This window comes from Pleionea mediterranea (genome assembly GCF_003148745.1).
Lineage (GTDB): Bacteria > Pseudomonadota > Gammaproteobacteria > Enterobacterales > Kangiellaceae > Pleionea > Pleionea mediterranea.
The window spans coordinates 346029-403699 of sequence record NZ_QGGU01000002.1; the positions used below are offsets into that span (position 1 = coordinate 346029).

Consider the following 57671-nt stretch of genomic DNA (forward strand, 5'->3'; position numbering starts at 1 on the left):
TTAGTACACGCGAAATTGTTAACGAGTGGCGCAAAGGCGTTGGCCAGGTGGCGGGCGCTGAGCAATTAAACTATCGGGCTGAAATTGGTGGTTGGGGCGGCGCACCGATTAATATTGAATTAAAAGGACGCGATACCGACTCATTGATCGAGCTGGGTGAAAAATTAAAAGCCAAGTTGGCCTCCTATGCTGCCGCTTCAGATATTGAAGACTCATTGTCTGATGGTAAAGAAGAATTACAACTCGAATTAAAGCCGGAAGCTCGTTTGCTTGGACTGAGTTTGAATACTGTTGCCAGTCAGGTGCGTCAGGCGGTGTTTGGGTTTGAAGTGCAGCGCGTACAACGGGGCCGCGAAGAAGTTCGAGTGATGGTTCGCTATCCACTGGAAGCGCGGCGATCAATTGAAACCTTAGAGCAAATGATGATACGGGTAGGGCCGAATCAGGAAGTTCCCTTATGGCAGGTGGCCGATGTTTATCCGGGATTAAGCCCGAATAGTATTCTGCGCATTGATCGCCAGCGAACTTTATCGGTTACGGCAGATTTCGATAAACAGGCGGGTAACTTAACCGTTGTGCAAAATGAGCTGCGAGACTTTTTACAAAATCAAATATTCAGCTACCCTGGTACCAGTTACGAGCTTGCCGGTGAAGCCCGTGATCAGGAAGAGTCGTCACAAGGCTTGATTACAGGTGGATTGGGTCTGGCTATTTTGATTTATATTTTGCTGGCGATCCCTTTTAAATCTTATTTTCAGCCGTTAATTGTTATGTCGGTGATACCGTTTGGACTGGTGGGTGCAGTCATTGGCCATTGGATAATGGGAATGGATCTGACACTGCTTAGCTTTATGGGGATGTTGGCATTATCCGGTGTTGTGGTGAACGACTCACTGGTCTTAGTCGATTACATCAATAACAAACGGCGTGAAGGGATCAAGGTCGCGACGGCTGTTTTTCAGGCTGGAGGAAGACGTTTTCGACCCGTATTATTAACGTCACTAACAACCTTTGCTGGCCTTATGCCGCTATTATTTGAAAAGTCCACTCAGGCGCAATTTCTAATCCCTATGGCCGTGAGTTTAGGGTTTGGGATTTTATTTGCAACGTTAATTACTTTGTTTATTGTGCCGATTAATTATCTGATTCTTGAAGATGCTGGTCGCTATTTCAAAAGATATGGTAAAGATATAAAAGGTCTGATTAAAGTTGGCACTAACAAGATTAAACAGAACAGCTAAAAGCCATTTCAAAAATAGCGACCGAAGGTGAGGCTAGGAAAGCTTTGATAAATAAACGTCGTTTACGCGCAGTCAATGAGCATGTTGAGTCGAGATTTAATGCTGCATCATCGGTGCAGCATTTTTGAGATAGCTTCTAATGATTTATCGAGCACAGAGTAGCGGTTAATAACAAACAACCGTTTGCTCTATTGCTGTTATGTGATCCGCACTGTGACTTTCTTTGTTGTGCCATAAAACTCATGGTCATTTAATGACATCAGATTAACGATGTGTCTTGGTGTTCGTTCGTTGTATGACGTTCTTTGTTAATGTTTGAGAAATACCGTTCGGAAAATTTATCGGTCGACAAGGGCTTGCTCCAAAACTCACCTTGGCCATACTGACAGTTTAATTGTTTAATCGCCATCAGTTCATCGGCGGACTCTATCCCTTCAGCAATGGTCTCTGCATTAATGGCCTGAGCCAGACGAATAATGGTTTGTGTGATTGCTTTATTGGTTTTACTGATATGAATATTGCGAATAAAGGTGAGATCAATTTTAACTTTATCGGCCTGAATTTTTTGTAAGTAAGCAAGCGAAGAGTAACCGGTGCCAAAATCATCAATGGCAATATGAAATCCCATCGACTGTAATTTTGAAATGGTATTCAATGATTGAATAGCATTTTTCATGACCGTTGATTCGGTAATTTCAAAGCAGATATTTTCTGGCGCGACCTGATAAGCTGCTAGCTGCTCGTTAATAAATTCGATAAAGTCCACATCATAGAGATCTTGTGTTGATAGATTTATCGAAACAATAAACTTTGGTGGAATGTTTGATTGAACGCTTAGCCAGTGAAATGTCTGGTCAATAACCTGTTGCGTAATTTGCGAAATAATGCCCATCTGCTCGGCGACTTCAATAAAGGATGACGGACTCATTATGCCTTCTTGCTCATGTTTCCAGCGAATTAACACTTCACAGCCAATGGCTTGTTGCGTGTAGAGATCGAACTGAGGTTGCAGTCGAATATCAAAGTCGCGATCAGCAATAGCCTGTTTAATATTGTATAAAAGATGGGTTTGTTTTTTCAGTTGCTTATCCGCTTCTGGCGAATAAATATTCCAGCTGTTTTTATTGTCTGGTTTATTTAGCAGTGCAATTTGTACTTTTCTGTAATTATCCAGTGGCGATACCTGTTCTGCCGTCACAATACTTGCGCCAATATTAATATCCAGTGAGACTTCAAAGTCTTTAACGGTGACGGGTTCGGAACAGACTTGTAACAATGTCTCCAGTTTGGTTGATAAATTTTCACCGGGCTTAATTAAAAACAGCAACTGATCGCCGGGTAAGGTGATAAAGAACTCATCTTTGCCAGAGGGGTGTTTGAATTTTACCGACCAATGTTTGCTTTGCAGTAGTTTTTTAAGACGCTTGATGTGTTCACGATAAATAGGTTCCAGTAAATTAGGCCCCAGTAAACCAACCAGCTTTTGATAATTTAAGGTATCAACAATAACCATAGCCAGAGACTTTTCATTTTCTAATAATGGATTTATTTGTGACGAGAATTCATTAATAAAAAAGGAGTAGTTTGGTAGTTTGCGTTGAGGATCGATATAGGCTTTGGTAATGGCTTTTTTTTCCGCGTACCTGAGTCGATCGGCCAGTGCAACGGATAACAGTAGTAATTCGGCAACCGAACCAATAAAGAAAGCGTGCAGTCCAAAAGTTGTTAAAGGGATTAAGTGAACAAATGTTGCAATGCCAATTGCAGCGCCTATCAGTACCATCATCCATGAAAGAATAAAGTAACGGGCGGGTCGAAAGCCGTTATTCCAGGCAGAAAAAGCCATGCTCATTAAAAAGATCGAAGCCGCTGTTTGGTAAATTGTAAAGGGTGGAATGGTTAAGTACTCGGGTAGAATTATCGTGAGTATTAATGCAATAGGCGTGATGACATGAAACCACTTTAAGTAACGATAAAACGAAGGTGTATGAACTTTAGCGTTTAAAAAAGTTTGAGCAAACTGTGCGGCAACCCAAATCAAGATAACATTCATTGGCATAATATTTTGCGCAATAAACAATTGAAATGAATGTGGCCATATTAGAAAGCCAAAGCCGTGTAAGCCGGAAAAATAGACAAAGGTGATGCTGTGGAAAACTAAATACCAAAAATAGGTTTTTCCGGGATTTAACGCATACACAAAAGTGTTGTAGAGCGCGAGTACTACAAGCAGAGCAATCGCTATACCCCAGTAAAAGAAAGTAAAGTTAGTATGCTCTGTGAAAGATGGTTCATCATAAATGGTAAAAGGCGCAAGCAAAGGACCTTCATTTTGTTTGCGAATTAACAAGGTTAGCTCATCACCGGCTTTAATATTAAAGCTGAATACAGGACCTTGATAAGGTTTTCGGCTATGACTGTTGTTGATTAAGCCAAGACCGCTGGATTTGATGAGTTGATTGTTTTCAAACAGGTAAACCGAAAGGTGGCGAAGGTTATGCGTTTCAAACACCAGATGAAATGGTTTTGGCTGTTGATCCTTAAAGCTTCCACGTAGCGTTAGTTTATGCCAGTAGGCATGGCGTCCCGGCTTGGTTGATTCTGCAAAGTTATCGCTATTATAACGGATGGAATTTAACAGTTTTTCCGGGTTTTGATCGTGTGTTTCTTTAAGGGTTAATAGTTTTTCTCTGACAGGATAAACGCTTGTCGATTCAGACAATGTAATGGCCGAGTCTTCTGCCATGACTGATGTAGGGTTAAGCAGTAATATTAGGGTGCTGACAAAAGCACAGAGTATGGCTTTCATGCAAACTACTCGATGTCCTTTATTATTGTGATATCCATTCGGTTGTATTCGTTATGTATTTTTATCCATTACATAACAAAAACTCCGCCTTGGCGGAGTTTTAATTTAATTACTGCTCATCAAGAAAACTGCGAAGCTTCTCTGAGCGAGAAGGGTGCCGAAGCTTTCTAAGTGCCTTGGCTTCAATCTGTCGAATCCGCTCTCGGGTTACATCAAACTGTTTGCCGACTTCTTCAAGCGTGTGATCGGTATTCATATCAATACCAAATCGCATCCGCAGTACTTTTGCTTCGCGAGCGGTCAGTCCTGCAAGCACATCTTTGGTGGCTTCACCGAGGCTGGTTGCCGTCGCTGAGTCAACCGGAGACTCTTGCGCACCGTCTTCAATAAAATCGCCCAGATGCGAATCTTCATCGTCCCCGATAGGGGTTTCCATTGAGATCGGCTCTTTGGCAATTTTAAGAACTTTGCGAATTTTATCTTCTGGCATTTCCATACGAACCGCCAGTTCTTCTGGTTGCGGCTCGCGTCCCATTTCCTGAAGCATTTGACGAGAAATTCGGTTCAACTTATTAATCGTTTCGATCATATGAACCGGAATACGGATGGTTCGTGCCTGATCGGCAATGGAACGGGTAATGGCCTGACGGATCCACCAGGTTGCATAGGTTGAGAATTTATATCCGCGACGGTATTCAAATTTATCAACCGCTTTCATCAAGCCTATGTTGCCTTCCTGAATTAAATCGAGGAATTGCAGTCCGCGGTTGGTGTATTTTTTCGCAATGGAAATAACCAGACGCAAGTTGGCTTCAACCATTTCCTTTTTCGCACGACGGGCTTTTGCTTCACCAATGCTCATTCGGCGATTGGTTTCTTTAAACTCGGAGATGGAAAGGTTGGTTTCTTCTTCAATATTTAATAATTTGTTCTGACAACGAATCACATCTTCTGCGATCATTTCCAGCTCATCGTGGTAAGCAACATCTTTAGAAAGATGCGAGTTTAACCATTTGGTATTGGTTTCGTTGCCCGGAAATTCGGAGATAAACGTTTTGCGAGGCATGGTGCCTTTGTCGACCACCAGCTTCATGATCAAGCGCTCTTGTGTTCGTAATGCGTCCATTTTGCGACGCATTTTAGAGCTTAATCGGTCAAATTCTTTTGGCAGTAATTTAAACTGCATAAATTGATCTTGCAGTTCAGAGACCTGTTTTTGTGCCGACTTGTGGGCACGGCCGTATTTTTTAATCGCATTAACGGTTTTTTCATGCTGCTTACGCAATACGGCAAATTTTTCAGCGGCTTCTTCAGGATCCGGCCCTAAATCGACTTCTTCGTCGTCTTCATCATCTTCGTCGTCATCTTTGGCGTCTTCTGGAACTTCCGAACCAACGTTTGAGCCGGCGACAATAATGTCATCGTCTTCAGTGCCATCACTAAAGCCGGTGATGATGTCGGATAATTTTATTTCGCCAGCAAGAAAGCGGTCGTAATCATCAAGCAAGGTTTCAACGGTTGCCGGATATTCAGCAATAGCAACAGCTACTTCACGAATGCCTTCTTCAATTCGTTTGGCGATGTCAATTTCGCCTTCACGGGTCAGCAGTTCAACAGTACCCATCTCACGCATGTACATACGCACAGGGTCGGTGGTGCGACCAAAGTCGGAGTCTACATTTGCCAACGCAGCAGCGGCTTCTTCAGCGGCTTCGTCGTCAGCAACGGCATCTGCCATTAATAAGGCATCTGCGTCGGGCGCTGTTTCAACCACCTGAATGCCCATGTCATTAATCATTCGAATAATGTCTTCTACCTGATCCGGATCAACAATATCGGGCGGAAGGTGATCGTTCACTTCAGCATAGGTCAGGTAACCCTGTTCCTTACCGCGAGCAATCAAGAGTTTTAATTGTGACTTTTGTGACTGGCTGGTCATCTCGTTCGACATTCAGTTACGACCTTATATACAAAGTTAATATAGAATTCATCGGTGTTGACGGTAAAACTGACAGACAATAGAAAACCGCCGTGCTGCACACGAAACACGCAATTATACACAGTGTAGCTGGTAACGGGCAAATTTGCCGTGGTAAATAGCGCTTTTTGCGGCTATTTCGACTCAATTAATAGCGTTTGATACTCACGCTTTTCATCGGGGGACAGAGGACCTCGTTGAACTTTTTGTTGAAGCTCGTCAAATCGTTGTTCTTTAAAGGATTTTTCAAGTCTAGTAAAAATATCAATGATTTCCTGCTGCGCACCCGCTAATGGGAGCATTAAGTCTTCGTTGGCCAGCTTTAACAGGTGAGGCTGCACATTGGTGCCTCGCCAGTGTTCAATTAACGCGCCGACGCTTATGTTGGGGTTGGATCGCAATATTTCAATCATTGTTTTCAGAATTTCGTTGCCGGGCTGATTTAACTGACTCAACCATGGGCACTCGGGGATCTGGTTGACCAGCTCGCCATAGTGCAGCAACAGGGCAATGGCGCGGCGGATTGGGGTTAACTGACTGGTTTGAGTCAGCGGTATTCCACCGGATTGCTGTTTTGGACTGTCGCCAGACTGCTGTTTCGGTGGATCAAGTAACAGCGCATTGAGTTTTTGTTCGCTTAAACCCACCTGAAGCGATAGCTGCTGAATAAATCGTTCACGATGGATGGCATCGGTCATCAAATCGATAAAGGGTTTGGCAAGGTTGGCCAGTTTTCCGGGCCCCTCGAAGCTGTCCATATCCACCTGTGACTTTAAATGCTCCATTAAAAAGTCAAACAGGGAGGGAGCATTTTGCGCTTCTTCACAAAAGACTTCGGCGCCTACCTGACGAACCTGGGTGTCGGGATCTTCACCGTCCGGTAAAAACATAAAACGGATTTCCCGGTTGTCTTTAATTTGAGGGATGCTGTGGGACAGTGCTCTAAGTGCGGCGTCGCGACCGGCTCGATCACCGTCGAAGCAAAACACAATTTTTGAACAGACGCGGAACAGTTGTTGAATGTGGGTGCTGCTGGTGGCGGTGCCAAGGGTTGCTACCGCGTTGCGAACGCCAAACTGCGCCAGAGAGACAACGTCCATATAGCCCTCGACCACCACGGCCCAGTCAACTTTACGATTAAATTGACGCATTTCGTAGAGGCCATAGAGCTCGCGGCTTTTGTGGAATATATCGGTTTCGGGTGAGTTCAGATATTTCGGCTCGCCCTTATCGATAACCCGGCCACCAAAGGCAATGACCCGGCCGCGACGATCACGAATCGGAAACATCACCCGATCACGGAAACGATCGTAGCGGTTGCTGTCTTTTTCAATCAACATGCCGCAGTTGACCAGAGCCTTATTGATGCTCTGATCATGACCAAACAGGGCCTGTAACGAGTGCCACTCGTCTGGCGCAAAGCCCAAACCAAAGTCTCGAGCGATCTCGCCGCTTAATCCACGGTCTTTAAGGTATGTAATGACTCGCTCACCTTGTTTGCCAGCTTTTAGTTGTTGCTGGTAATAACGGGCGACTTTTTCCATCAGCTGGTAATAGTCGTGCTCCCATTGCCGTTCCGGCTTATTGGCAGAGCTGGCCTCTCGGGGCACTTCAAGGCCCTGAGCATGAGCTATATCCTCTATGGCATCGACGAACTCAAGACCATCGTATTCCATAATAAAGCTGATGGCATTACCGTTAGCGCCACAGCCGAAACAGTAGTAAAACTGCTTATCGGGGCTGACCGAAAATGACGGGGTTTTTTCATTATGAAACGGGCAGCAGGCCTGATAGTTTTTGCCTGCTTTTTTAAGCGTAATGCGCCGTTCGATCACCTCAACAATGTCGGTTTGCGACATAAGATCATCGATAAAAGATTTGGGTATGCGTCCGGCCATTCGATCCAAAGTAGTGGGGGTTGATTAAAGTGGGCTTATTATGCAGAGAGTACCCGGGAATGAAAAGGGAAAATCCGGTGCAATAAAAAAGCGCACTGGCAAACGCACAGTACGCTTTTTTGAAATAGCTGGTTTGGTGTAACCGGGATCAGCTCAGTCGAGCTTTAATTTTACCGCTTACCGCACCCATATCAGCACGACCTTGTAATTTGGGCTTTAAAATACCCATTACTTTGCCCATGTCGCGCATGCTTTCTGCGCCAGTGGCAGCAACAGCTTCGTCAATCAGTGCGGCAATTTCGTCGTCGTTTAATTGCTGAGGTAAAAAGTCCGATAATACTTCAATTTCCGCCTGTTCCACGGCTACCAGTTCATCACGACCGGCTTCTGTGTAGGCTTTTATGGATTCTCGGCGTTGCTTTACCATTTTATCCAAAATGGCAAGAATGGTGGCATCATCGACATCGTCTACACGATTATCGACTTTGTATTGTTTAACAGCAGCGGTGAGTAGACGAATGGTGCCAAGGCGATCTTTTGCCTTGGCACGCATCGCATCTTTCATCGCATTGTTGATTTGATCAAGTAATGCGGCCATATGCTAAAGGTCCTAATTCAATCTTAAGTGAATAAAACTGGATTAGTACATACGTCTGCGACGTATGCTTTCACGAGACACTTTTTTCGCGTGACGTTTTACTGCAGCTGCTTTTTTACGCTTGCGAACTGAAGTTGGTTTTTCGTAATGTTCACGACGACGAACTTCGGCCAGAACCCCGGCTTTTTCACAAGAGCGCTTGAAGCGACGCAGTGCTACGTCAAACGGCTCGTTTTCCTTTACCTTTACGCTTGGCATGAAAAATCACCACCTTAATAGTTGTATTGTTAACAATAAATACTCCGGATCCCGTGTGAAACCCAAAGCCCGCCAATTAGCGGGGCGCCGATCTTAATGGGTTTTACAGGTGAATGCAAAAATTTTGAACAAAATCTGTGCATTGGCCCGTAATGGGGGAGATAAAAAATGTCTGGGAGATTGTGTGTTGTATTATAGAAATCATAAATGTAAGTACTAACTTTCATAACTATAGGCGGAAATTGGGTGCTTTAGCAGCCTAACCGCGGGCGATTTGTCTCTGATTTTGCGTTATACTATGGCCGCTTTTACCACAGTTGCATTACTTTCTATAATTTTGCAGCAATTAAAGCGATACCAAGGGGTGCTCATTTGGTCTTTCTAAAGCCATGCTTTTGAAATGATCTTATTGAGCTGAGATACACCCTGTGAACCTGATCCGGTTAGTACCGGCGTAGGAATGGTCGGCGATAGTGTTTGTTCGCGTTGTTGGATCGTTACGCTTGGTTAACCGGTTGATTAACCGATTTGAGAGCGTTAATGAAATTTATACCCAGTTTTCTTCCTGTGGCGTTAAGCCTTTCTTTATTGTCTCTGTTGGCATCCGAAGCTGTTTTTGCTGACACTTCCGTTGTAAATAATGTTGACCCTTCTATCGTAAATAGCGCCAAAAACACTACTGAGCGCGCGTCTGAGGCTAGCCTTGATAGCAGCGAGAGTAGCAGCGAGCAGATTAATCAGCAAGTTGATGAGCATAAGATTGTGGTGCGTTCGCAATGGCGCAGCCGGGATTTGCAAAATTTGCCAACCAGCATTGCCGTGTTGTTCAGTGACTCTTTGGAGAACCGCAGCGCACAGCATCTCGACGATGTGCTGCGCAGTGTGGCCAATGTTAACTTTAATAGCGGTGCCAGCCGCGGGCGATTTGTGCAAATCAGGGGCATTGGTGAGCGCAGTCAGTTTGAGGATCCTATAAACCCCAGTGTTGGCTTTTATATCGATGGTGTGGATTTTTCCGGTGTGTTTGGTGCTGGCACTTTATTTGATGTGGCGCAGGTTGAAATTTTGCGTGGGCCACAGGGTGCGCGTTTTGGTTCCAGCTCACTGGCGGGCGCCATTTATATTGAAACCGAAGCGGCCGATTCGGAAACCGATTATATTGATTTAACACTGGCAGAAGAAGGCACTTTTGGTGCCGGTGTTGCCACTGGTACGAATCTCGATGAGCAGTGGTCAGTGCGTTTTGCGGCAGAGCAGTTTTTAAGTGATGGCTTTATCTATAATCAGTTTTTAAATCGTGACGATACCAATAATTTTGATGAGCAGACCGCGCGTTTAAAAGCCAAATGGCAGGCAGCGGATGATCTGGAACTTAATTTTGCCTGGCACCATCTGGATATTGATAATGGTTACGATGCTTTTTCGCTGGATAATGATCGCCAGACCCGCTCCGATGAGCCAGGGTTTGATCGCCAGATGACCGATGCTCTGAGTGTTCAGGGAACATTGCTGGGAGCATCGGTTAATACCGAATTCAGTTTGGCCGTTAGCGATACCGAGCTTGATTACGGATACGATGAAGACTGGACCTATGATGGTTTTCATCCAATTGGCTATTCATCGTTTGATCGTTACCTGCGTGACTGGCAAAACATTAATGGCGACCTGCGCTGGTTATCGAATCAGTCCATTGATATGTTGGGCGGTAAAACAGACTGGGTCATGGGCGTATATTTCCGTGAAGAAGAGGAAGATTTAACCCGGCAATACACCTATTTGGCGAACGACTTTGAATACGACTACCAAACCAGTACGGTTTCTTTGTACGGTGAGTTACAAACCGCTTACAGCGCCCGTTGGAGCAGTGTGATTGGGCTGCGATTTGAACAACGCGATACCGACTATCAGGATAACGATGGTATTAACCGGACAACATCCGACAATATGATAGGCGGTAATGTGGCTATAAACTATCGTTGGTCGGCGTCCGAAACCGTATATGGATTATTATCCCGCGGTTTTAAAGCCGGAGGCATCAACCCTCAAACGGAGCTGGATTTGCCATTACGCCAATTTGATGTGGAAAAAACCCACAATGCCGAGTTGGGGTATAAACGCCGGTTAACCAATGGCCGCTTACAGGTGTCGGCGTTTTATATGGAACGAGATGATCAGCAAGTCAGCCAATACACAACGTTTGTTCGTCCCGATAATACCACCGAGTTTATTCAATACATTGGTAACGCGAATAACGGTCGAAATAAGGGGCTTGAAATGGAGTGGTTATGGTACCCGAACGATACGATAGCGTTTGATGCGTCACTGGGGTATCTGGATACTGAAGTGGATACCATTTTTCTCGCCGATGGCAGCCAGATAAAAGATCCCGACGCGGCACAAGCGCCAGGTTACACTTATCATTTGGGGCTTACTTATACGCCGGATCAACACTGGAGTGCCAATGTTTCTTTTGAAGGCGCCGATGATTACTTTTTCTCTGACAGTCATCAGGAGCGATCGCTGCCTGTTAATCTGGTTCACGGTCGACTCAGTTATCAACAACCACAATGGAAACTGTCACTGTGGGTGCGCAACTTAACCAATGAAACCTATTACACTCGCGGTTTTGGTGGTTTTGGTAATGATCCAAGAGACAGTTACGCAACCAAACCCTATTACCAATTGGCGGCACCTCAACAAATTGGTATCGACTTTCGTTATCTGTTTTAAACCGATAAGCTTAATAGTCGACAAAAACAGGAGAGCATTATGATACTCAGCGCCGAAATCAGTTTGTACCCGTTAAAAGACGGTTATATACCCGATATTAAGGCTTTTATCGACAAACTGAATTGCTATGATGAACTAACCGTGCAAACCAATGGTATGAGTACGCAAATTTGTGGCGATTACGATTTGGTGATGAAGGTGTTGCAAACAGAAATGAAAGCCACATATCAGCAAGCCTATAAAGCCATTTTTGTCTGCAAGTTTTTAAACTCGGACATTCGTGAGTTTTCGGCCGAATGAGTGTGCTGGATACCTTTGCTCAGCAATGGCAGGCACAAAATGGTTGGGAGATTGTGGCGGTGCTGTTGTCCATCGTCTACATTATTTTTGCCGCAAGGGCGAACAGTTTATGTTGGTTGTGTGCCTTTTTTTCTACCGCCATTTTTAGTGTTATTTTTTTTGATGCCAATCTACTGCAGGAATCCGCGTTAAATATTTACTATTTGATCATTGCGGTTTACGGCTGGTATTCATGGCGCTTTGGTCACGATAACAATCGTCAGAAAACGGATGAGCAAAAGCAGCCTGAAGAACTCTCGTCTCATCAAAGTCAGGACCGCGAACGAATGATTACGCGGTGGCCATTAACACGGCACTTATTCTGGATTGTGATTATGGCCATGATCGCATTACTTTCTGGCGTGATCTCCGATAAATGGTTGCAGGCCGATATGCCCTATTTAAATGGTTTTACCGTATGGTTTGCCGTTTACACAACCTTTTTGGTGGCGCGTAAAGTTCTGGAAAACTGGTATTACTGGATGGTGTTAAATCCGGTGTCTTTTTATATTTTTTATCAGCAAGAACTTTATGTCACTTGTGCATTAATGATCGTGTATTTCATTATGTCGATATACGGATTACTGGAATGGAAAAAACAATGGCGGCAACAAAACTATGAAGCAAGCTCAGCTACAGCCGCTGGTTGAACAGGGTAAGTTAAGTCAGCAGGCTTATGTGGTTAAGCCGCTGCAAAGTGATACCAATTTCTGCTGGTTAATTGCTGACCCTGCGTCGCCATTAGTTACGCAAACGGATCAACAAAATAATCCACATGCTGGTTCAGACAAAAATCACGACCAACAAGAAACTCTCTGGGTTTTAAAACATTTACGGCACGATGAACTGTCAGTGAGTTGGGATGAGTTTATTCAAAATACATTACAGGCGGAGTCGCAACAGTTAACGCCGCATCTGGAGTACGCTAATCCAGAAACCGGTTGCTTGTTGTACCGGTACAGTGATGCGGATGATTTGGTGACGGTCGACTGGCCAATGGCACAAAAGATAGAATGTCTGGCAGAAGCTCTGGTAAAAATCCATAAAAGTAATATGACTTTTGCGCCAATGGATCTGTATCAGGAAGTGAATAAATATCTGTATATGATCGACGATATTAATCATCAGTCAAAATTTTTGGCCGAAATGGCTAAACTACCGGCACTACCCGACGCCAACTATTTTATTAACGATGATGTATTGCGCCCGGCCCATATGGATTTATCCTTTGCCAACGTCTTAAGTAATGGTGAAATACTCGATTGGGAATACGCTAGACAAACGTTACCACTGGTTGATCTGGCGGCCTCGGCAACCATCAATCAATTAAACGATTATGAGCGGCAACAGTTGTTCACCGCCTACTGTCAGTTGAGTCAGCAGCAAGAGCCTCTTGAAACCTTTGAAATATACTGTGTCTGGTGTGATTTGCTGAATCGTATCTGGTATCAGGTTGCCGCTCAGCATTCAGCATCTGAAAGTTAAGCTTGAAAACAACTGTCCGGTTTTATTTAAGCTGTAGCGATTATGTGGATAAGGTATAACTCGATCTGGCTACAATATGAAAAGAACACAATTTAAGTGGGCAGTCGATATTTTAAAAATATGAATTCAAAAACAGATTAATATCGAGTTTTATTTCATCTCCTCTGTTTCGCCTTTTTCGGCGACCTTCTTTTTCTGGCAGTTAATTGCTCCTGCATTAACTGCATTCACTACCTCCATGTAGCTTAGCCAAAAAGAAGGCACAAATTCGTCGGGATCGAATTTGAACAGCGTTAGCTGGTCTGAAAGGTGGAGGGCAGGATGCCCGGAATAAAAGGCCCTACGTTCCAACAATTAAGCCCTTCGGGTTCCTCAAAATCATTCATACCTGTCAACACACCGTTATTGACAGCCTTCCATGGCTGACAATAACTTCCACTGGCGTCCATGCCAGTGGCTGTGTGCGGTATGAATGATTTTGAGCTTAATTGAGTCACTCTAAAACCAGAAAAACCAACTATGACAGAACTATACTGTCTGTTTGTCTAGAACTCTTTTGATTGGCACGGTAAGAGCGAGTCTAAATTTTTACTGATTATGTTATGATTGAGACACTTTCTTTTTAACTCAAAAAATTCTATAGGCAAATGTCCACTAAAAATATGTCCACTAAAATTCTTGGCATAGAAACTTCTTGTGATGAAACAGGCGTTGCTGTTTTTGATGAACAGGAGGGCATTATTGCTCAGGCGCTTTACAGTCAAATAGACATTCACGCCGAGTACGGTGGTGTGGTTCCCGAATTGGCATCGCGCGATCATATTCGTAAAACGGCTCTGTTAACCGAGCAGGTGATGTCAGAAGCAGGTCTAACCAAACAGGACATTGATGGCGTTGCCTTTACTCAGGGGCCCGGATTAATCGGTGCGTTACTGGTCGGCTCAACCTTTGGTCGTTCGCTTGCTTACAGCTGGGGTTGTAAAGCCATTGGCGTTCATCATATGGAAGGTCATTTATTGGCACCCATGCTGGAACAAAATAAACCTGAATTTCCTTTTATTGCCTTGTTGGTATCGGGCGGTCATACCCAGTTGGTTGATGTAAAAGATTTGGGTGATTATGAAATTCTTGGTGAGTCGATTGATGATGCCGCAGGCGAAGCCTTCGATAAAACCGCTAAAATAATGGGGCTTGGCTATCCGGGTGGTCCGATGCTGGCACGGCTGGCAGAGCAAGGCGTTGCCGGGCGTTATAAGTTTCCAAGACCCATGACCGATCGGCCCGGTTTAGATTTTAGCTTTAGCGGTTTAAAAACGTTTGCGGCGAATACGCTAAGAGACTGTGATGGTTCGGAGCAGGCACTGGCAGATATTGCCTACGCTTTTCAAGAAGCTGTTGTGGATACCTTAATGATTAAGTGCCGACGAGCGCTTAAGCAAACCGGTCGTAAACAGCTGGTGGTGGCGGGAGGCGTTAGCGCTAATGTTTCATTGCGCAATGGCTTAAATGATCTTATGAGTAAAGTAAACGGTAAAGCATTTTATCCTCGTCCTGAATTTTGTACCGATAATGGCGCCATGATTGCTTATGCCGGATTTTGTCGATATAAACTTGGTCAGTTTGAATCGCTGGCAATAAAAGCGAAACCGCGTTGGCCGATGAGTGAGTTACGTTAACTTTTTATTGTTTAATTGGCGAATTCATATCGTTAAGAAATAACAAAGCGGTTGAAGTATAAGAGCTACTTATTATTCTTCAAGCACACTTTCATTGTTCTTTTCGGATTCAATTACCCGGTCGATAGTATCTTCGATAATTGAAATATTGATAGGTTTTGGAATGAAGTATTCCATTCCGGCCTGAAAGCATTTTTCCTTGTCTTCATTTAATACATTGGCGGTCATGGCAATAATGGGGACATGCTTTCCTTGTTCCAGTTGTTTGATAATTTCGGTCGCTTCAATGCCATCCATAACGGGCATTTGCATGTCCATAAAAATCATATGGTAATTGTTTCTTTTCACCATCTCGACTGCTTGCTCGCCATTTTCAGCAATATCGCAGGCATAACCGAGTTTGGTAATCATCATGGAGGCGATTTTGATATTCACCGGATTATCTTCAACCAGTAATATTTTTATATCCGAGTTGAATTTTGGTTTGACTGTATTTGTGATTTTTTTCTGAGGTTTATCGCCTTCTGGCAGAGTTACTTCAAACTCAAAAATGGAGCCTTTACCGGGCGAGCTGTATAGACTAATTGAACTGCCCATTAAGTTTGCCAGCTTTGCTGAAATGGTTAATCCAAGCCCTGTACCGCCAAACTTACGGGTAATTGACGTATCTGCCTGACTGAAGGCTTGAAATAAGCTTTCCTGAGCCTGTTCGGAAATTCCAATGCCAGTGTCAATGACTCGAAACTGTATGTCATAGTGCTTGTTTTTTAATGGCGTACAGCTGACTTGTAAGTCCACAGAGCCTTGCTCAGTAAATTTGATTGCATTAGTTAACAGGTTAATCAATATTTGCTTGAGCCGGGTAACATCGCCAATTATGTATTCAGGGTAGTGTTCGCTCACGATAGCGAGGGAAAAACCTATTTCTTTTTCATTGGCCAAATTGGTAAATGTGAAGGTTAATTCATTTAATAAGTCTTTCAGTGAAAAGCTCTTTTTCTCAAGTTCAATTTTACCTGATTCCACTTTACTTAAATCTAAAATATCGTTAAGTATTGTGAGTAAACTTTTGCCGGAAGAAGAGATGGTGTTGAGCATATCTTCCTGTTCTGCATTTAGTTTTGTGCCATGAAGCAAGCTCACCATACCCAAGATACCGTTCATGGGGGTTCTTATTTCGTGGCTCATATTAGCCAGAAACTCAGATTTTATTTTAGTGATTTCTTCGGCTTTGGCCTTTTCTTTTTTTAGTTTTTCACCGACATCCTTGTACGCATTAGCCGCGTTTGCCAACTCACCAATTTCATCCTTACGATTTAAACCGGGTATCGCATAGTTTAGGTTGCCCTGCAGCAATTCATTAAAGGCATCTGCCAGTGTTCTTATCGCCCGAGATATGGTTGTGTGATAATAAATAATAATCAGTAAAACAAGTGGCGCAGAAATCAACAGTGATAACTTAATCACTTGTTCTCCCTGAAATACATTTTTTGTGGTGCTCTGAGAGATATCCTTCAGCAAATCGATGGTTCTTTGACGTAGTTTTTTTGATAAGGTGGTAAACTCTATGGCTTCTCCGGCCATAACAACATTGACTAACGAGGAGTAAACTCGATTGGCCTGAACCGCTTGATCAAATACTCTTTTAAACTGTCTTATCAGATCAGAAAAATAAAAATTATCGTAAGCTGGTGGTAAGTTATGTTGAGGCAAAACATTGGTCAGTCTTAGCTCCGGTTGAGACAAACCGCTGGAGGCTTTCAGTATTTTTTGAATGTTGCTGTAAACAGACTTTTTTAATGGATACTCCTTTTCATACAAAAATAATTCCGAGTCCAGATTTATTTGCAACCAGCTCCTCGTCAGCTCACTGATTAAAAGCTGAGATTCAATATTGTTATTCAGTGCACTTTTGTTACGCAGTTGCTCCAGATAATCCAGACCTAGCTGCCGAATTTGTGGCAGCTTAATGTTCATCAATTCTCGGCGAAATTGATATCGACTTTTAAGCACGGATATATTGTCACCATAACGACGGACCACCTCTTGCATATTTTCAATTAACTGCTTACTTTGCCGATCATTGGTGTCCGACTGAACACGTGACAGGTTATCGGTGATGTTATCGTAGGTGAGCGACATTTTTTTTATAATGGCGTCTGTGCCCGATTGACCATACACCAGAGCCGAGCGTTGTAAGTCAGCAATATCTTTATTGATATCGAGTACGGTAATTGAGTTTTGTGATATTCGGGTTAGATTTGAAATGGAGTCATGCATGCCTGATAAGCGATCAATAATAAAAATAGCCAGCATCAAAAAAATAAAAAACACCAGCAAAAACCCCAGTGCGATTTTAAAGCCTATGGTGGTTTTATTCATGAAAAACATCAGAGTGGCTTTGTTCCCTTAAGAGTTTAGAAATGCGTACCATTTATCGAGACTGTAGTCGTAGTTATCCATCACCGTATTCCATACAGCAATGTTGCTAAAGCGTTTATGATAACTGCCTCCGTCTCTTACGGTACCTGCCTTAACCGATATTTTGCCATCGGTTCCGGTTAAATTTGTTGCCGCTGGCATTCCTTTGTACCAATAATCCCACTCGGCACTGCTCATTAATGGTCGGGAGCGATCTGGGTTGGATATGTAGTAGCCTTGGCGGGCAATAAACGCTCCCGGATAACCCGATAACCACCAGTTCATGTAATCGTATGCGGCGTCTTTTACTCGCCCCCTGGTTTGTGAGGATAAACACATCACACCGTGCCAAGCTCGATAGCCTTCTTTCGGCGAAGCATAGGTTATGGGAAAACCTTGACCACGTGCTGCAGAAACGCCAGGGGAAAACATGCTTTGAATATGAACCCGTTTAGAAGTGATGAAGTCTACTGACTGAGGAACTGAGGTCCAGAAGCCAGCAAAATGCCCTTGTTGTTTTCGTTCCGTTAAAATTTCAAATAATCGATCAATTTCATTAATCGTCATATTGCCGATGTTGTTAAATTGCATCAGACCTTTGGCCTGCGCTGCAAGAGCGGCATCAAATATACCGATGGTGGGTGCGTTCACCAGTGCAACTTTTCCCCGGTGTTGACGATCCAGCAGCCAGCCCCAGCTTTCGGTTTCGTAGGGTTTGCCCTGTGGGATCATGTTGGTGTTGTAACCAAAGGAATCCACATTGTGGACATAGGGCATAAAACTGATTTGCCCGCTTGGCTGACTGCCCAGGCTGTTATCTTTTTGCACATACAAAAGTTTGTTCGGCGCATCGCCTTTACCAAGTCGTGCTTCAGGAACTATTTTTCCAGTTTTGGTCAGTGCATTGATTTCTGACCAATATGTTAAACGTTCGGTATCAATGGGTTGAATGGCTTGCGCCTGCCATAAAATATTGATGCTGTCGGACCATTGCTCATACAGATCAAATGACTGGGGATTGGAGGCGGCTTTTTGCAATACCGCAGCACTGCCTTTCGGCTCAAACACTATGTTGATCCCAAGATCCTGCATGGCTTTTTGGCGAAGTTCTTCTTGCAGGGTAACGTGGGTGCCCATCACTCTTAGGGTAGGCACTGTTTTACAAAAAACCATGGGTGCCGCAGTTGCTGTGAGACCAAGGGCGCCTGTTTTCAAAGTTGAGCTAAGAAATTTCCTGCGCGTTTGCTTGCTGTTCATTCCATTTTCCAGAGGGGTTGATGGTAAATTCCATCCTATTTCTGACGGTTATTAGAAGCCATCTCAAATAGAAGCTATGTAAAAAATGCTGCACTTGATGATACAGCGTGAAATTTCGACTCAAAATGCTCTTTTACTGAGTGTAAAGGGTGCTTTGTCGTCAAAATTTGCTTTACCTCACTTTCGTTCGCTATTTTTGAGATGGTTTCTATCTAGAGAGTCTTAAAGGTATAGACCTTAACGAAGCATGGAGGCAAGTTTTTTAGCTTTTTAGGGTATTTGCAGAGCGTTTTTCTACCATTAATGCTAATTATCCGTTTTATCGGGTAAAAACGTTCTGCAATATAAAAATATTTTAAAAGTTTGTTCCTTGGTTTATTTATTTCCGGCGATATCCACCATCATGGCGGTGTACATAGCCAAGGTCAGTCGAAACTGTTGTTCGGTGATAAACTCATGTTCGGAATGACCGGTGTATTCGGTGTTTGGCATCGATGGGCCAAAGCTGACCGCATTAGGAAACAGCTTGGCGTTTGTCGATCCGCCAATGGCAATGGGTTTTGGATTGGAAATATCCGTAAAGTGATCGAACACATTTAATAATGTGGGTACATGCGGCGCGTTTTGAACCATTAAGGGCTCACCGATGTAAATTTCTTTAATCTCGGCTTTTAAATGGCTGTTTTGTTGCCACTGTTGATAAGCGTCGCTGATTTGTTGTTTTAGAGTGTCGCTACTTTTGCCCAGTGGACGGCGCAAATTAATAAACAACTCGGTGATTTGATCATCGTTTTGATAAACCATGGTCGGTGACAGTGTCATGGGGCCCATAAAATCATGAGCATAGGCAATGTCACCAAACTTTCGAGCGTGAATACCAATGCCCACCTGATCATTCAAAAATCGAACGGCATTGGCGGCAGATGAAGGTTGCCAGGGTATGCGCGCTAAGGCATTTGCCAGATGACTGATCGCATTAACACCGTATTCAGGCTTGGAAGAGTGGGCAGCTTTACCTTTCACAGAAATAAGCTGAGTCGTTTGAGCATTTACCGTTGTCGCAGCAAGTTGTGTGATGGTGTAAGTCAGTTTCGATGCGTCGAGTCTGGAGCGAATACCAGCCAGTTGAGCGTTACTCAGGCCACTGACTTCAACAATGGCGTCTTCCGGGATCTGGCTGCGAAATGCGCCTCCTTTAAAGTGATGGATAAAAGGTTTGTGAGATTCCGTTGCGGGATTCGCCTGTGGAAAACGGGTGATGATATGTCCCCAGGCCTTTTCGGCGATCACCACCGGATACTCCGAGTCCAGAGCAATGTTAATGGGAGCCGGATCGTAGGTTTTTAAAAACGCTTGGAGCGGCTCCCAGTCAGACTCTTCCGCCATATAGATTATTAATTCTATTTTTCCTGTTAGCGGGATCTGTTTTTCTTTCAGGGCTTTCATGGCGTAAAGCGCGGCTGCAATCGGGCCTTTATCGTCTTCGGTTCCGCGGCCAAGCCATTTTCCCGGCTCTGACTGATCATCCAGTGTAAACGGACTTTGCTGCCACTTCGACGGGTTGGCCGGTTGCACGTCGCCATGGGTAATAAGGCCTAACGCTTTTTTTCCGCTGCCGACACTGACTAAAAGTACATGCCCCTGATCACTTACGTTCAGTCCCAACACTCTGGCTTTTTTTACCAGCCATTGCCGAAATCCTGTGAACTCCGGGTTATCTTGATAGGCAATATCTTCTCGGGCAACTGTTTTAAAAGCGATCATTTCGGCTAATGCATTTTTGGCTGCTAAGGTGTATTGATCCACTGCAAAGTCTGCAGTTTGCTGAGCCTGCTTGGAAATTAATGATTTATTTTTGACTTGAGCCTTGTTGGTTACCGATAAATGACCTGAAGCATTGTTAGCGAGAGCATCAAAAGGTAGAAAGACCAAGCAAGCGGCCAGGGTTAAAAAACAATGTCGAAATAAACGCATAAATAAATTCCTGAAGCAAAATGGGGTGTTAAAGTCGATGCATAAATCACAATATAACTTACGAGCTTATAAATTAAGTGCTTCTAACGTCAAAGCGTTTAAGCAAAAAAAAGCGATTAAATATTATGCCGTTTGCCAATGGTGGATTCATGACCGGACGCCATATTTTTTATATTCTGATGATGTCGAATGATCAACAGCAAACAGATAACACTCAGGTAAATAAACTGTTCCGGAAAAAAATACCAGCTGTAAAAAGGAATGGTGATGGCGGTGATCAGGGCCGATAAGCTTGATATACGAAAGCCCCAGGCGCAAATTAACCAGCAAAATATCGCATAACTGCCCAGTTGCCAGTTGAGTACCACCAATACGCCAAAAAAGGTGGCAACACCTTTACCGCCTTTGAAGCGAAAGAATATTGGAAATAAATGCCCGAGAAAGGCAGCTATGGCCACCAGCCCTATAATTGTCGAAGATTGCTGTAATTCAATGGCTAAAGCCACCGGTACAACGCCTTTCAGGCTGTCGCCTATCAAAGTACAGATGGCAGCGAATTTTCCGCCGAGTCGTAGAACATTAGTCGCACCCGGGTTGCCAGAGCCAGCATCACGAGGATCGCCAAGTCCCGCCAGTCGGCAAATAATGATGGCGCTGGAAACGGAGCCCAGTAGGTATGCGCCAATGATTAAATAAATTCCCAAGCCTTCCATGAATTCGCTGTAAATGGCTGTATAATGCCTCTAGCATTACATTGCGGATTTAATAAAGCAAGCCTGACATTATGTCAATTTTACCCGGCAAAACCCGAGTGAATGAAAATATAAAAAGAGACCTTGATGGATATTGTATTTATTGAAGATTTAACCATAGAAACGGTGATTGGAATTTACGACTGGGAGCGAAAAATTCGCCAGAAGGTTGTATTTAATATCGAAATGGGCACGGATATCCAGGCCGCTGCAAAAAGCGATACCATCGATAACACACTCGATTACAAAGCCGTTGCCAAACGCATCATCAGTTTTGTAGAAGGCAGCGAGTTCCAGTTAGTGGAAACCATGGCTGAGCGAGTAGCCGAAATTATTCAGCAAGAGTTTTCTGTGCCCTGGTTAAAGTTAAAGTTGAGTAAGCCCGGTGCCGTGCGCGGTTCAAAAGCAGTCGGTGTGATGATTCAACGAGGTGGATGATCCATGCCGCAAATATTTGCCAGCATTGGTACCAACATTAATCGTAAAAAGCATTTGTCTCTGGCACTGTCGCAATTGCATCAACGTTTTGGACCATTAAGCTTATCGCCCGTGTATCGAAGTGAGGCCGTTGGTTTTGAAGGTGATGATTTTTACAATATGGTGGCAGGCTTTGAATCGGACGACTCAATAGAAACCATTAACCAATGTTTTAAGTCGATTGAGAAGCAGGCCGGTCGCGATCATACTTCACCAAAGTTTAGCGACAGAACATTGGATATTGATTTATTGAATTATGGCGATCATATTTGCCAGACTCCGATTGTGTTGCCGCGAGATGAAATCACCTATCATGCTTTTGTTTTATTGCCTCTGTGTGATGTTGCTCCCCACTGGATACATCCTGTAAAGCGAGTTTCAATCAAACAGCTTTGGCAGAACTTTGATAAGCCGGGACAACAGCTTGAAAAAATAAACGATCCCATAGACATGACTGTCTTTACTCAAGCTGTATCGAATAATCATTTGTCTGATCAAACTAATTCAAACAATTCAGAGTCGATCAATCAAGAGTCTGGCAATAAAGAACCGATCAATAAAGAGCCGCAGTATGACTAAGACAGCACTGATCACCGGTGGCGCAATACGTATTGGTCAGGCTCTGGCAGCTACTTGCGCGTCTCTCGGTTATCGACTGGTGATCCACTACAATGCGTCCGAGCCGTCGGCACAAGCTTTTTCAGAGTCCTTGAAAAAACAGCAAATTGATCATTGTTTGTTACGCTGTGACTTATCCCGACCATCCGAGGTAACTCAGTTATTCGATCGCATACCGGATCCCTTTAAACCTATTGATCTGCTGATTAATTCTGCGGCTATTTTTCCTGAACAGGATAGTCTGGCGGATTTTAATAACAATTGGTCCTCAGTTATGGGGATTAACAGCTATGCACCCATTGAGTTAATGCGTCAGTTCAGTGAGCAGTTTGACGGTTCCGATAAAAATTCTGAAACCTCGACTGAAAAGCATCATGTTGATAAACAAATCATCAATATTATTGATGCCCGGGTTCGACATAACCAACAGGATCGACTGGTTTATCGCTGGTCGAAAACCTTACTGCAACAGGCCACCAAAGATCTGGCACTTAGCCTGGCGCCTAATATCCGGGTTAATGGTATTGCTCCGGGGGCGATTTTACCGCCGCCGGGCAAAAGCGATGATCATCTTAAACGTTTAGAGTCTCGCATTCCTTTGCAATCAACTGGCGAGTTATTGCATATCACAAGAGCATTAACCTATTTAATTGAGCAGCCCTTTGTAACGGGTGAAATTCTTTCAGTGGATGGTGGTGAATTTTTGTGAGCCAGGTTTTTCACATATGAACTTTAGCAACTATCAAACGATCATTCAGCGCCAGTGTGAGCAACTTAAAGTCGCCATGCCCGATGAGTCTGAATTACAGTTCGGGTTTCATAATCATCAGGCACTGGCGGCAGAAATAAAAGCTTCGCCACTACAAGCGTTAAGCTACGCCGACTTTGTACAACTGGCGCAGTATCATCCAGAAAGCGGCTATTATTCATCGGGGCGGATACCCTTTGGCCAGACTGGCGACTTTACTACGGCGCCCGAACTGTCCAATGTCTTTTCGCAGGCGGTTGCTGAATCGATTGCACCAACACTCGATGCGGTGAATGGCCGTGTTATTGAGTTTGGAGCCGGCAGTGGCAAGATGGCGGCAGAAATAATAACGCAGCTGGGCGATCGCATTCAGCAATATTGTATTGTTGAAGTGTCTGCGGCACTAAAACAGTTGCAGAAAGAAACATTGCAGCAGCAGGGTATTGATTGTGAGCAAACAGTCCGCTGGCTAACCCAGTTGCCTGAGCCACCGGTTACGGCTACGGTGATTGGCAATGAATTACTCGACGCTATCCCTGCTCATCGTTTTAAAGTGGATCTTCAAGGTGAATTTTTTGAACAGATGATCACCTTGCAAGATGATGAGTTTGCCGTAGCCTGGCAGCCTGTCATCAGTGATGCATTACAGCTTTGGTTGCAACAGCATCGCGACAAAGTGGACTGGCAGGCGGATGTTATTTACGAAGCAGCTCCCTGGCGATGCGGCTGGGTAAACAGTGTATCCGACTTGCTTTCTAGTGGTAGCATTGTGTTGCTGGATTACGGTTATGCCGCAGAAGAATTTTTTAATCCGGATCGAACCACCGGGACGGTACAATGTTTTTATCGTCATCAGCAGCACGAACAATTTTTCTGGCTTACCGGGCTGCAAGATATAACCAGTCATGTGAATTTTTCTGAACTGTGTATGGCTTTTGAATCAAACGGTTTTGAATTATCGGGATTTACCAATCAGGCGGATCTTCTGTTGAACAGTGGCGTGCTTGAGCAGTTGCCTACGGATCGCGATCTGGTCGCTCAGGCCCGATTGTCACAGTCGTTACAAAAACTGATGATGCCGGGAGAGATGGGAGAGGTGGTAAAAGCCATTGCTTTTAGCAAAAATATTGCACAAAATGCCCAGCCCAAGATATCCAGCCTGTTGGCTTCCCGACTTTAATTGATGCTTTAATGAATCGAGATATAAAGCGAATCTGGTTTGATAGCGAGCAGAATTAAGCGAGCCGAATTTAAAGAGTTTTTCTTTTAAGAGATAATTTTATGCGTATTGTAACATCACTGTTTCTGTTTACATTATTACTGTTATTGCCCTCCACCGCGTTTGCGGCAGAGCCGCTCGACTGGAAAACCCATGGCGTGATTGCTTTTTTAATTGCGGTGTCGGTGTCGGTGTTCTTTATACGACGCAATAAATCATACAACACGGTAACGGCAAAAATGATGGCCTTTGGTGTGTACTTTTGGGTACTGATTTTTCTGCAAGCCATACTGTACGGCATTTATTATGGGTATTTTCGATAGCCTTGTTTTATCGTTAAATGTTTAACCGTAATTTTATTATTAAACAATTTTAACCAAGCACTAAAAGCGAACTAGATAACGATGGATTGGATACAGATAATCATACTGGCGTTAATTCAAGGGCTGACCGAGTTTTTGCCTATCTCGAGCTCGGGTCACTTGATTTTACCGGCCAAGTTATTAGGCTGGCGGGATCAGGGGCATGCTTTCGATATTGCATTGCATGTGGGTACCCTGACGGCGGTGGTGATTTATTTTCGGGAAGAATTAATCCGAATGACAGCAGCATTTTTTAAAACCGGCTTTTCAAAGCAGATGGATAAAGATGCGAAATTAGCCTGGGCGGTAATTTGGGGAACTGTACCCGTTGGCCTATTAGGTTTGTTATTCAGTGTGTTTGATGTGGTGGATAATTATTTGCGGACGATTAGTGTTATCGCTTCCACCACCATTATTTTTGCTCTGTTATTGTGGTATGTGGAAAAAAATGTAAAGCATCGGCGCGATGAATACAGCATAGGATTTAAAGATATTATTCTGGTGGGGATTGCGCAGGCATTGGCACTGATACCTGGCACCAGCCGGAGTGGGGCGACCATTATGGCGGGTTTATGGTTGGGCTTAACACGAACCGCCGCGGCACGATTTTCTTTTTTACTATCGATACCCGTCATTATATTGTCGGGCGGATTAACCACGCTTAATCTGGTACAGCAACCGCAGCCCGTCATGTGGGGCGAGTTGATCAGCGGTTTTATCATTGCCGCAGTGAGCGCGTTTGCTTGCATACATTTCTTTTTAAAGTTGATCGATAAAATTGGCATGATGCCTTTTGTCTGGTATCGACTGGTATTGGGGATAGTATTGTTTGGCATTGTGCTTAGCCAATAAACATACTCTAATGGGGTGAGAAACCTTTCGATTGTTGGCGCTGCTTTATGATATGTGGCGCGTAACTTTTAAACTCTATTGTCTTTTTCTTTTCACAGTTATTAATGGCCTGCATGATCGGGTTATCGAAAGCGTCTAATGGATCATCCTGAGGCACCGAAAAACACGTACCATTGATCCGAACCATTTTTTGCCCAGCTATTTCACTGAATTCGTGATACTCCCGTTGCTGTTGCTGCTGACTATTCGATTGCCACTGTTTTCGTTGTTGTTTCTGTTGTTGCCGCTGCTTTAATTCATCCGCCAAGCTTGAATGGAATAGCGACAAATAATCAGCTTGGTTGGTGTTGGTCTCGGTTTGTTTTGAATACTTTTCAATGACTTGTGCTTTTGCGTGATTGTATGTGGTTGCGGAGTGCACTTGTGTTTTGTTAACAACATGTTCTGATTTGTTATTCATATTGTTTCTATTCTTATCTTTTGACTCTAATTTTCTGTTATCTATTTTTAGAATATCTTTTTCTTGATTTTGAATTTTATTTTTGTCTGTATTTTCGAGGAGGATATCTAACGCTTGTTTTTCTTGCGGCTCTTTTGATTGAGGTTCTTTTGCTTGAGTTTTTTTTGGCACAGGGTTAACAGATTTTTCGTTGATAATAGCAATGGTCAGTGATGGCGTTGTGTATTTAGCTGCATTGGTTGTTGTAACAAAATCTGTTGCAAAAATAGCGTTAGAAGAATCGTCTTTATTGGCGATTAGAACATAAATAACGAGCGCATGAGCCGATAAGGAAAAAAAGCTTGCCCAGAGTAACGTGCGGTGACGCTTTAATGAATTCCTGAGTGGCATATTGCTTATGCAAGTTTCCTGTCGGCTTGTGTGTACTGCAGTCGTATAAAATTAAAGATTATTGATAGTCATTTCTCCCATACCCACTAAGTCATACTATTTAATGCTGGATATGAAATGCTGGGTTAGGTATGAAATGCTGATTTGAACTATCGGCTTTATGACTGCCGGGAAACAGTAAAGTTCCTTTTACTTAAGCTTTTAATAAGGGAACATCAAGAAAGCTTGCCAGAGCTTCGGCATCGTTTAGCAGTTGCTGTTTATTGCCATGATCCATCACACAGAGCCGACGACCATCACTTAATACCAGGTTTAACTCATAGCTGTGGTAGGCACTTTTATCTCCGGTCACGTATTCCTGAATCACTTGTAGCGCGACAATATCGTTTAGTGAAGCGTGATCTTTACAGCGTTGAATATGTTGTGGACTGGATTGCTTGATACGGCCCTTCCAATAGTAGCCAAGCTGTTTATCAAACTGTCGAGGGTTGCCGATTAAATACAGCATGGCCGCACCAATCAGAAAGAAGAAACTGCCAATCAATCCGGGTATCCATTCGCCAGTATTGACAATAAAAAGAATTGAGAACACTGCACCAAAGATCATAAACAACGAACAAAATAACACTAATTGAACACTGGGTTTTACGATCACTTTATTGTTATCAACAACTTTAAGCAGGTGCGTTTTAAAGTTACTGCCGCCCCGTTTTAGCGGTGTCCAGTCTAGCGTTTCCGGTTTAAAGTCTGATGCAAGAGTGGGGGTGAGTGACTCATCAATATCGAATAAGTCATTTTTTTCTAATAAATTATGGGTTGAAGTTTTGCGTTCAACAGCGCTTGATTGCGGCGAAATCGGTTCCGAAATGACGGTGCTGGCCTGTTGATGCTGCCGAATTTTTATAATGATGGGTATTAGCGTAAGTGCGAAACCCGCAATAATAATCAGATAGGCATTGTCTGAAATCATACGAGCATCATGGGCACTCATCAGGTGCTCGAGCAATTGAGGCGACGACTGGCTGATAAAGCCCGCCATGATCAGGACGCTGCCAACCGCTGGCAGTAACTTGGGTGTGCGTGATGGTTTTAATCGTTCCGTTGAGCCAACGTGTCGTGTCATAGCAATAGCTCCCCGTTATGTATGAGATGTATTAGATGTATGAGATTGTTTGATGGCCTTGGCTTTATTCACCCGCAGTTGATGCACTCGCTCGCCTATTTGTTTGCCTGTGTACCCTTCGGCAATGATTGCCTGTGTATCGATGTTATTGGTTTCGGCCAGCAATTGTTGCAGGTAAACACGTTGCGGATAAGGTCGTTGTTCAAATCCGGTACGGCCCCTAAAGTCAGCTTCACAGGCGAGTAAAAAATTTTCAAACAATTGTGGTTGTCGATAGGCCGAGGTTTTTTCCAGTAACTTTATTAATGTGGCAGGCTTTAACTCAAAGGCTTTATGGCTGTGCAAATGAAACTCGGATGTTAAGCACGCCAGCTTATTCAATTGGTTGGGCACTTTTAATCGTCGACACACTTGCTGAATGATTTTTACCCCTGTTTTTTCATGGCCGCGATGGCTTGGCCACTCCTGTTTTGGCGTGACGCCTTTTCCTAAATCATGGCACAGGGCGGCAAATCGCACCGATAAATCATCACTTAATAAAGCCGCCTGTTGCAACACCATCATGGTATGAATGCCGCTGTCGATTTCCGGGTGCCATTCGGGTGGATTGGGAACGCCCCACAGGCAATCGAGTTCCGGGAAAAAACATTTGAGCGCGCCGGTTTGCTGCAGCAGGGTAAAGTAAATCTCGGGTGAAGTTTCTTGCAATGCACGTTCGGTTTCTTTCCAGATACGCTCGGGCGTTAGGGCATTCAATTCACCCGACTGACTCAGCTGCGTCATTAACGCCAGAGTTTCATCGGCAACAGTAAAACCCAGATGATGATATCGGGCTGCGAATCGGGCGACTCTTAACACGCGTAATGGATCTTCGATAAAGGCATCGGACACGTGGCGCAGTTTTTTTTGTTTTAAATCATCAAGGCCATTGTAAGGATCAATCAGTGTGCCATTGTCATCCTGTGCCATGGCGTTAATGGTCAAATCGCGACGTTGAAGATCTTGCTCAAGGGTAACATCGGGCGCAAAGTAGCAATCAAACCCGTGATACCCAGCACCACTTTTACGTTCGGTGCGGGCCAGTGCGTATTCTTCTTTGGTCTCAGGGTGCAGAAAAACAGGGAAGTCTTTGCCAACCTGTTGATAGCCTTGATCAAGCAATTGTTGCGGTGTGGCGTTTACCACTACCCAGTCTTTTTCTGTCACAGGGCGATTTAATAAGGCGTCGCGCACTGCGCCGCCAACCAGATAAATATCCATTCTGTTAGTCAATTAACCTAAGCGAAAAAGGGTAGCGATAATACTCACCTTCATTGGCTTTGATCCCTGCCACAATAATAAATACCAGCCACAGCACCAGTGGGCCAATAATGGCACCAAAAGGCACTATAATCCCGGCAAAGGCAAGGAAATGACAAAACATGGCCATCTGTTTATCGTCGTAACTGAGCTCGGAGCTTGAACCGGCTGGCGTAGCATGGGTGTCATCGGCTCCAGATTGATGATTGCTTTGAGGCTCGTTTTGATTGGATTGATTAGGGTCCATAGCGACTCCTCCAATGTTATCGGGTTATTGTTTAAGATAAACAGACTTTATAGCTAGAGTGTAACCAATCGGACAGGGTTCGTCAGCTTTCACAGGCCGCAGCAACCTGTGCCGGCATTAATTCCCTTTTCAATGGCGGCCGGGTTGCTTACTATATGGCCAGATAATGCAATTTTCGAAGGAATAGTCAGACACTTTTATGTATGAACGTTTTTATGGGCTAAAAGATCGGCCATTCTCGATTGCGCCCGATCCCAGATTTCTGTTTATGAGCCATCGCCACAAAGAGGCTTTGGCTCATCTGGCCTATGGCATACGTCATGGAGCGGGCTTTGTGTTGCTGACCGGCGAAGTGGGCACTGGCAAAACAACCATTTGCCGGCAAATGTTGCGAAAGCTTCCCGAAAACACCCGTCTGGCGTTTATATTGAATCCCATGCTGGATGCGGTTGAGCTGCTGGCGTCGCTGTGCGATGAGTTGGGTGTTGATTACAATCATGATAACTATTCGTTAAAACAGTTGACAGATAATCTGACTCGGTTTTTATTGCAGTGCCATCAGGACAATATCAATGTGGTATTGATGATCGATGAAGCGCAAAATCTGGCGCCCGAAGTGTTGGAACAAATTCGATTATTGACCAATCTGGAAACAGATCAACGTAAGTTATTACAGATCATTTTAGTGGGTCAGCCGGAGCTTCAGGAATTACTGGCACGCAAGCAGTTACGTCAGTTAGCGCAACGAGTCACCGCCCGCTATCATCTACGGCCACTGGATCAACAGGAAACGCGCTTTTACATTGAGCATCGACTGCGCATTGCCGGTACACAGAATAATGTGTTCACCGCTCAGGGCATAAAAGCGGCGTACCATTATTCCGATGGGATCCCAAGATTGATCAATAATTTATGCGACCGTGCCATGATGGCCGCCTACAGTCAGGACAGTAAAAAAGTCAGTGACAAACACATTAAGATCGCCGCAGAAGAAACCATGCCACTGGAAGCATCTGATAAGGGAGCGGTGGGTATTGCTTATTGGAAAGTTGCGGCGGCTTTAATGCTAGTGTTGGTTGTTGGAATTTTAATTGGTCAGTTTACCGGTGGTGGAAATAATGTTCAGAAACCATCGACCACCTCATCGGTTCAGTCCCCCGTAGTATCGGAATCAACGACAAAGAATCCAGCCCAGGTAAATACCAATCCTGAGAATAAACAGACCGCCAGTCAAAGTTCTGTTGTAAATCTTTCGGATCGTAATGCATTATTTCAACATCTTCTGGGGCAAGGGCGTGCCGATGACACCGGAGAGTTTGCCCAACAAGTGTTGTCGAAACGATGGCAGCTCGATTATCAGCCCGAGCGCGATGGCGAGTTTTGTCGTTTTGTGAACGATTATCGATTACAGTGTGTAAAAGGTGTCGAGAGCTGGCAGGCGATTGAAGAACTGAATCGTCCGGTGAATTTGCAGCTTGAAGATAACAACGGCAATATCAGCTGGTTAACTTTGCATCGAGTGGAGCAAGATAATGTTGATATAGAAACCGTCGCTGGTCGTCGCTGGGTTTCTCAGGACTGGTTGCTGTCGCTGTGGAATCGACAGTATCAAATGATATGGCAGGCACCGCCAGGTTACAGTCGCCCGGTTCGATACGGTGATCGGGGTGATGAAGTAAATTGGCTTGCGCAACGTATGGCGTTTTTGTATTCCGACGACAGTTTAAAAAGCCGACAAGTGTTTGATGCGCAAATGGAGCAGCTATTGACCGACTTTCAATCGCGACATGGTTTAAAGGCCGATGGTATTGCGGGTATTAACACACTAATTCAGTTAAATACTTCTACCATAAAAAATATACCCACACTTCGCTAACTCTTTGGTGTGAGTTTATCTCTTGTGTTACAAACATTATTACAGTGAAAATGAATGTCAATATTATTAAATGCGTTAAATAAATCGAATAACGAACAGGAATCTGCCGAAGCGCTGGATGAGCTGATTGAAGAGCCCGTTAAAACCGGTAATGAATCGGAGCAGACGGCTGATTCTGACGTGGCTGACACTGATGTGACTGACTCAGATGTGAGAGAGGCTTCATCGTTTAATATGATGGCGGTTATGTTTGGCTTTTTAAGCTTGATCGTTATATTGCTGTTGGTCATTGTTTTTTTATTGTTGCAGCAAGGGGATGATCCAACTGCACAAATAACAAAGCAACTGTCTCAGGACAGACTTCAAACTCAGTCATCACCATTAAATTCTTCTGCGGAAAAAGTAATTGCAGAAAATCATTCTTCAGTCAATAAATCATCGGGCAATAAACCGGAAGTATCGCTCACAGAAAATCCTGTTAGTGAAAAATCAAATAGAACACAACCGGAACATTCTGCGTCCTCTAAAAACGAAGAGTCATTATCAGCAAGCAATGACCAATATTTTGAATCATTTAAACCAGAGAAGCAGGCCGTAGAAAGAATTACAAAAACAGAAACATATAATGACAACTCTCAAGCGGACATGTCAGGAAGTAAGCAACATCATAATGAACAGCTTGCGAATCAGAGCTCTAATGTTGCTAACTCTTCAGCAACAGAGTCTTCAGGTAAGTCTTCTACTTCATCATCTTCTCAGAACCCGCAAATTAATAAAGCATTACCCATTAAAGAGTTTGACCAACTCACCGAAATTGAACAGTTAATGGTAAATGAAATTACTCTGGACGCCCACGTCTATTCTGAAGAAGCATCACAACGATTTATTTTTATGAATGATGCATTGATCCAGGAAGGTGAGAAAATTATTAATAGTTGGTATCTGGAGTCCATAGAGCCGGATGGAATCGTAGTTAATAATGGTGTTTTAAGAGTCAATATAGAAAAACAGTAAATACGCATAAAATAAAAATATAAAGGAGAGTCCTATGAAAATTCTTAAGTATTTGGTGGTGGGTCTTATCGTTCTGGTTGTGGCGATAGTGATTGTTGGATTTACTTTGCCTTCTGAGTACTCGGTATCCAGAGAAGTGCATATAAAGGCTGAACCTGAAGCTGTGTACAATAATATATCTGACTTTAAACAGTGGCGTCATTGGGGAGTCTGGTTTGAACGTGATCCGGAAATGAAAGTGACCTATAAGGGTACGCCGGGTCATGCCGGGCATAGCTCATCCTGGGAGAGTGCATCACAGGGAAATGGTGCTATGACATTAAAAGAAATAGAGCTGAATAAATTCATCGAGTACGATCTTATTTTTCCTGATATTGAAATGAGCTCAACCGGAACCATCGAGTTAAAAAATACCGATGAAGGAACTAAGGTTGTTTGGACTGATCGTGGTGATGTTGGCAGTGATCTTGTTGGTCGTTATTTTGTATTATTTATTGATGATTTATTAGGGCCGGACTTTGAAGCTGGATTAGCTAAATTAAAGAAGTTAACAGAAAGTGGTTCGAATAAATCATGAGTTGAAAAGTTAATAAGCTGTAAAAATATAGGCTTGATCTTACCGCGCCAGTCAAAAGAGCTCTAGGTAAGCAGGCAGTATAGCTTTGTCATAATTGGTTCTTCGGGTTTTAGTGTGACTCAATTAAGCTCAAAATCATTCATACCGCACACATCCACTGGCATGGACGCCAGTGGAAGTTATTGTCAGCCATGGAAGGCTGTCAATAACGGTGTGTTGATAGGTATGAGTGATTTTGAGGAGCCCGCAGGGATTAATTGTTGGAGCGTAGGGCCTTTTGCCTTCTTTTTGGCTCTTGAAAAAGAAGGTCGCCCAAAGGGGCGAAACAGAGGTGATGAAGTAAAGTCGATGTTAATCTGTTTTTGAATTTATGGTTTTAAAATATCGACTCTCCACTTAAATTGTGTTCTTTTCATATTGCTGCCAGATCGAGTTATAGTTTATGTACATAAATAAAAAAACATTAGTACTACATTTAAAGCCGCAACTGGCTTGTCTGATGACAAACCCGTTGCGGTTTTTTTATGGAATGAAATATTAGTCGGAATTATTGATTGTTAACCAGTGATGCAATGGATTTTTTCTGTTGATTGATAAATGTGTTGAGTTCGTCGGGCATAATGGGTTTGCTAAAGTAGTAGCCTTGTATTTCATCACAGCCGTATTCTATCAGCTGAGCCAACTGTGATTGATGCTCAACACCTTCTGCAATCACAATTAGATTAAGATGTTTTGCCAAATCAATAATGGTTTTTATGATAGAGCGATCGGCATCATCACTGGTAATGTTATCAACAAAAGACTTATCTATTTTTAGTTTATCCAGTGGGAAGGTTTTTAAGTAAGACAAGGAGGAATAACCAGTACCAAAATCATCGATGGAGACTTTTAATCCTTTATTATGCAACTGTTCTAAAATCTCTGTTGATTTGGATACTTCATGCATTAACACGCCTTCGGTAATTTCAAGCTCTAAAAAGTGAGGATCCAAACCGGTCTGCTGCAATACTTTTTCTACGGTATCGAGAAAACCTATGTGTAGAAATTGCAGCGGTGAAATATTTACCGCGCAAACCAAATCCTTGATTCCCTGTTCATGCCATTGTTTGGTTTGACGACAGGCCTGCAATAATATCCATTCACCAATTTCAATAATAAGACCACTTTGTTCAGCAATGGGAATAAATTCGGCGGGTGAAATAAATCCTTTTTCAGGATGTTGCCAACGCACCAAGGCTTCAACACCGCGTAATGCGCCATTTTGACTGGCCACTTTGGGCTGGTACATCAGATAAAATTGTTGCTTATTTTGCGCCACCCGCATATCAACTTCCATATCAAGCCAACGTTTTTCTGTTTCAGCCATTTCATTATCAAACTCAATTAACTGACTGCCGCCATTTCGTCTGGCTAATGAGTAGGCGGTATCGGCATTTTGCAATAACGATGAAAAACGCTCGCCATGTTGAGGAAAATAAGAGGCGCCAAAGCTGAGGTGTAAATAAAAATGGCCATGGGTATTGGCAATAAAGTTGAGCATGGTGTTTTGAATGTCATCGGTAATCTTATTAGTCCAGGCGCGAATGTTGATCTTGTTGTCGCCTTTAATAAGCAAAATAAATTTAGCGCCATTAAACCGATAAATACTTACATCCGGGCTATCATCTTGTAATTGCTCCAGACATTGCTGCACTCGATCTTTTATTGACAAGATGATTTGATCTCCGACTTTAAAGCCATGGGAGGCAGTCACCTGGCTGAACCGATCGATGCCAATCACCACAATGCCAAGATAGCAGTCGGGGTTTTGCTCTATCCAGTAATCGGCATCCAGCTCCATTTTTCGGCGATTTTTCAGGCCTGTTAACGGATCGTTAAATGCCAGATACTCCAGCTCCTTTTCGGCTTTACGTCGTTGAGTAATGTCTTCGAGATACCAGATAAACAATTTTAAATCCTGATGTTTATTCAGCGTAGCCAGAAATATTTTCTCGTGGCTGTTGATTTGCCAGGTATGTTGGGTACGAGGACTATTTAATAGTTTTTCAATCACTGGTGCTATGGTTTCGTGGGATATTTCATTTTGAATATGTGTTTCAAGCGACAACCAGGCGGGATTTTTATAACGAATGGAGCCGTCCCAGGCAAGGCTGGATAAAGGATTAGGGCTACGCTCTATTAAGGTTGCCAGTCGTTTTTTCTCTTTTGCTTCATGCAGGCGTGTGCGAACCAGCAAACCACCAAAAATGGCAATCGCTAAAATAACCACCGTAAAACTGGAGACCAGCGTAATCATGTTATTAAGTTGATTCGAACTTTTTGACTGACTGATGGAGACCTGATTTTTGATATCACTTATCAGTTCAGATAATAGAGGGGTAATCTGGCGGGTGTTTGCGGTTAATTCATTCAGCAATGCTCGAGCTTCATCCCAGCGTTCGCTGCCACTTCCGTTTTCCAGAGCGCTTTCGAGCGAGCGGGCGATCTGTTGTTGTTGAATATAAAGCTTTTCAATACTCTCCTGTGTTGATTCTGGAAGTGATTGATTCTCCAGTTCACTCAGGGCGTACTCGATAATGGCGTAATTATCGGACAGACTTTTGTTTAATACCCGGCGATTTTCCGTGGCGTAATACTCATATAAAATGCGCTCATGTTCGGTTAACCCTTGAGCCAATTTCGATACATTTTGTAACAGAGGCAGTTGTTGGTGCAGCAGTTCGCTGTTGTTGCTATTGACCGTTTGAGCCTGCTGATAGACCTGCATTGACAAAGCGGTTCCGAGCAATGTAATCAGCGTAAAAGTGATAATAGCGGTAACGTTTGATTGACCCATAAATTAATCGCGTGCGGCGCAGTAGCTCTTGCCTGCTTTTTAGACTAGTGGCTGGTTGATAATTAAGTATAGATTAATACTGCTAAATCGCTAATTTTATTGAAGAATATCAATGAAATTAGGTAAAAAACGTTAAATGATCAATTCTAATTTATTATTCAGCATTATCCTGAACCAATGGACGCGGTAAGCTGTTCTTTAGTCGCCCGCTAACTTGTTTGCATAGCCCCAGTGGCTGGTTATGATAGGTAATCATGCACTCTCCTTTACCTGACAAGGAATTCTCAAAGGCGTTAGACGCAGCGTTAGTTTGATCCAGATGGATGTCTTTGCCCCGATAATAATCTACCGCCTGCTGATGGGTTAACGCCTGAGAATTGAGGGTGATTTGCCCACCAAATGCCATAATAAATTCATGTTGAGTCTTAATGCGGTTTTTATGCAGCTCGGCAATTTTTATTCCGGCACGATCGATTCGAAACTGATTGGCCACAGTCAGAGAGCCTTGGGGCAAATACCATACTGCGTTGTCTCTTAACCATAACCGCTGTTTTAAAGGTTCAAGGTTAAAGCCAAACTGCTGATCAAAATAATCGCTGATCTGACTGTATTGTTTTTTACTCAAGGAGTCAAAGGGCCAACGCTTCGGCGGTTTTACAGAATATTCGATGTGTGATGATGCGTTATCCTCTTTTTTAAACGCAGCAACAAAAAATCCCTCGGAATCAAACAGGTGTGGAAACACATGCAAATAGCCTTCACTGGTGACGCATTTGCTGGCTTCTGGAAACAGCTGAGCCAGGCTGATGGCATTCATATCGGAGTGCTGGGTTAGCAAATGCTGGCAAATATGCTGATTTTCTTCTTCCGATAAGGTGCAGGTGGAATAGACCAGTACGCCGCCCGGTTTCAGTGCCTGGTATGCGCTGCTGATCAATTGTTTTTGTGTGCTGGCAATGTCACGCAGTGCTTCAGGGCTCCAGTTTTTTAACGCATCGGGATCTTTGCGCACCGTGCCTTCCCCACCACAGGGGGCATCGAGCAAAATAGCATCGAACAAGCCGGGGGACTTGTCACCAAACTCCCGGCCATCAAGGTGACTTAACGCCACGTTGGTGACGCCGCAGCGAACAACATTGGCGTGCAATACTTTAAGTCGACTGCTCGACAGTTCATTAGCAACCAGATTGATGGATGGATCAAAGTGGGCGGCCATCTGGGTAGTTTTGGAGCCTGGTGCCGCGGCCATGTCCAATAACTGTTGAGGCGACTGGATCAGAGACGCCAAAGCAACCGGCGGCAGCATGGAACTGGCTTCCTGAATATAAAAAAGGCCTTGTAAATGCTCGACGCTTAATCCCAGTGAATCCATGGGATGCTGTTCGTTCAGTGGGCTCACCCAGAAACCTTCGGCGCACCAGGGAATGGGCGTAAGTTGCCAGTTTTTTTGTTTGGCGATGGCACTGAATTCATCCGCATTGATTTTTAATGTATTGATGCGAATACTTTTGCGTAACGGTGTCTGGCAACTGGTAATAAACTCGTCCAGAGACTCTTTATCAAGAGACTGTTGTGTCAGGTGATCGAGAAACGTCTGCGGAATAAAAGTCATGGAAGAGTTAACTGTGTTAGAAGGTTATAGTGGTTAAAAGATGATTCGAATTAAAGAATGATTATAGTTAAAGAGTGATTTTCATTAAAGAATAATTGTCGTTAAGCGATTCTTGTGGCTCGAGGTTGGGTTTCAGAATCGAATTCCGTTAATCCGATTAATGCTGTTATTGTAACTTTAACAGACAAGCTGTAAAGCTCTGCATTCTAATGGCTGCTCTATTAGAATAAATATCTTGGTTTCAAGCAATAATATCTGCATCAACATCAACTGAGCAGCATATAGGCAAAATAGCCCGCAAATAATACGATTAATAATACAGTGGTTAATCGACGTCGAGTCATAGTTTTATCAGCTCTTAGAAGCTATCTCAAAAGTTGCCTTATCTTACCTTTGTTCGCTGTTTTTGAGAGGGCTTATAGTTTAATTTTATGTTCAAGCTTATTATCCGAAACAAGTTTGATTTTTCACTATCTGATGTAAAAAACAAATCAATCAGAGCATGTGATCAAACGGCTCTATGGTAACGGTTTCTCCGGCTGAGACATCACCTTGCTCGGCGGGTAAAACGATAAAGCAGTTAGCCTTACTGACGGAAGTGAGTACCGCAGAATTTTGATTGCCCGTTACGGTTACCAGGCACTGACCATCTTCATCAATATTATAGACACCCCGTTGAAAATCCAGTCGGCCAATTGATTTTTTTAACGGCGTGGTGGTGATCGCCCGGCATTGCATTGAAGATTGCTTTGACATACCCATCAATTGTTGCAGTGCTGGTAAAACAAGTTTATACATGGTGACCAGGGCTGAAACCGGATTGCCCGGCAATCCGAAAAATTGGGCATTGGCTAAGTGGCCATAGGCGAAAGGTTTGCCGGGTTTTATCGCCACTTTCCACAGTTCCAGTGTACCCAGTTCATCCACAACCGGTTTTATATGATCGGCATCGCCGACGGAGACACCGCCAGACGTGATGATCACATCGGCCGATTTATCCGCCAATAATAACGCTTTGCGAACCGCTTCTGGGGTATCTTTAATGCAGCCATAATCTTTAATCGATACCGGCAATTTATTCAGCAATGCATTCAGGGTGTAACGATTGGTGTCGTATATCTGACCGGCATCAAGAGCATGGCCGGGTTGAATGATTTCATCGCCACTGGAAAAAATAGCGACTTTTAATGGTTCGAACACCTCAACCTCTGTTAATCCGAGTGATGCCAGTAAACCGATATCGGCACTACCCAGTAATTGGCCTTTGGGTAACACCTGACTGCCGGAAACAATATCCTGACCTTGTTGACGAACAAATTGTCCCGATTTTACCGACTGTCTAAAAACGATGGATGTTGTATCGGAATGGTGATTGTTTAGTTCGGTATTTTCCTGCATTTCAACACAGTCTGTACCGGCAGGTAATACAGCGCCGGTCATAATGCGTATGCACTCGCCTTTTTCTACCGTACCAGTAAAAGGTGTTCCGGCAAGAGCAGTGCCCACTAAGGTGAGCGACTCAAACTGGGTTAAATCCTCTGCCCGTAAAGCGAAGCCGTCCATTGCCGAGTTGTTAAAGGGTGGCACATCAATCGGGGCAATTATATCTTGCGCCAATACTCTATTATCGGCCTGAGCTAATGGCCGCTTTTCCGTGTTTAGCGGGTGTCCGTTTGCCGTTACTTTTTCCAGCAATAAATTTAATGCTTGTTGAAACGGCATCAATCCTGGCTTTGCACATGGGTCTGCAGTAGACATAATGTTCACTCTAGTATTGATTGATATAGTACGTGTTAAACAGCTTGTCAGGTTAAGAAGTAATTGGTATTCCAAGAGGCCTAATTATAAACGTAAAGCCAATTTTTAAGTTAGTACAGAGCCTAACATTGAGAGCTAGGTTTGCGATATAATTAGCTCACTTAATGTAGAATTATCATTAACAGTTTATCAAAAGTCTCTCTTGAGGAAGGAAGAAAAAATGTCTTTAGAGAATTTAAAGCAAAATAATATCGAATGGGCCGAGCGAATGGTGGCTCAGGATGCCGACTATTTTAACAATCTGTCGCAAGGGCAAAAACCAGAGTATTTATGGATTGGCTGTTCCGATAGCCGGGTTCCTGCGACTCAGGTGGTGGGGTTAGCACCGGGTGATATGTTTGTGCATCGAAATATTGCCAATATGGTGGTGCACACTGATCTAAATTGCATGTCGGTGTTGCAATTTGCCGTTGAAGTTTTAAAAGTAAAACATGTGATTGTGTGTGGTCATTATGGATGCGGTGGTGTTAAAGCGTCTTTAGGTAATGCGCCAGCCGGGTTGGTGGACAACTGGCTGACCAATATTCGGGATGTTTATTTTAATAACGAAGCCAAGTTACAGGCATTACCCGACGATGAAAAATTCGATCGTATGTGTGAGTTAAATGTAATCTCGCAAGTTTATAACGTGGCTAAAACCAAGGTTGTGCAGGGGACTTGGGAAAAAGGACAGCCGCTGTCCATTCACGGCTGGATTTACGGTCTGAAAGATGGCCTGATAAAGGATCTTGATGTGACTCTAAACGATCAACAAGGGCTGCATAAAGCCTTTCATTTGAAACAAGGTTAATGGCTGGTTTTAATGGTAGCCTTATGGTATCGCCGCTGTTGAATTAACAGCGGCTATTCGATTAATGAGCAACAACCTGCTAAAGTTGATAGATTAAAATTTTGATGGAAAATTTATGAAACTAGTACTTTTATTTATACCTTTGATAACTATTGTTTTGTTAACTGGTTGCGCGACCGAAGAAAAGCTCAGCTACTATAATTCGGACAATGATTGTGTGGGTAATGTTGAGCGAGACTATTCGGTAACCTGGGATGGTGATTCTGGTGAAATAAAGCAGGAGAAGCAGGAAACGTGTCGACCAGAAGTGTTTGACCCTGTTAATGAACAGCGCACGCCTTCTGAAAAGGAATTAGAGAGCGGCAACGAATAGGACTTGGTTAATTGTTTATGACACTCTGTTAAGTTTAATGCAGCTGATTTTGAAGGTCATTTTATTGTGTTTTAGAATCTAGTAACGTAATTTATAAACCATATATGTCACAACATATATGTCTTAAATAGTTACTTAAGATAAAGTAGTTACTTAAGATATTTTGCATTTCCCTGAATAATTGCCATAATTTTCTTACTATTATTATTTTTAAAAACATTTTAAAAAGTTATGGACAAGTTGAGTGAATATCTCAATTAGGAATTTGTTGGCTAAGGGATTATTTCTGTGTTTGCCTTTATTCTCTCTAGCTCAGGCCGATGACAGCAATCAATCGAGTGGTGTTTGGGCGCTATCTCTTGGTGAGTTATTGTCGTTAAAAATTGAAACCGCCAGTAAACAGCCTGAAGTTGTCACGCAAATACCCGCCAACGTCACTTTGGTGACGCGTCAGGAAATTCGTGATTTTGGTTATCAGTCATTGACCGATATCTTGAGTCAGGTACCTGGGCTGTATCAAATTTATTCTTACCGCGGAATTCCGGGTAACTTTGGGTTACGTGGATTATGGAACCCGCGCAAACAAAACAGCAGCTACGCTATTTTAATTAATGGCGTAAAACATTCTCAAGTCAGTGATCGCAGCAGTCCTTTATCATTATTTGCCATGCCAGTCGAAGCGATAGACAGGATCGAGGTTATTCGTGGTCCCATGTCGGTCACTTATGGAAACGGTGCATCATTTGGTGTGATTAACATTGTCACCAACAACGCAAACTCGATTAACGGCGACCAGTTACTTACTGTCAGTGCCGGTAATTTTAACAGCTATCGGGGGGCTTACCGGGCAACTTTTGATGATGGTATCAAGCAAGCGGTTATTAATGTGGGTCATCAGTCGACCAATGGTATAGAGCGACCCATTCGAGACATGGTCACGGAGTCTGTTTTTAATACCTTGCCGCAACAGGGCATAGCAGAGCCTCATGAATACACCTTTGCCGGACGTTTACAACGGCAACAAAGTTATCTGGATGCGTCGCTCAGTTATGATGGATGGCGTCTTTTAGCCACAGTTAATCAAACAAGTATGGAACCTTTTCTGGTGTTGCCATCGATAGAGGAAGGAAATCAAGATAATATTATTAATCGGGTGTTGGACCTGAGTTATGATACGAAATTTTCCGAAAGCGCGAGCTTAAAAAGCGCAATAAATTACAGTCTGTATGATCGGGATTTAACTTTGGATGTTCTCTATCCGGGTTTTGAAGGTAATAGAAATACAAATTACGAGTCATATCAGTTTGAAACGGTATTGAATAATCAGTTAAATCCACAGTGGCGCATAATGGCTGGATTAAACTTCAGTGCCATGAAAGGGTTTTCAGACGCAAGCCATATTCCAGACTTTAATATAAATCGATTTCTAAATTTGGTAGAAGATCGCTCCTCTCACTCGATATTTTCGCAAGTCTCTTATGCTCCTACACAATCATTAACTTTCCAGTTTGGACTACGACATGAAAGTGTCGATCAACATCCCTTTTTACAAACCGTTAACAATGGATTACCTGTGGAGCAGCAACAAACGATTATTCAAGGCGGGCAGACCAATACTACGCCTAAATTTGCCGCTATTTATCAGCCAGATGAGCATCAAGTGATTAAGTTTATGTCGGGTGAAGCCGCTAAAATTGCCAATGAAAGGTTTCCGGCAGAGATGATCACTACTACAGAACTCAGTTACAGTTATCGGTCAGAATATAACGAATTTTCGGTTAGCTTGTTTCATAATGAACTGAAAGACTTGTTGGTAGAGAGCTTGATGGTATTGCCTGACGACTCTGTCAATCTAACGATAAACCCAAGTGGCAAAATAATCACTAAAGGCATTGAGCTATCCGGCCATATTCGCTTTAACGCTAATTGGAGCTTGGCATTGTCAGCCACTTATCAGGAATCAAGTGACCGCAGTAATCCTGACGGTTTAGCATCCTATTCGCCGTCAACGTTGTTTAAAGGCAAGCTAAGTTATCGATTTGAGCGAGCAATTTGGTCATCTAACTTACGTTACGTTAGTGGTATGCGACCATTTTATGACGCAACACTGGCTAATGGAGCCGGTGGTTTTGGCGATTATACTGGCGAACCGGTGGATAGTTATACGGTAGTGGATACCAACGTTCGTTTACCGGAAATCATTAATGATGTGTCATTAAATATTAAAGTACATAACCTGTTTAATACCGATATTCGCTACCCCAATAACCCTGATAATAACCAGCTGCTTAATCGTGGCGTGCTTGATCAGGAACGTCAGCTTAGCATTACCGCAGACTATATTTTCTAGGCTGTTTATACTTAAAAGACTCATCATTATTAATAGACTTTGACTGTTGTGCGCCAATCGGTACAATCCTGATTATTTTAATAATTAGGAAAATCACCATGAGCCGAAAGCTTTTAATTAATATTCACTTATATCTTGCGGCCTTTTTTACGCCCGTATTGTTAATAATGGCAATCTCCGGAGGCCTGTACCTTATGGGTATTAAGGGCAGCTATACGGAGCAGCAGGTTTTTCAGGGAAACAGTGTCAAGGTTGATCCTTCAAATAAACATCTTGAGGATGAAGTTTCCAAAATATTGGCGTCGTTAAACATCGATCATAGTTTTGACTATGCGAAAAAAAGCGGCAGCACACTCTATACAAGACCAACTTCTAAGCTGCATTATGTGATTCAATCAAATGAAGACGAGGTGACCGTAATAGAGCGAACCCCGGATTTTGTAAAGCGGTTGGTTGAGCTACATAAAGGACACGGGCCCAGTTGGTTTAAAACCTTTCAAAAAGTTATGGCTGCAGGTCTTATTTTTATTCTGATAACAGGGCTCTGGCTTGGTCTGACTTCGCCAATGTTAAAACGTCAAACCTGGGCGATCAGTATTTCCGGAGTTTTAATCTTTGTGTTACTGGCCAGCCTCTAGTTCCAGTGAATTATTCTTAATCAGGGTTATTTTTTTAATTTAAGTCCTTTTTTCAAAAAGGACTTAATGTCTACGCCATGGCTGCCATTCGGCAGCTCATGAGCAATCATATAAGGTTCGCCCTGTTCGTCTTTGGGGACTTGTTTTAAATCGATAATGCTATGTTTGACAGGTTGTTTATTAGCATCCAGTACACGCATTATTTTCGGTCTTAGTTTATTGTCTGGATTGGATGAAATCACAATACCTACTTCTTCATTGGTCATCTTAACGATAGCGCCGGGTGGGTATACTCCAATAAATTTGATGAATTCAAGCGCCAAACTTTCATCAAATTGTTTTCCTTTATTGGTATAGATAATATCTAAAGCGGTCATGGATGAACGTGCGTTATCGTATACGCGGCTGCTGGTAATGGCATCATAGGTATCCGTTACAGCAATAAGTTTTGCGTAGTAAGGAATTTGATGGGCTTGTAAATTACGTGGGTAGCCCTTTTCGTCTATGCGCTCATGATGGCAGTAAGCCACATCTACAGTTGCTAAGTCACAATCTTGCATGGTAATTAATAAATCTCGGCCAAAAGTCGTGTGTTGTTTCATTAACTCCATTTCATCATCGGTAAAACGTCCGGGTTTATTCAGCACTTCATTGGGTACTTTTGCTTTACCAACATCATGCAGCAAACCGCAGAGCCCAATAGTATGAATTTCTTCTTCCGATAAGCCTAAATGACGCGCAAATGCCACGGATAAAATACAGACATTGAGTGAATGTTCGGCTGTGTAATCGTCTTTGTTTTTTATTTTTGTCAGCCAGGTGAGGGCATTGCTGTTGCGCAAAATAGATTCGACAATATCATCCACTACATCCTTACATTGATTCATATCGAGCATGCGACCAATACGAATACCTTCCATAATATTTTTAGCGGTTAATTTGGCGTATTTATAACAGCCTTTTGCAGCCGCAAATTCCTGTTCAACAGGCACTTTATTGATGTAATTAATTTTCTCTTTGGTATTTGGCGTTGTTTGGTTGGTTTTCAGTTGTCGCTGATGATCAGAAGGTTTTTGGGTTATTCGACTAATAATTCTAGCACCAAGCCCCTGTTTTTTACTTCGCCGTTCGTGATCTGTTGGCTCTCGTAATGGTCGTGTAGAAGCGGCGTGTTTTTTAGATTCGATATAAACATAGTTACATTGGTTTACAAGGGCATCTATATCTTCTGGTGAGGTAATTAAAAAGCCTTGCAGTAAAAAGTCAGTCTCTTCCCAGGGACGGTCAAGACGAGTGACGTACATACCTATTTCTAATTTTGAAGAATCTACTTTTAATTCGCCCAGTTCTACTGCCATTCTGTTTCCTGAGGGGATTGATGTTGTGAGTATTTCGTATAAAGCTGAATGCAGCTGCAGATACGGCTTTTCAGAATAGTATAGGCAGTGATTTGATAGTTACCAATTATAGGTGGACAAAATTGCCGTAGCATCTGGCTTCAGGTAGAATTCGCGTCTCGTCGCACAATCACAATAAAACCAATCTTCTGCGATATACCGATTTTCTCGGTGACATCATTATTAAATGGGTCAGTTGCTTAAAAAGTCTTTTTTTGCGTCTGATCTTTAGTCGGGTTGTATCCGGCAGTAAATCAGCTTTTCAATAGGGTTATTATGTTATTACATTCAACCAAAGCCGACTGGTTCGGTAATCTTCGTGGCGATATTCTGGCAGGTCTGGTGGTCGCACTGGCACTTATTCCGGAAGCCATTGCGTTTTCCATTATTGCGGGTGTCGATCCAAAAGTTGGTCTCTACGCCTCATTCTGTATTGCGGTAGTGATCGCCTTTGTTGGCGGTCGGCCGGGTATGATATCGGCGGCAACTGGTGCCATGGCGCTGTTAATGGTGACGCTGGTTAAAAATCATGGTCTGGAATATTTATTGGCCGCTACCTTGCTTACCGGTGCGTTACAGATAATCGCCGGTTATTTAAAGCTTGGCAGCTTAATGAGTTTTGTGTCGCGCTCGGTGGTGACTGGTTTTGTAAATGCATTGGCGATATTAATTTTTATGGCGCAACTGCCAGAGCTTACCAATGTGAGCTGGCATGTGTACGCCATGACCGCGGTCGGTTTAGGTATCATTTATTTATTCCCCTACATTCCGGTAATCGGTAAAGTGATCCCGTCGCCGTTGGTCTGCATTTTAAGTTGTACCGCTTTTGCCATGATTGTTGGGCTGGATATCCGCACCGTTGGCGATATGGGCGAGCTGCCCGATACACTGCCGATCTTTTTGTGGCCCGATGTGCCGTTAAACTTTGAAACATTGCAGATAATATTTCCTTATTCGGCGGCACTGGCGGTTGTGGGCTTGCTGGAATCCTTAATGACCGCAACCATTGTTGATGATTTAACCGATACGCCCAGTGATAAAAACCGCGAGTGTAAAGGCCAGGGGATTGCCAATGTGGGTGCCGGTTTATTAGGCGGTATGGCCGGTTGTGCCATGATTGGCCAGTCGGTGATCAATGTGAAGTCTGGCGGCCGTGGCCGATTATCGACACTGATTGCTGGTGGTGTGCTGTTAATTTTAGTGGTGTTCCTGAATGAGTGGGTGGCGCAAATACCGATGGCGGCACTGGTCGCCGTGATGATTATGGTGTCGATAGGTACCTTTGACTGGCGCTCCATACGTAATCTTAAAGTGCATCCGCTTTCCACCAATATCGTAATGATATCAACGGTTGTGGTGGTGGTGTACACCCATAATCTCGCCTATGGTGTGTTTGTTGGCGTGTTATTGGCGGCGCTATTTTTTGCCAATAAAGTTAGTCACTTTATGTACTTTGAAAAGCAGCTTGATGAAGAGCAAAGTTTGCGCAAATACACCATACATGGTCAGGTGTTTTTTAACTCTTCATCCAAGTTTTTGTCCGAGTTTAATTTTAAAGAAGCGGTCTCCAAAGTGGTGATTGATTTGAGTCGTGCGCACTTCTGGGATATTTCTGCGGTTTATGCTCTCGACATGGTTGTGGTAAAGTTCAGACGGGAAGGTGCTGAAGTTGAGGTGATAGGCCTTAACGAAGCCAGTGAAACCATCGTCGATCGATTTGGCGTACACGATAAACCAGAAGAGCTGGAACGGGTACTGGGAGGTCATTAGGCATGAGCGATAACAATCAAAATAACGATCATTCGTCAAATAACGAGCAGCGGTTTGTGCTGTCCTGCATTGATGGTTCCAGCTACGGCGAAGCGGTGTGTGATTATGCCTGCTGGATAGCGAAAACCGTTGATGCACCACTTAAATTTTTGCACACCATTGAGCACAGTAAGTCGCCAGCGGTGGCCGATTTAACCGGCGCCATTGGGCTTGGCGCTTCCGAAGACTTGTTAAATGAATTAACCGAAGTTGAGCAAAACCGCTCACGGCTGCTGATTGAAAAAGGCAACTTGATGCTTAAAGCGGCAAAGCAAAAAGCAACCGATGCTGGCGTTACTGAAATAGAAATTCGACAGCGCCATGGCAGCTTATCCGAATCACTGGTGGAGCTGGAAGATCAAATTCGAGTGCTGGTTGTGGGGATCCGTGGCGAACAGCACGATACCGATCAGGCAGGCGTTGGCGCTCAGTTAGAAACAACCATACGGTCCTTGCATAAACCTATTTTGGTGGTTAACAAAGCGTTTGAGACGCCAAAAAAGATAATGCTCGCCTACGATGGCAGTGATGCCGCGAATAAGGCGCTGTCCATGGTAGCGTCAAGCCCATTATTTAAAGGCATTCCATGTCATCTGGTGCATGTGAGTGATGGTGACGAGCAAGGGGTTGATGAATTGCTGGCGAATGCCGAGAAGACATTGAGCGACGCGGGCATTACGGTGTCGAGCATAAAACTCAACGGTGAGATTGATCAGGCATTATCGCGCTATCAATCAGAACATAATATCGACCTCACGGTAATGGGCGCTTTCAGTCACAATCGTGTTCGTGATTTCTTGCTCGGCAGTTTTACCGCAAAAATGTTAGAAAACACTCAAAAGCCGCTGCTGTTATTGCGTTAGGCTTTAAATCTTTCTATCAATTCAAGGGGGATTGCATCAGCGATGCCCCTTGAACAGACTCTCGTCAAGATAGTTTTATCAAGATACCCTTATAAAGATACCCTCGTAAAGACAGCCTCATCAAAATACCTTCATCAAGATAGATACCCTACTACAGCTCTTTGTTTGATCAATACAAACCACTTCCAAACCAGAACTCATTGATATCTTAATTTACCGATACAAAACCGTATTTGGGATTGTATTTCGTAACAAACTCTTTCTGAGAACGTCCCTACAGCAAGCGGGTGTTTTTTTCCCCGTGTATAAGGCGTATAGTAAACTTAACAAATAAGCAGTAAGCCGATAAACACAAGGTAACTTTTGCTCCACTGATGGCTTCTAGCAAAGGTTATTTAGCAGAAAGGCGCTTCACTTTATGACAATATTTACGGCAAGTTATGTTGCAAGATAATTTTGGACGACAGTTTTATTATTTAAGGTTGTCGATCACCGATGTCTGCAATTTTAAATGCGATTATTGTTTGCCAGATGGCTATCAAAAGCCAGACACGCCAACACCTGAATTAAGCCTGTCAGAAATTGGTGATATTGCCCGGGCATTCGCAGCACTGGGAACCAAAAAAATTCGTATTACCGGTGGCGAGCCAGCACTGCGAAAAGATTTACCGGACATTATTGAACTCTGTAAATCAACGCCGGGTATTGAATCGGTGGCGATAACCACCAATGGTTATCGGTTGCCTCAGTATATTGATAGCTGGGTGAATGCGGGCCTTGACCGATTAAATGTGAGCATCGACAGTCTTGACCCAAAGATGTTTCAGGCCATCACAGGACACGACAGACTGCAGGAAATAATGCAGGGAATTAAACAGGCAGAAACTATTGGTTTGTCGAGCATTAAAGTGAATACGGTATTGATGAAACAATTTAATGGTCATCAATTGCAACAGTATTTAAACTGGATCAAACATCAGCCAATCACATTGCGTTTTATAGAGTTAATGCAAACCGGTGATAACTTAACGTTTTTCAATGATAACCACATCGCCGGCAGCGGTATAAAACAACAGTTAATCGAACAGGGCTGGTCGCCAATTCTTCGCAGTAAAAGCGCTGGTCCGGCAGAAGAATTTCAGCATCCCGATTATCAGGGACGAGTGGGCTTGATCATGCCTTACAGTAAAGATTTTTGTGACAGCTGCAATCGACTTCGGGTGTCATCATCGGGGCAGTTGCATTTGTGTTTGTTTGGTGAGCAAGGGTTGCCATTAAGGCATTTGTGCCAACACGATGATCCGGAAGCGTTACAGCAACAAATTATTGAGTATGTTAAGCAGAAAAAAGTATCCCACTTTTTACAACAGGGTGAAACGGGTGCGACTAAACATCTGGCAATGATTGGCGGGTAACGATTCAATAAAAAACTTCGAGTGAAACATTCGTAGAGTAAAGTTATATAAATTTAAGCGTTTAAATAGATTCTGCTCTAGAATAAATAGCAATTGCATAAAGAGAAGTTGAATTAACAAGAGTCGAATAAATGACGATTTAAAATAATGTTATCTTTATTTAAAGATAGCCACTTGGCGTTAACCATTTATAGATTATCCAACGATTCAATTAGTTAATATATTTGAGAAAACAGTTATGAGCAGTATGACATCATTAGGTATTGCGGTACTTACCATCTCCGATACACGTACACCAGAAACCGATAAGTCCGGTAACTTACTGGTAGAAGAAATTAAAAGTGCCGGGCATCAGGTTATTGACCATCTCATTGTTAAAGATGATATTTATCAAATCCGTGCCGAGGTTTCTAACTGGATTGCATCGTCGAGTGTTCAAGTTGTAATAACCACCGGAGGAACCGGATTTTCAAGCCGGGACTCAACGCCAGAGGCAGTATCGGTATTGTTCGATAAACCGATCGAAGGCTTTGGTGAATTATTTCGACAGGTGTCATACGAAGAAATAGGCACATCAACCATCCAGTCACGCGCGGTGGCCGGTATGGCGAATAATACCGCTGTGTTTTGTGTTCCCGGTTCCAGTAATGCATGTCGAACGGCCTGGCACAAAGTGATTAAGCAGCAGATAGACTCAACTCATAAACCCTGCAACTTTGCAGCAAACTTAACCCGGAGTGAGTAATATGTCGGATAAAAGCCGGGGAAGTAGTTCATCAACAAATTCGTCCTCTTTATCCCATATAAACAGCCGCGGTGAAGCCTCCATGGTGGATGTATCAGAAAAAACTTCAACCGTACGTGTTGCTACCGCCGAAGCCTTTGTAACCATGAGTCAGGAGACATTATCGCTGATAGAGTTGGGTGATCATGCTAAGGGCGATGTTTTGGCTACGGCGCGTATTGCTGGTATTCAGGCGGCAAAGCAAACGCCTCAGTTAATTCCATTATGCCACCCTTTGATGCTTTCAAAAGTGCAGGTGGATTTTGAGTTGCAGCCGGAACAAAGTCGTGTGCGTATTCAAAGCCTGTGTAAGTTAACCGGACAAACCGGTGTTGAAATGGAAGCGCTGACAGCGGTGAGTGTGGCAGCACTAACATTATTTGATATGTGCAAAGCGGTTGATAAATCCATGGTGATCCAGGGCATTCAGGTAATGAGTAAGCAGGGTGGTAAAAGTGGAGACTGGTCGCGTGATTAATGTTGTCTTGTTTGCTTCGGTTCGAGAGAAAGCCGGTTGCGATTCGTTAGAAGTGGAGTGCGCAAACTGTACGATTAAGGAGTTAAAACAACAACTGATGGCTCAGGGTGAACAGTGGCAACAGGCTTTGCAAGGCAATATATTGGCCGCGGTGGATCAGGAAATGGTGGTGGATTCTTTTATATTAAAGGATCATTGCGAAGTGGCTTTTTTTCCGCCGGTTACTGGCGGTTAATATCTACAAAGCGATTTAATGGCTGATTAATATAATGAATGATCCAAGCACCGACATAACTCCCATTATTAATATTACCGTCAGTGAGCATGATTTCAATGTTGCCGACGAGTATCAGGCAATGATTGATAATAACCCTACGGATGGCGCAGTCGTTTTTTTTGTTGGCTTGGTGCGTGACTTTAATCAGGGTAAACACATTCAGCAATTAACCCTTGAGCATTATCCGGCTATGGTTGAACGCAGTTTGAAAAATATAGTCGAGCAGGCCAGCGCACGCTGGCAGCTTGGGCGGGTGCGATTAATCCATCGGGTGGGTGAATTGCAGGTCAATGATCAAATAGTACTGGTGGCGGTGTCATCGAAACATCGGCAAAACAGTTTTGATGCGGCACAATTTATTATGGATTTTTTAAAAACCGAAGCGCCTTTCTGGAAAAAAGAAAAAACCAACGATGGTGAACATTGGGTGGTTGATAATGAAAAGGATCACAAAGCTCGTAAGCGCTGGTAGTTGATTTCTTTGGTGGATTATTACTTTAAGCCTTGTCAATAGTGAACAACAACCAAAATAACTTATTTCAAAAGTTATTGATCACAGCTGATCAGTGCGCGGTTAACACTGAGAATATATTGTTCGGTGTTAGTTTAATTTTGCTGCCTGCTTAAGCTTTCGCTAATCATCCTGTTAAATTTTGAAATCAATACAAACTTTTTTGCAACCGCCATCGTCTAACATGAGTCTAGTGCCATAATAATAAACTTGGATGACTCTACATGCATTATTCTGAAGCCTTGCTAAGGCATTGCCTGTTTGTGCAGCGTATCAGTGCTGCCGGGGGTAATTATGATATTTAATACCCCAATCTTCTTTGCCTTTTTTGTTGTGTTTTTACTGGGCTATGGGTTTATTTTTCTTAAACATAAACCGAAAGTCTATTTTACATTGGTTGCCAGTTTGGTGTTTTATGGCAGCTGGAATTATCACTTTATCCCTTTACTGGTGGGCAGTGCCGTTGCCGACTATTTTATTGCGCAGGCCATTGGTAATGCGGCGTCTCAGCGGCATAAAAAGTGGTTGGTGACATTGTCGCTGTGTATTAACTTAGGGATTTTGGGCCTGTTTAAGTACGCCGATTTTGCCCTGAGCTCGGTGGGCAGTTTTTTAACCCTGTTTGGGTATGAAGCATCTTTGCCAACGCTGGCGTGGATATTACCCGTTGGTATTTCTTTTTATACGTTTCAAAGTTTAAGTTATACCATCGATGTGTACCGTGGTGATATGCAGCCACGTAAAGGATTACTGGAATTTACTGCCGCGCTGGCGTTTTTTCCGCAGCTGGTGGCCGGGCCTATTTTACGTGCCCGTCATATTTTGCCGCAAATGCACGATATTCAGTTGCCATCTTTTGCTCAAGTTAAAACCGGTTTCTTATTAATTACGGTGGGTCTTATGAAAAAGACCACCGCTGATTTATTAGCAGGGCCCGCTGCAACCGCGTTTGATGGGCAGCAAACCATTAGTGTGCTGGAAACCTGGAGCGGTGTTCTGGCATTTGCTGGTCAAATATATGGTGATTTCTCTGGCTATACCGATATGGCGATTGGCATTGCTTTACTGCTCGGTTTTAACTTTCCGTTAAACTTTAGAGTGCCTTATTTTGCGGTGTCGCCGGTGGACTTCTGGCGACGATGGCATATTTCGCTGTCCACCTGGTTAAGAGATTATTTGTACATCTCCTTGGGAGGCAATCGCAATAATCGTCGTATGCGTAATGTAATGATCACCATGCTACTGGGAGGTTTATGGCATGGAGCCGCCTGGACATTTATTGCCTGGGGTGCGTTTCATGGTGTGATTATTACCGCAACCCATTATTTATCCAATCTTGCTGTGTTTAAACCTTTCGCAGCGTCGAATAACAAATTTCATATCGTTTTAAAATGGGCGATAACTTTTTATCTGGTATTGCTGGGCTGGGTGTTGTTTCGTGCCACCAGTCTTGAGAATGCCTGGCAGGTGATTTGCGATATGCACTCATTCGGTGGCGCATTACCGGCGGCCAGTTCCTTGGCGATTACCATTTTTGCTTTGGTATCGGCGGCGCTAATCTTAATGCATCTGCTGGATTACTTTGTGCTCAATCATTCGAAAAAGTTAGAAAGTAAAGGTTGGTTGTTCTGGCCGCTGTTGGTGTTAGGTCAGGCATTGTGTTTATTAATTGGGGAGCCAAGTAATGACTTCATCTATTTCCAATTCTAGAAAAGTTTATTTAAAAGTATGGCTTCTGGTGGTGTTGGGTATGGCCGTTGCCATGTCGCTGGTACGTCTATTTACCTTTGCAATGGGAGCCAGCGGCGAAGAGTTTATTGGCCGGGTAGTGGGTTCGTTAAAGTATTTGCCAAAAATTACCCAGCAACAAGACGATCAGGTTATGGTGTTTGGATCGTCCATGGTTGAAGCCGGATTTTCTCCGCGTCAGTTTGATCGTGAAATGAAACAGCGTGGTATTGATGTTACCTCTTATAATTTTGGTTCTGGTGGACTTAATCCATTGTTTCAGGATTATTATTCCCGGCGCATCAGAGATATTTATCAGGCCAATAATAAACGGCTTAAACTGGCGATCATAGAATTTAATCCGTTCCAGACCACAAAGCGACGCTACCAGGGCGCGGTGGCTTCCATTGATGGTTATCTTGGTATGCTGGCCAGCGATGAAGAGTTATGGCAGCTGGCAAAAGAGGATCCTACACGAGGAGCACTGATTTATAATATTCATTATTTTCGTGATGATATTTCAGCCGAAATGATCACCTATTTTTTTGGTCGAGGACTGCAGGCCGAACGACCAAAACCTGATGCTGATCCAGATACGGAAGAGCAGGTAGCCCTAAGGCGAAAGCTTGGTGATCAATTAAGTGAGCAGTTCGAAAAAGACTATCCCGATTATGTGGATGAAGATTGGTCTTATAACTGGCAGGGCGGTGGCACTATTCCTGCCGAGCGCTCCGAAGAAACATTGAAAGTTTTTGAGCAATATTATGAGTCATTGCGCACGCCGTATCGTATGGCCAGTGATAAGTTATGGCGTGAGATATCTGCGGATATTACCGAATTGCGATTTCAGGAAGAGCTGGTTGAATCATTTATCAAGATTGTCAAAAACTTTAAACAGTTTTCCGATCAGGTTGAAGTGATCATGTTGCCAAAAAATTCGCGCTGGATAAAAAATTCATCAGAAGCTTTGGCTCGGCAACAAGCGGTTATAGAGCGCATCGAAAAAGCCACGGGCATTAAAATTATAGATTACCAAAACACAGATCGTATAACACCTGAGATGTTTATTGATACCACTCACCTGACTCGTTATCATGGCGGTGTTGTATTTACCAATATGTTGGTGGAAGAGTTTGCTGATGATCTTAAGGCAAGTGATAAGAAAACAGTGCCTTAAGCTATAGAGTGAAAAAGTTATTTTTAAAACAACAGTCTTACTGTTGGAAATTATTAACTTTAATCAGCTCTATGTAGTCACAAAAATAAAAGCCATCGATAATCGATGGCTTTTTAATATGAGATAAAATATCAGCCTGATAACTGTTCAATGTTTATTAATACTTAATCAAGAAATCCTATGTCGTTAGATACTATTGAAATAAATAAGCAGCGTCAAAACCTGTTTGATCGAGAAGAAATCTGGCTGTTTGGTTATGGCTCTTTAATTTATAAAGTAGACTTTCCGTTTCTTGAAAAATCACCGGCAAGCCTTTATGGCTGGACCAGGCGATTCTGGCAGGGCAGTCACGATCACAGAGGCACGCCCGATAATCCCGGACGTGTGCTGACTTTGATTGAGTCTATGGATGAACACTGCACGGGTATGGCTTATCGAGTCAGTCATGATGTGTTTGATCATCTCGATCATCGGGAGAAAAATGGCTACCTTCGTTACGATGTCGATTTGCAGCTTGCCAATAATATAACCAAAGCCGGACTGGTTTATATTGCGCCAGAGAATAACCTGGCCTATCTTGGTGAAGCGAGTGAAGAATCCATTGCCCAGCATATTCATCAGAGTCACGGGCCAAGTGGTTCTAACCGGGATTATGTCTTGCATTTGGCCGAAGCATTAAGAACTATGGGCGTGGATGATCCTCATGTGTTTGAAATTGAACGCTATTTATTAGAGTACGCTTAATTTTTAAAATTAATGACGATTAACAAAAGTGACTCATTTTGAAACTGATTCATAATAGTCTTTAAAGAAGGAACTTTGTTTTGAAAATTTACGGTGACGGATTATCAGGCAATTGTTACAAGTTACAGTTGTTGTTAAGTTTGCTGCAAAAAAACTATCAATGGATTGATGTGGATATTTTAAAGGGTGAAACCCAAACAGGGGCTTTCCTGAAAAAGTCAGCCAATGGAAAAGTGCCTTTACTGGAACTCGAAAACGGTGAATGTCTCACCGAATCAAATGCTATTTTAAACTTTCTGGCACAGGGCTCAGCATTGTGGCCCGATGACCCCTGGCATCAGGCAAAGGTATTGCAATGGCAGTTTTTCGAACAGTACAGTCATGAGCCTTATATTGCGGTGGCCCGATTTATCAATCGTTACCTTGGTTTACCCGATGAAAGACGAGCGGAATACGATGCTAAGCAACCGGGTGGTCATAAAGCCTTGTCCATTATGGAGCAGCAATTGCAACAAACGCCTTTTTTAACCGGAGAGCAGTTTACGGTTGCCGATATATCTTTGTACGCCTATACCCATGTCGCCGAAGAAGGTGGCTTTGATTTATCATCCTATAGCGCTATTAATCTTTGGCTTAAGCGCATCGAAGCGATGCCTCATTATCAACCGATGAACAATACCAACCGATGAACAATACCAACCGATGAACAATACCAACCGATGAATAATATCAACCGATGAATAATAGTCATTACAAGGAATCCAGGTAACACGCTCTAGTATCGACTTAATTTTATTAAGCGTTATTTGAATTCTTTGCCTATACTTTAGCGGAGCCTGGCTGGGGTATTGCTAACAGCTCATTTATTGAGTCTGTGGTTTGTTCTTGTCGCTCAGATTTATTTAAAGTCAATATGACAAGGTTTAAGAGCGACAATTATGAATGCAAGGTTCTGCGGTTTAACTTTCTTTTTAACACTATTATTTTTATCGACTTCTCTAGTTGCAAAAAATTCATCCGGTGGATTTCTGGACTTTAATATTTATCCTTATTTATCCGATGCCGATAATGATACCTCGGTAACCATTAATGCGGGCGCCAGGCTTGCCAACCGATTTTCATATTTTGGCTTTATCAATATGGGCAATCAGGCTGGTAGCAGTGAGTTAAGTGACACCAATACCTTTTATTCTGAGCAAAATGTTCGTTGGCAAATACAACCGGATTCACCCTTTGATTTAACCTTGCAAATGAACTTTCGAACCGGTGATGATAATGATCGCCATCGACTAGGTGTTCGCTGGCGTTTAAATGACTCTATATTTATTAAGGATTTTTTTAAACGCAATCGTTTTCAGTACGCTGTTAATCTTCATCTGATTCAATTTGATAATGAACCCGGCAATGTCTGGCAAATAGAGCATTCGTTTCGAAAAACCTGGGGAACATCCGACAGAACAATCTACCTGTCAGGGTTTATTGATCATACATTTAATCAAACATTACCCAGTGAGTTCCCAGACAATCCAATCGTTGCTGAAGCTCAGTTTGGAATTGAATTAATGAATAGTTTTTTTCTGGTGACTGAATATCGGCGCAATGAATATCGCATAGAGCAATCGAATAACTGGGCGATAGGTGCCGAATATGTGATTACCTGGTAACACTATTTGATTTATATTAAAAACTCGTAATCAAATAGTCGATGAGTGTAACAAATGGATTGCCATTGCGTCCCTAGGGCACATTCATAAGCAAGAGGCATGATAATGAGTCTATTTACCGAACACAGTATCGAGTCTGCGCCCGAAAAATCCAAAGCTATGTTAGAAGCTGCAGAAAAAGACATGGGGTTTGTGCCCAATCTGTATAAGTTTATGGCTGAGTCCCCTGCGTCATTAGAAGCCTATTTCAAAGTGACAGAAATTCTTGAAAAATCGTCGCTATCCGCAAAACAGCAACAAATTGTTTTACTCGCTATCAGTCGAGAAAACAGTTGTGAGTTTTGTGTCGCTGCACACAGCATGATTGGCACCATGATGGCTAAAGTGGATAAGTCAGTTATCGATGCTATCCGCGATGGTCAGTCGACAGGAGATGATACAACCGATGCATTAATTACTTTTAGTGTTAAATTAATTCAGCAGCGCGGTTGGGTCAGTGATAGTGATAAGAAATCATTTTTTAATGCTGGCTTTACTGAGGAAAATGCACTGGATGTCGTTTTAGCCGCATCGTTAAAAACACTATCCAATTACACCAATCATATAACGGGTACCAAAACCAACGATGAGATGAAAGAGTTCGCCTGGACGAAATCTTAATGGCTTAAGTTGTTTTATTCTGTAACATTAAAAAACCGCGATTATTCGCGGTTTTTTATTAGATGAGCTCATCGGTTATGCAATGCATTCACCAGTTGTGGATCATTCAGTGGCTGGCTTTTAAGATGGTTGATAATATTGTTTGCTTTATTTATCTCACCTGAACGTTCCAGTAATTGACTCATCCGGAATTGTGCCCAGTGTTCACTGGGCAGTTTCTCAGTAATCATTGGTTCAAGATTGGGAAAAACTTTAAGATAATGTTGAAACGCATCAATGCCTGTTTTTGAATCGAGGTTGCCAACTACACTGGTTCGTCCGATTTGATAATAACTGGCATACACATATAGTTGATTTTGCTCTGCTGCTGCTAGTGTTGAAACCTGCCTGAAGCCTTTAAGACCTAGATTAAAATAATTGGATGCAACCAGTGCCGAAGCTGCTTGAAACTGGGTTTTCGCATCATACTTGTTATTACTTAGTACTAAAGACGCAAAGGCTTTAATATCATCGGTTAATTCATTATCTTGCAACCATTTTAACCGCGCTTGCGCGCCGTCATTGATCGATAAAGACTCAATATTAGCTATTTGTTGTTTTGCCTTGTCACTAGAGCCTCCGGCTATAGAGGGGGCCGATAAGTAATAGTTAAATAATCCAATGTGCGCAGGTAAGTAAGTTTTGTCGAGTTCAATGGCTTTTTTAAACCCGTCTTTTGCATCTGTCGCGTATCCCATTGCCGTAAATATAGATGCATTGGATGCTTGTTTCGAGCTCATTCGGGCAAACCAGTAATATTCTTCGGCTGTATTGGGAAGCACGTTGAGTGATGTTTCAAATAAATCTTCTGCACGATCCAATTGTTCCTTTTCTATAGCAATACGGGCTAATAGAATAAAGGCAGCATTGCGGATGACCTTATTATGTTTGTTTTGTTGAAGAAGCTGCTCAAGTACTGCTTCGCTGTCCTTATATAGTTGGCTCTCAAATAATGTTGATGCGTGTTTTATAATCTCTAAACCGTTTTCCGCTACACTGTTTTCTGGGTTGTTTTCAGCAAAGCAATTGA

At 43.1% G+C, this 57671-nt stretch carries 52 protein-coding genes and 1 riboswitch (2 of these 53 cut by a window edge); of the genes, 33 read left to right on the plus strand and 19 right to left on the minus strand.

All coding sequences use genetic code 11. From position 1 onward, the window contains the following. Positions 1-1241: the end of an efflux RND transporter permease subunit gene (locus C8D97_RS03585; protein WP_109762010.1), read on the plus strand. The gene continues 1894 nt to the left of window position 1, outside the view; the window shows 1241 of its 3135 coding nt (coding positions 1895-3135); the start codon falls outside the window, past its left edge; its stop codon occupies positions 1239-1241. Between the two features lie 259 nt (positions 1242-1500). Here C8D97_RS03585 and C8D97_RS03590 read toward each other — a convergent pair whose 3' ends face one another. From C8D97_RS03590 to rpsU, 5 genes are all read right to left on the minus strand, one after another. Next, entirely contained in the window at positions 1501-4050 is a 2550-nt protein-coding gene (locus tag C8D97_RS03590; RefSeq protein WP_109762013.1) for an EAL domain-containing protein, read from the minus strand. A gap of 109 nt (positions 4051-4159) precedes the next feature. Further along, positions 4160-6001, minus strand: coding sequence for an RNA polymerase sigma factor RpoD (rpoD, locus tag C8D97_RS03595; RefSeq protein ID WP_245411387.1), 1842 nt, complete (start codon positions 5999-6001; stop codon positions 4160-4162). 161 nt (positions 6002-6162) lie between these two features. After that, a complete protein-coding gene (gene dnaG, locus C8D97_RS03600) occupies positions 6163-7926 on the minus strand; it encodes a DNA primase (RefSeq protein WP_109762015.1) in 1764 nt (587 codons plus the stop codon). A gap of 148 nt (positions 7927-8074) precedes the next feature. Continuing rightward, a complete protein-coding gene (locus tag C8D97_RS03605; protein WP_109762017.1) occupies positions 8075-8524 on the minus strand; it encodes a GatB/YqeY domain-containing protein in 450 nt (149 codons plus the stop codon). Positions 8525-8566: 42 nt separating this feature from the next. Then, positions 8567-8782 (minus strand): 30S ribosomal protein S21, encoded by a 216-nt coding sequence (rpsU, locus tag C8D97_RS03610; RefSeq protein WP_109762019.1) that lies wholly within the window; start codon positions 8780-8782, stop codon positions 8567-8569. Positions 8783-9132: 350 nt separating this feature from the next. Further along, positions 9133-9260: riboswitch (TPP riboswitch) on the plus strand. 62 nt (positions 9261-9322) lie between these two features. Between rpsU and C8D97_RS03615 the strand changes: the two genes are divergently transcribed. From C8D97_RS03615 to C8D97_RS03630, 4 genes are read left to right on the plus strand one after another with little or no spacing between them, the layout of a single operon-like run. Then, positions 9323-11512: a TonB-dependent receptor gene (locus C8D97_RS03615; protein ID WP_109762021.1), complete on the plus strand. Its 2190-nt coding sequence runs from the start codon at positions 9323-9325 to the stop codon at positions 11510-11512. Positions 11513-11551: 39 nt separating this feature from the next. Continuing rightward, the gene (locus tag C8D97_RS03620) at positions 11552-11812 is read left to right on the plus strand and encodes a YkoF family thiamine/hydroxymethylpyrimidine-binding protein (protein WP_109762023.1); all 261 of its coding nucleotides are present in this window, start codon (positions 11552-11554) and stop codon (positions 11810-11812) included. Continuing rightward, the gene (gene pnuC / locus C8D97_RS03625) at positions 11809-12501 is read left to right on the plus strand and encodes a nicotinamide riboside transporter PnuC (RefSeq protein WP_109762025.1); all 693 of its coding nucleotides are present in this window, start codon (positions 11809-11811) and stop codon (positions 12499-12501) included. Before C8D97_RS03620 ends, pnuC begins: the two co-directional genes overlap by 4 nt. Further along, on the plus strand, positions 12470-13336 hold the full coding sequence (locus C8D97_RS03630; RefSeq protein WP_109762027.1) for a hypothetical protein: 867 nt from the start codon (positions 12470-12472) through the stop codon (positions 13334-13336). Before pnuC ends, C8D97_RS03630 begins: the two co-directional genes overlap by 32 nt. 293 nt (positions 13337-13629) lie before the next feature. Here C8D97_RS03630 and C8D97_RS17990 read toward each other — a convergent pair whose 3' ends face one another. Continuing rightward, positions 13630-13833: a hypothetical protein gene (locus C8D97_RS17990; protein ID WP_146196070.1), complete on the minus strand. Its 204-nt coding sequence runs from the start codon at positions 13831-13833 to the stop codon at positions 13630-13632. A gap of 165 nt (positions 13834-13998) precedes the next feature. Here C8D97_RS17990 and tsaD point away from each other — a divergent pair, with 165 nt between their 5' ends. Further along, positions 13999-15012: a tRNA (adenosine(37)-N6)-threonylcarbamoyltransferase complex transferase subunit TsaD gene (gene tsaD / locus C8D97_RS03640; RefSeq protein ID WP_109762031.1), complete on the plus strand. Its 1014-nt coding sequence runs from the start codon at positions 13999-14001 to the stop codon at positions 15010-15012. Between the two features lie 72 nt (positions 15013-15084). Here tsaD and C8D97_RS03645 read toward each other — a convergent pair whose 3' ends face one another. From C8D97_RS03645 to plsY, 4 genes are all read right to left on the minus strand, one after another. Beyond that, on the minus strand, positions 15085-17394 hold the full coding sequence (locus C8D97_RS03645) for a response regulator (protein WP_170115126.1): 2310 nt from the start codon (positions 17392-17394) through the stop codon (positions 15085-15087). A gap of 27 nt (positions 17395-17421) precedes the next feature. Continuing rightward, on the minus strand, positions 17422-18690 hold the full coding sequence (locus tag C8D97_RS03650) for an ABC transporter substrate-binding protein (RefSeq protein ID WP_109762035.1): 1269 nt from the start codon (positions 18688-18690) through the stop codon (positions 17422-17424). A gap of 375 nt (positions 18691-19065) precedes the next feature. After that, positions 19066-20664 carry a dipeptidase gene (locus C8D97_RS03655; RefSeq protein WP_109762037.1) on the minus strand — a complete coding sequence of 533 codons (1599 nt, stop codon included), beginning with the start codon at positions 20662-20664 and terminating at the stop codon, positions 19066-19068. Between the two features lie 116 nt (positions 20665-20780). Beyond that, positions 20781-21377: a glycerol-3-phosphate 1-O-acyltransferase PlsY gene (gene plsY / locus C8D97_RS03660; RefSeq protein ID WP_109762039.1), complete on the minus strand. Its 597-nt coding sequence runs from the start codon at positions 21375-21377 to the stop codon at positions 20781-20783. Between the two features lie 126 nt (positions 21378-21503). Here plsY and folB point away from each other — a divergent pair, with 126 nt between their 5' ends. The 6 genes from folB to C8D97_RS03690 all read left to right on the plus strand — a co-directional run bounded on the left by folB (position 21504) and on the right by C8D97_RS03690 (position 25692). After that, positions 21504-21854, plus strand: coding sequence for a dihydroneopterin aldolase (gene folB, locus C8D97_RS03665; protein WP_109762041.1), 351 nt, complete (start codon positions 21504-21506; stop codon positions 21852-21854). Positions 21855-21857: 3 nt separating this feature from the next. Beyond that, complete coding sequence (gene folK / locus C8D97_RS03670; protein WP_109762043.1) at positions 21858-22472, plus strand: 2-amino-4-hydroxy-6-hydroxymethyldihydropteridine diphosphokinase; 615 nt, start codon at positions 21858-21860, stop codon at positions 22470-22472. After that, complete coding sequence (locus tag C8D97_RS03675; RefSeq protein WP_109762045.1) at positions 22465-23220, plus strand: SDR family oxidoreductase; 756 nt, start codon at positions 22465-22467, stop codon at positions 23218-23220. Before folK ends, C8D97_RS03675 begins: the two co-directional genes overlap by 8 nt. Before the next feature lie 16 nt (positions 23221-23236). Continuing rightward, a complete protein-coding gene (locus C8D97_RS03680) occupies positions 23237-24439 on the plus strand; it encodes a class I SAM-dependent methyltransferase (protein ID WP_170115127.1) in 1203 nt (400 codons plus the stop codon). A gap of 101 nt (positions 24440-24540) precedes the next feature. Then, positions 24541-24801, plus strand: a complete 261-nt coding sequence (locus C8D97_RS03685; protein WP_109762049.1) for a hypothetical protein — start codon at positions 24541-24543, stop codon at positions 24799-24801. 81 nt (positions 24802-24882) lie between these two features. Continuing rightward, positions 24883-25692 (plus strand): undecaprenyl-diphosphate phosphatase, encoded by an 810-nt coding sequence (locus tag C8D97_RS03690; RefSeq protein ID WP_109762052.1) that lies wholly within the window; start codon positions 24883-24885, stop codon positions 25690-25692. A 7-nt stretch (positions 25693-25699) separates the two neighbouring features. On the opposite strand, the gene C8D97_RS03695 is transcribed toward C8D97_RS03690, so the two are convergent. The 4 genes from C8D97_RS03695 to C8D97_RS03710 all read right to left on the minus strand — a co-directional run bounded on the left by C8D97_RS03695 (position 25700) and on the right by C8D97_RS03710 (position 29211). Further along, positions 25700-26542: a hypothetical protein gene (locus C8D97_RS03695; RefSeq protein WP_109762054.1), complete on the minus strand. Its 843-nt coding sequence runs from the start codon at positions 26540-26542 to the stop codon at positions 25700-25702. A 193-nt stretch (positions 26543-26735) separates the two neighbouring features. Continuing rightward, positions 26736-27665, minus strand: a complete 930-nt coding sequence (locus tag C8D97_RS03700) for a hypothetical protein (protein ID WP_109762055.1) — start codon at positions 27663-27665, stop codon at positions 26736-26738. A gap of 15 nt (positions 27666-27680) precedes the next feature. Beyond that, the gene (locus C8D97_RS03705; protein ID WP_109762057.1) at positions 27681-28925 is read right to left on the minus strand and encodes a multifunctional CCA addition/repair protein; all 1245 of its coding nucleotides are present in this window, start codon (positions 28923-28925) and stop codon (positions 27681-27683) included. A gap of 4 nt (positions 28926-28929) precedes the next feature. Then, positions 28930-29211: a DUF4870 domain-containing protein gene (locus C8D97_RS03710; RefSeq protein WP_109762059.1), complete on the minus strand. Its 282-nt coding sequence runs from the start codon at positions 29209-29211 to the stop codon at positions 28930-28932. A 199-nt stretch (positions 29212-29410) separates the two neighbouring features. On the opposite strand from C8D97_RS03710, the gene C8D97_RS03715 reads away from it, so the two are divergent. From C8D97_RS03715 to C8D97_RS03730, 4 genes are all read left to right on the plus strand, one after another. Further along, positions 29411-31087, plus strand: a complete 1677-nt coding sequence (locus C8D97_RS03715) for an ExeA family protein (RefSeq protein WP_109762061.1) — start codon at positions 29411-29413, stop codon at positions 31085-31087. Positions 31088-31141: 54 nt separating this feature from the next. Beyond that, positions 31142-32101, plus strand: coding sequence for a general secretion pathway protein GspB (locus tag C8D97_RS03720; protein WP_109762063.1), 960 nt, complete (start codon positions 31142-31144; stop codon positions 32099-32101). 34 nt (positions 32102-32135) lie between these two features. After that, positions 32136-32678 (plus strand): SRPBCC family protein, encoded by a 543-nt coding sequence (locus tag C8D97_RS03725; protein ID WP_109762065.1) that lies wholly within the window; start codon positions 32136-32138, stop codon positions 32676-32678. A 114-nt stretch (positions 32679-32792) separates the two neighbouring features. Further along, entirely contained in the window at positions 32793-33044 is a 252-nt protein-coding gene (locus C8D97_RS03730; RefSeq protein WP_146196071.1) for a hypothetical protein, read from the plus strand. Positions 33045-33225: 181 nt separating this feature from the next. On the opposite strand, the gene C8D97_RS03735 is transcribed toward C8D97_RS03730, so the two are convergent. The 3 genes from C8D97_RS03735 to moeA all read right to left on the minus strand — a co-directional run bounded on the left by C8D97_RS03735 (position 33226) and on the right by moeA (position 38884). Then, positions 33226-35514 (minus strand): sensor domain-containing protein, encoded by a 2289-nt coding sequence (locus C8D97_RS03735; protein WP_109762069.1) that lies wholly within the window; start codon positions 35512-35514, stop codon positions 33226-33228. Between the two features lie 154 nt (positions 35515-35668). After that, positions 35669-37126: a 16S rRNA (cytosine(1407)-C(5))-methyltransferase RsmF gene (rsmF, locus tag C8D97_RS03740; protein WP_109762070.1), complete on the minus strand. Its 1458-nt coding sequence runs from the start codon at positions 37124-37126 to the stop codon at positions 35669-35671. 495 nt (positions 37127-37621) lie between these two features. Beyond that, positions 37622-38884, minus strand: coding sequence for a molybdopterin molybdotransferase MoeA (gene moeA / locus C8D97_RS03745; protein WP_109762072.1), 1263 nt, complete (start codon positions 38882-38884; stop codon positions 37622-37624). A 220-nt stretch (positions 38885-39104) separates the two neighbouring features. On the opposite strand from moeA, the gene can reads away from it, so the two are divergent. The 4 genes from can (at position 39105) to C8D97_RS03765 (ending at position 43095) form a co-directional block, all read left to right on the plus strand. Then, complete coding sequence (can, locus tag C8D97_RS03750; RefSeq protein ID WP_109762074.1) at positions 39105-39734, plus strand: carbonate dehydratase; 630 nt, start codon at positions 39105-39107, stop codon at positions 39732-39734. Positions 39735-39849: 115 nt separating this feature from the next. Further along, a complete protein-coding gene (locus C8D97_RS03755) occupies positions 39850-40107 on the plus strand; it encodes a hypothetical protein (RefSeq protein WP_109762075.1) in 258 nt (85 codons plus the stop codon). A gap of 244 nt (positions 40108-40351) precedes the next feature. Further along, positions 40352-42457, plus strand: a complete 2106-nt coding sequence (locus tag C8D97_RS18495) for a TonB-dependent receptor plug domain-containing protein (protein ID WP_109762077.1) — start codon at positions 40352-40354, stop codon at positions 42455-42457. A gap of 98 nt (positions 42458-42555) precedes the next feature. Beyond that, positions 42556-43095 carry a PepSY-associated TM helix domain-containing protein gene (locus C8D97_RS03765; RefSeq protein WP_109762079.1) on the plus strand — a complete coding sequence of 180 codons (540 nt, stop codon included), beginning with the start codon at positions 42556-42558 and terminating at the stop codon, positions 43093-43095. 26 nt (positions 43096-43121) lie between these two features. Here C8D97_RS03765 and C8D97_RS03770 read toward each other — a convergent pair whose 3' ends face one another. Continuing rightward, positions 43122-44453: a cyclic di-GMP phosphodiesterase gene (locus C8D97_RS03770; RefSeq protein WP_109762081.1), complete on the minus strand. Its 1332-nt coding sequence runs from the start codon at positions 44451-44453 to the stop codon at positions 43122-43124. Between the two features lie 315 nt (positions 44454-44768). On the opposite strand from C8D97_RS03770, the gene C8D97_RS03775 reads away from it, so the two are divergent. The 13 genes from C8D97_RS03775 to C8D97_RS03835 all read left to right on the plus strand — a co-directional run bounded on the left by C8D97_RS03775 (position 44769) and on the right by C8D97_RS03835 (position 56602). Beyond that, positions 44769-46262, plus strand: a complete 1494-nt coding sequence (locus tag C8D97_RS03775; protein ID WP_109762083.1) for a SulP family inorganic anion transporter — start codon at positions 44769-44771, stop codon at positions 46260-46262. Between the two features lie 2 nt (positions 46263-46264). Continuing rightward, positions 46265-47164, plus strand: a complete 900-nt coding sequence (locus C8D97_RS03780) for a universal stress protein (protein ID WP_109762085.1) — start codon at positions 46265-46267, stop codon at positions 47162-47164. A gap of 440 nt (positions 47165-47604) precedes the next feature. Further along, entirely contained in the window at positions 47605-48579 is a 975-nt protein-coding gene (gene moaA / locus C8D97_RS03785; protein ID WP_109762087.1) for a GTP 3',8-cyclase MoaA, read from the plus strand. A 238-nt stretch (positions 48580-48817) separates the two neighbouring features. Further along, on the plus strand, positions 48818-49324 hold the full coding sequence (gene moaB, locus C8D97_RS03790) for a molybdenum cofactor biosynthesis protein B (RefSeq protein WP_109762089.1): 507 nt from the start codon (positions 48818-48820) through the stop codon (positions 49322-49324). A gap of 1 nt (position 49325) precedes the next feature. Next, the gene (moaC, locus tag C8D97_RS03795) at positions 49326-49841 is read left to right on the plus strand and encodes a cyclic pyranopterin monophosphate synthase MoaC (RefSeq protein WP_109762091.1); all 516 of its coding nucleotides are present in this window, start codon (positions 49326-49328) and stop codon (positions 49839-49841) included. Then, positions 49834-50076 (plus strand): molybdopterin converting factor subunit 1, encoded by a 243-nt coding sequence (gene moaD, locus C8D97_RS03800; RefSeq protein ID WP_109762093.1) that lies wholly within the window; start codon positions 49834-49836, stop codon positions 50074-50076. The genes moaC and moaD overlap by 8 nt, the downstream gene beginning before the upstream one ends. Before the next feature lie 34 nt (positions 50077-50110). Beyond that, positions 50111-50590, plus strand: coding sequence for a molybdopterin synthase catalytic subunit MoaE (moaE, locus tag C8D97_RS03805; RefSeq protein ID WP_109762095.1), 480 nt, complete (start codon positions 50111-50113; stop codon positions 50588-50590). Between the two features lie 333 nt (positions 50591-50923). Further along, a complete protein-coding gene (locus tag C8D97_RS03810; RefSeq protein WP_109762097.1) occupies positions 50924-52339 on the plus strand; it encodes an MBOAT family O-acyltransferase in 1416 nt (471 codons plus the stop codon). Next, the gene (locus tag C8D97_RS03815; RefSeq protein ID WP_109762099.1) at positions 52314-53534 is read left to right on the plus strand and encodes a hypothetical protein; all 1221 of its coding nucleotides are present in this window, start codon (positions 52314-52316) and stop codon (positions 53532-53534) included. The genes C8D97_RS03810 and C8D97_RS03815 overlap by 26 nt, the downstream gene beginning before the upstream one ends. A 180-nt stretch (positions 53535-53714) precedes the next feature. Beyond that, entirely contained in the window at positions 53715-54278 is a 564-nt protein-coding gene (locus tag C8D97_RS03820) for a gamma-glutamylcyclotransferase (RefSeq protein ID WP_109762101.1), read from the plus strand. Between the two features lie 80 nt (positions 54279-54358). After that, positions 54359-54967: a glutathione S-transferase family protein gene (locus C8D97_RS03825; protein ID WP_109762103.1), complete on the plus strand. Its 609-nt coding sequence runs from the start codon at positions 54359-54361 to the stop codon at positions 54965-54967. 249 nt (positions 54968-55216) lie between these two features. Beyond that, positions 55217-55942 carry a hypothetical protein gene (locus C8D97_RS03830; RefSeq protein ID WP_109762104.1) on the plus strand — a complete coding sequence of 242 codons (726 nt, stop codon included), beginning with the start codon at positions 55217-55219 and terminating at the stop codon, positions 55940-55942. Between the two features lie 105 nt (positions 55943-56047). Continuing rightward, positions 56048-56602, plus strand: coding sequence for a carboxymuconolactone decarboxylase family protein (locus tag C8D97_RS03835; RefSeq protein WP_170115128.1), 555 nt, complete (start codon positions 56048-56050; stop codon positions 56600-56602). A gap of 68 nt (positions 56603-56670) precedes the next feature. Here C8D97_RS03835 and C8D97_RS03840 read toward each other — a convergent pair whose 3' ends face one another. Beyond that, positions 56671-57671: the 3' portion of a tetratricopeptide repeat protein gene (locus tag C8D97_RS03840; RefSeq protein ID WP_109762108.1), read on the minus strand. 43 nt of this gene lie beyond the right edge of the window; 1001 of the gene's 1044 nt are visible here — the last part of the coding sequence; its start codon lies off the right edge, out of view; the stop codon is at positions 56671-56673.

Bases quoted from the DNA above. Each gene is read 5' to 3' on its own strand.
- rsmF (WP_109762070.1), bottom strand. From the start codon at position 37,126: ATGACTTTTATTCCGCAGACGTTTCTCGATCACCTGACACAACAGTCT.
- C8D97_RS03770 (WP_109762081.1), bottom strand. From the start codon at position 44,453: ATGGCAGTAGAACTGGGCGAATTAAAAGTAGATTCTTCAAAATTAGAA.
- C8D97_RS03630 (WP_109762027.1), top strand. From the start codon at position 12,470: ATGAAGCAAGCTCAGCTACAGCCGCTGGTTGAACAGGGTAAGTTAAGT.
- C8D97_RS03830 (WP_109762104.1), top strand. From the start codon at position 55,217: ATGAATGCAAGGTTCTGCGGTTTAACTTTCTTTTTAACACTATTATTT.
- tsaD (WP_109762031.1), top strand. From the start codon at position 13,999: ATGTCCACTAAAATTCTTGGCATAGAAACTTCTTGTGATGAAACAGGC.
- rpsU (WP_109762019.1), bottom strand. From the start codon at position 8,782: ATGCCAAGCGTAAAGGTAAAGGAAAACGAGCCGTTTGACGTAGCACTG.
- C8D97_RS03680 (WP_170115127.1), top strand. From the start codon at position 23,237: ATGAACTTTAGCAACTATCAAACGATCATTCAGCGCCAGTGTGAGCAA.
- rpoD (WP_245411387.1), bottom strand. From the start codon at position 6,001: ATGTCGAACGAGATGACCAGCCAGTCACAAAAGTCACAATTAAAACTC.
- moaE (WP_109762095.1), top strand. From the start codon at position 50,111: ATGAATGATCCAAGCACCGACATAACTCCCATTATTAATATTACCGTC.
- C8D97_RS03650 (WP_109762035.1), bottom strand. From the start codon at position 18,690: ATGAACAGCAAGCAAACGCGCAGGAAATTTCTTAGCTCAACTTTGAAA.
- C8D97_RS03620 (WP_109762023.1), top strand. From the start codon at position 11,552: ATGATACTCAGCGCCGAAATCAGTTTGTACCCGTTAAAAGACGGTTAT.
- moaC (WP_109762091.1), top strand. From the start codon at position 49,326: ATGTCGGATAAAAGCCGGGGAAGTAGTTCATCAACAAATTCGTCCTCT.
- can (WP_109762074.1), top strand. From the start codon at position 39,105: ATGTCTTTAGAGAATTTAAAGCAAAATAATATCGAATGGGCCGAGCGA.
- C8D97_RS03820 (WP_109762101.1), top strand. From the start codon at position 53,715: ATGTCGTTAGATACTATTGAAATAAATAAGCAGCGTCAAAACCTGTTT.
- folK (WP_109762043.1), top strand. From the start codon at position 21,858: ATGCCGCAAATATTTGCCAGCATTGGTACCAACATTAATCGTAAAAAG.
- moeA (WP_109762072.1), bottom strand. From the start codon at position 38,884: ATGTCTACTGCAGACCCATGTGCAAAGCCAGGATTGATGCCGTTTCAA.
- C8D97_RS03695 (WP_109762054.1), bottom strand. From the start codon at position 26,542: ATGCCACTCAGGAATTCATTAAAGCGTCACCGCACGTTACTCTGGGCA.
- plsY (WP_109762039.1), bottom strand. From the start codon at position 21,377: ATGGAAGGCTTGGGAATTTATTTAATCATTGGCGCATACCTACTGGGC.
- C8D97_RS03705 (WP_109762057.1), bottom strand. From the start codon at position 28,925: ATGGATATTTATCTGGTTGGCGGCGCAGTGCGCGACGCCTTATTAAAT.
- folB (WP_109762041.1), top strand. From the start codon at position 21,504: ATGGATATTGTATTTATTGAAGATTTAACCATAGAAACGGTGATTGGA.
- C8D97_RS03675 (WP_109762045.1), top strand. From the start codon at position 22,465: ATGACTAAGACAGCACTGATCACCGGTGGCGCAATACGTATTGGTCAG.
- moaB (WP_109762089.1), top strand. From the start codon at position 48,818: ATGAGCAGTATGACATCATTAGGTATTGCGGTACTTACCATCTCCGAT.
- C8D97_RS03715 (WP_109762061.1), top strand. From the start codon at position 29,411: ATGTATGAACGTTTTTATGGGCTAAAAGATCGGCCATTCTCGATTGCG.
- C8D97_RS03655 (WP_109762037.1), bottom strand. From the start codon at position 20,664: ATGCGTTTATTTCGACATTGTTTTTTAACCCTGGCCGCTTGCTTGGTC.
- C8D97_RS03775 (WP_109762083.1), top strand. From the start codon at position 44,769: ATGTTATTACATTCAACCAAAGCCGACTGGTTCGGTAATCTTCGTGGC.
- dnaG (WP_109762015.1), bottom strand. From the start codon at position 7,926: ATGGCCGGACGCATACCCAAATCTTTTATCGATGATCTTATGTCGCAA.
- C8D97_RS03810 (WP_109762097.1), top strand. From the start codon at position 50,924: ATGATATTTAATACCCCAATCTTCTTTGCCTTTTTTGTTGTGTTTTTA.
- C8D97_RS03700 (WP_109762055.1), bottom strand. From the start codon at position 27,665: ATGACACGACACGTTGGCTCAACGGAACGATTAAAACCATCACGCACA.
- C8D97_RS03835 (WP_170115128.1), top strand. From the start codon at position 56,048: ATGAGTCTATTTACCGAACACAGTATCGAGTCTGCGCCCGAAAAATCC.
- C8D97_RS03780 (WP_109762085.1), top strand. From the start codon at position 46,265: ATGAGCGATAACAATCAAAATAACGATCATTCGTCAAATAACGAGCAG.
- C8D97_RS03755 (WP_109762075.1), top strand. From the start codon at position 39,850: ATGAAACTAGTACTTTTATTTATACCTTTGATAACTATTGTTTTGTTA.
- moaA (WP_109762087.1), top strand. From the start codon at position 47,605: ATGTTGCAAGATAATTTTGGACGACAGTTTTATTATTTAAGGTTGTCG.
- C8D97_RS03815 (WP_109762099.1), top strand. From the start codon at position 52,314: ATGACTTCATCTATTTCCAATTCTAGAAAAGTTTATTTAAAAGTATGG.
- C8D97_RS03690 (WP_109762052.1), top strand. From the start codon at position 24,883: ATGGATTGGATACAGATAATCATACTGGCGTTAATTCAAGGGCTGACC.
- C8D97_RS03765 (WP_109762079.1), top strand. From the start codon at position 42,556: ATGAGCCGAAAGCTTTTAATTAATATTCACTTATATCTTGCGGCCTTT.
- C8D97_RS03710 (WP_109762059.1), bottom strand. From the start codon at position 29,211: ATGGACCCTAATCAATCCAATCAAAACGAGCCTCAAAGCAATCATCAA.
- C8D97_RS03735 (WP_109762069.1), bottom strand. From the start codon at position 35,514: ATGGGTCAATCAAACGTTACCGCTATTATCACTTTTACGCTGATTACA.
- C8D97_RS03590 (WP_109762013.1), bottom strand. From the start codon at position 4,050: ATGAAAGCCATACTCTGTGCTTTTGTCAGCACCCTAATATTACTGCTT.
- C8D97_RS03615 (WP_109762021.1), top strand. From the start codon at position 9,323: ATGAAATTTATACCCAGTTTTCTTCCTGTGGCGTTAAGCCTTTCTTTA.
- pnuC (WP_109762025.1), top strand. From the start codon at position 11,809: ATGAGTGTGCTGGATACCTTTGCTCAGCAATGGCAGGCACAAAATGGT.
- C8D97_RS03605 (WP_109762017.1), bottom strand. From the start codon at position 8,524: ATGGCCGCATTACTTGATCAAATCAACAATGCGATGAAAGATGCGATG.
- C8D97_RS03645 (WP_170115126.1), bottom strand. From the start codon at position 17,394: ATGAATAAAACCACCATAGGCTTTAAAATCGCACTGGGGTTTTTGCTG.
- C8D97_RS03685 (WP_109762049.1), top strand. From the start codon at position 24,541: ATGCGTATTGTAACATCACTGTTTCTGTTTACATTATTACTGTTATTG.
- C8D97_RS03720 (WP_109762063.1), top strand. From the start codon at position 31,142: ATGTCAATATTATTAAATGCGTTAAATAAATCGAATAACGAACAGGAA.
- C8D97_RS03725 (WP_109762065.1), top strand. From the start codon at position 32,136: ATGAAAATTCTTAAGTATTTGGTGGTGGGTCTTATCGTTCTGGTTGTG.